We start from the raw sequence: 57,062 nt of genomic DNA on the forward strand, positions 1-57,062 counted from the left end.
CTTCACCAACCAGGGTTCGCTGACCCACAGCGCCAACAACTCCCACGGCCAGATCTACGCCCCCACCTTCACCAACGAGGGCTCCATCACCGCCCTCAACACCGCGGGTTACACGCTGACCCTGGGCCAGAACACCCAGACCTTCACCAACGCGGTGGGCGGCACCATCACGGCCAACGGCACCAACACCTACGTCGACCTCCAGGGCGTGGACAACAACGGCACCCTGGTCGCCACCAACAACGGCCACCTGCGTTTCGCCGGCACCTTCACCACCGCCGATCTCGGCACCGTCCAGCTCTCCTCCGGCGGCCGCGCCCTGATCTACTCCGGCGGCACCCTCGACAACACCGCCGCCACCTTGAACGCCGTCACCGGCGGCACCTTCGAGCTCTACGGCGGCACCATCACCGGCGGCACCATCAACGCCCTCGGTTTCACCTCCTCCGGCGGCACCGTCAACAACGCCACCTTCAACGGCTCCGTCTCCCTCGCCGCCAGCGCCTCCGCCAATCTGGGTGGCACCATCCTCTTCGACACCACCACCGCCACCTTCGGACTCAACTCCGACCTCACCCTCAACGCCGGGGCCGCCGTCACCTTCAACGCCGCCTCCACCGGCTCGGGCGACCTTTCGCTCGTCTCCTCCGGCGCCGGCGCCTCCTTCACCAACCAGGGTTCGCTGACCCACAGCGCCAACAACTCCCACGGCCAGATCTACGCCCCCACCTTCACCAACGAGGGCTCCATCACCGCCCTCAACACCGCGGGTTACACGCTGCTGACCCTGGGCGCGGCCGGGCAGACGTTTACCAACACCGCCTCGGGCTTGGTGCTCGTGAACAACGCCATCATCGCCCTGAACGCCGGCAGTTCCCTCAACTTCGGCACCATTCAGGTTCAGTCCGGCACCCTTAACGCCGGGTCCGGCCTCTCCAACGAAGCCGGAGGCATATTTAAGGGCGCGGGCACAGTTAGTGGTGATCTCACTCTCGACGGTGGCACGCTGGCGCCCGGTAACTCGATCGGCACGCTCACCTTCACCAACAGCGATTTCAACGTGACCACCGCCTCGACGCTTGAAATAGAACTGAGCGGGGCTACGGCCGACGCCCTGGTGTTCCAAAATCCCACGAGTGCCGTCAACCTCGGCAGCGGCCTGCTGGCGCTGAGCCTTCAGCTGCTCTCCGCGCCCAGCATCGGCAACACCTACGGCATCATCTCCATCGCCTCAGGCGGCAGCGGCATCACGGGCACCTTCGCCGGACTGCCTAGCTCGGGCAGCACCTTCATCAGCAATTTCTCGGGCACGGACTACATCTTCTCGGTCACCTACCTGACCAATAACGTCAATCTGCTGGCCGTGGCCGCCGTGCCCGAGCCGAGCACCTACGCGCTGCTGACCGGTGGTCTCGGTCTCCTGGGCCTGCGCAGGCTGCGCCGCCGGCGCAGCTGAGCAGGCTGGGACCACCCGGCTCCGGTGCGGGCAAGAATCCGCTGGCGTCCCGGCCGCCTTCTCCTGCTCAGTGTAGCCGCCGCGTGAACGCCGACCTCTTCGATTACTCCCTGCCCGAACGCCTGATTGCCCAGCAACCGGCGCAGCGTCGCGACGAGTCGCGCCTGCTCGTGGTGGACCGGAAAAACCGCTCGCTGGCCCACCGCCAATTCCGCGACCTGCCGGAATACCTGCGCGCGGGCGACACCCTCTTCCGCAACAACGCCGCCGTCATCCCCGCCCGCCTGCATGCCGTGCGCCCCACCGGCGGCGCCGTCGAGTGCCTGCTGTTACGTCCGGCGGTGGCCCCCGTTCAGGTTTCAGGTTTCTCTGCCTCGGTTTCGCAGAGCGAGAACCGCGGACAGACACCGGGCGGCCAGCAGTCCGCAACGGCGAAGTCTCAGGTCTCGCAAGAGTGGTGGTGCCTCATTCGCCCCGGCAAAAAACTGCCGGTCGGTGCGAGCTTCGGGCTGGAGCACCAATTCACCGGCACGGTGCTCGAAAAAACCGAGGACGGTCTCGCGCGCGTCTCCTTCACCACGACAGACGGAGACATTCTCGCCGTGGCCAACCGCATCGGCGAGATGCCCCTGCCGCCCTATATTACCGGACACGAGAGCGCCGAGGCACATCGGCTCGACCGCGAGCGCTACCAGACGGTTTACGCCGATCGAGGCCACCAAGTCGCCGCGGCCGCACCGACGGCGGGTCTGCACTTTACGCCGGAGCTGCTCGCCAAAGTGTCCGCGCTGGGCGTGAGCTGCGCCGACCTCACGCTCCACGTCGGCCTCGGCACTTTTCGTCCGATCACGGCCGAACGCATTGAGGACCACGCCATCCACCGTGAGGTCTATGAGATGCCCGTCGTGACGCAGCGCGCGCTGTTCGAAACCAAAGGCCGGCGCATCGCCGTCGGCACGACCTCGGTGCGCAGTATTGAGGACTACCTTTCGAGAACCAACGCACCCTCCACGGATGCCTGGATGGCGGAAGCTTCCATCTTTATCTATCCGCCGCGCTCCTTCCGCGGCGTGGATGCGCTCATCACCAACTTCCATCAGCCGCGTTCCACGCTGCTTTGTCTCGTGTCGTCATTCCTCACCCCGGGCTCCATGGACGGTATAAATTGGCTCAAGGAAATCTACGCCGAGGCCATTGCCCGCGAGTATCGCTTCTTCAGCTACGGCGACGCGATGCTTATCCTTTAATCTACTCATCAGCGTTTTATAAAACTGTTTGCACATTGAAGGATTGTGGCTTTGGTGACACGCCATGAGCCATTCAACGAACGCTTCCAAGCCGGCACCCATGCGTCTGGGCCTGCGGGTGGCCGCCACAGTCCTGCTGCTCGGGGTCGTCGGTTTCTGGGCCGCCAAAGGCGCCCATACTGGCTGGAGCATGAACCAGGTGCCCGTGAAGCAGACCGACGAGATCACCGGTATTGAGTTCGTGACCTACGAAAAACGCTTCGTGCCCGGCATCGAGTTTCTCGGCAGTGGGTCCGGCTTGGCCGCCGGGCTCTTCGTCGTATCGCTTTTGTTCAAACGCAAATCCACCCAAACCACATCCTCATGAAAAAAACCATCATCGCCACCCTGCTCAGCATCGCCGCCGCCGGAATCCTCGCCGCCGCGCCCCAGACCTTCGACTTCAAGGACCCGAAGGGCGTCAACGCGATCCAGTTCCATCTCGACTCCGTGCTCGAGCCCATCTCCGGCACCGCCAGCGGTGTGACCGGCACGGTGACCTTCGATCCGGCCAACCCGGCCGCCACCACCGGCAAGATCGTCGTAGCCACCAATTCGCTCACGGTCTCCAACGCCATGATGACCGATCACCTCCGCGGTGACCGTTGGCTGAATGCCGCGGTGAACCCCGAGATCTCCTTCGAGCTCGGCAAGCTGGAGAACGTGAAGACCACGGGCAACGACACGACCGCCACCGCTGTCGGCAAGCTCTCGATCAAGGGCGTGACCAAGGACATCTCCGTGCCCGTCAAGCTGACCTACCTGGCCGACGCACTCGGTAAGCGCACCAAGCCCGAAAACAAGGGCGACCTGCTCGTCGTCCGCGGGGAATTCACCATCAACCGCAGCGACTACGGCATCATGCCCGGCCAGATGGAGGACAAGGTGAACCCCGAGATCAAGCTGACCCTCGCCATCGTCGGCGGCGCCCCCAAGGCCTAACGGTAGGGGCGGTTGCCCCCAACCGCCCTTTCTCCTCAATCCCCCCAGGACGGTCGCAAGGCCGTCCTTTCTTTTTGCCCGCCGCCTGTGCTACGTTGCTGTCCTGTGACCGAAGACGAAATCCAACACCTGATCGAAGACGCCACCTTCGACTACACGATGGGCGACAACGACGCCGCGCTCGCCAAACTCGCCCGCGCGACCACGGCCGCGCCCGGTTCCTTTCCCGCGTGGCACGCCCTGGCCGAGGTGAATTTCAACCTGCGCCGCTTTGACGAAGCGCTCGTCGCGGCCGAAGCCGCACACAAGCTCCAGCCCGGCGACCTCTTCATCAACACCACCCTCTCCCGCATCTGGATGGAGAAGGGCGACAAGCCCAAGGCCGAGCACTTCGGCGCGCAGGCCAAGATTCAGAGCTGGAAGGACCAGATCAAGAATCCCGACGCGATGAAGGGTGGACTGTAAGCAAAGTCTCAACCTATCTTTCTCCTTTTGTGCTTCTTGTGATTTTTGCGGCCCATGGATTTGAGCGATTTGCCTGACCTACCCACCCGTTGACAGCCTCCGACCCCGCCCCCTACCCTCGCCGTCCCATGGAAAGACCCGCCTACTTGCTCGAGTTTGAGAAGCCTCTCCGCGAACTCGAAAAGCAGCTCGAAACCCTCCACCAGCAGTCGCTGGAGAACAACATCGACATGTCCGCCGAGCTCGGCGCGATCGAGGACAAGATCGATAAGACCCGGAAGGAGATCTACACCAACCTGACTCCGTGGCAGCGCGTGCAGGTCGCGCGTCACCCCAAGCGCCCCTACGCCCTCGACTACGTCTCGGCCCTTTGCACCGACTTCCAGGAACTTCATGGCGACCGCCAGTTCAACGACGACCGCGCCCTGATCGGCGGCACCGCCTTCTTCGAGGGCCGCGCCGTGATGATCGTCGCCCAGCAAAAGGGCCGCGACACCAAGGAGAACATCGTCCGCAACTTCGGCATGCCCCAGCCCGAGGGCTACCGCAAGGCCCTCCGCCTGATGAAGCTCGCCGAGAAGTTCAACCTGCCCGTCCTCACCTTCATTGACACCCCCGGCGCCTACCCCGGCGTCGAATCCGAGGCCCGCCACGTTTCCGAGGCCATCGCTGTCAACCTGCGCGAGATGGCCATGCTCAAGGTGCCGTCCGTCGCCGTCATCGTCGGCGAAGGCGGCTCCGGCGGTGCGCTCGGCATCGGCGTGACCGACCGCGTGCTCATCTTCGAGAACGCCTACTACTCCGTGATCTCGCCCGAAGGCTGCGCCGCCATCCTTTGGAAGGACCGCGCCAACGCCCCCAAGGCCGCCGAAGCCCTCAAGCTGAATGCCGGCTCGCTCAAGGAACTCGGCGTGGTGGACGACGTCATCCCCGAGCCGCTCGGCGGCGCCCACTACGACCCCGCCCAGGCCGCGGCGGCCTTGAAGACGCTGCTGCAAAAGCACCTCAAGGAACTCGTGGACCTCGACACCGACAAGCTCCTCGACCAGCGCTACGATCGCTACCGCGCCCTCGGCGAATACCGCGAAGCCGCGGCCGCCAAGTAAGCGTCGGCATCAGGTCCACCGACGTGTTGATCCGCGACGGTTGCGTCCAACTCAGGCCGTGGCCTCGATCGCCGCGCGCAATTCGGCCAGCATCCGCGGTATCTCCTTGAACGAATCATAGTCCATCCGGCCCATGCGCAGGGTCTCGATCGGCAGGTATCCGCGGTAGCCCGACTGGCGGATGACATTCAGCAGCCTCGGCAGATCGATCCGGGGCGAGGTCATCGTGCTCTGCAGCGTCTCCTTAACCTGCCAGTTCACCGCGAGCGGGGCCACCAGGGCAATGTCGGCATAAGGATCAGCCGTCAGGTACTTGCCAGTGTCAACCAGCGGGGCGCACCACGCGTGGTTGACCCGCCGATGCAGGCTGAGGTGCTCCGGCCCGGTGCTGATGAAGTCGCCATGGTTCTGCACGGCGACAATCACCCCGAACTTCTCGCCGTGCTCGGCGCATTCCTGCAAAGCCTCCGCCACCCAGCCTTCCACGGTCTCGCGCGTCGCGTTGCCGGAGGCCTGCTGCCAGTTTCGGAAAGGCGGCTGCGAATCGGCAAAGGCGCGCACGCAGGGGGCGCCGAGCTTGGCCGCAACCTCGATCCAATTTTTGACCCGCTGCACGCCCGCGGCGCGCACCGCCGCATCCGCGGTCGTGAAATCGTTGCGCACGCCCGTGCCGCTGAGGCCGAGACCCAGATTGAAGGCATGGCGCTTCAGCCGGTAGATGTAGTCGTCGGTCGGCACGCCGGGATAACCGGGGAAGAAGTAACCGGTGACGTCCACACCGTCGAAGCCGTGCTCCGCGCAGAAATCACAGACCTTGAACAGATCGACGCCCTGGCTGGCGTCCTTGGCGTTGGCATTCAGCAGCTCGAGAAACGAAAAGGCGTTGAGGCTGAGCTTCAGGCGAGGCCCACCCGTGCGGATCGTGGGCGCGGCGGCCCCGAGGCTGAGGGCCCCAGCCAGCCCCACGGGCAAGGCGACGGAAGTGGCGAGAAAATGACGTCGGGTAAGAGGAGTGCTCATGGTCGGGGTGGGACAAAGGGCGGTGCAGGTTGATTGCTCCTGGGAAGAACCGATGACGCGAGTGAAGGCGTTACAGATTGTTCAGTTCAACCGGACAGGCGTCGTGGTGCGGTTTCACGGGAACAGCTCTTCTTGCGGAGGCAAGTTGCGCAGGTTCTGGGCGAGCCCGTAGGTGATGGTCCGGAGCACTCGACCCGAGCCATCGAGCAAGTAGAGCCTTGTGCACTGGGCGGGAATTTTCACGGTCACCGCCGCGGGCAAATTCGCATCGGCCTGCCACGGGCCTTCGCCGAGCCGCAGGTTTAGCGTGAGCGTGCGGTCTGCGGCCTGATCTTGGTTCATGACCAGAACGGCGATCCGGTCATCCGTCCGCGCACCGATGAGCTTCACCATTGCATCGGGCGATACCGTTTTCATGAACCGCCCCTTCAGGTAGCGGGACATCATCTGGGTGTGGTAGTAGCTCGAACGCGGGGGAAAATCCGGCGGAAGGCCGAGGAAACCGAAATCCGTTTTCACGGCGTCCGTTTCGTTGAGGCACCACGGCGCCACGGTCAGAGCACCGTATTCCAGACCGATGCCGAACACCTCGGCCAGAAACTGACCGCCGAGAAAAGACGGGTTGCCGAAGCCTTCCACGTCACGGTCGGGATTGGCGTAGGTGACGTTGACCTCGGTCAGGGCCCAGCTCAACCGGGCCTCGCCGGTTCGACCGTGCTTAAGATTCGCCTGCTCTATCAGGGCGACGAGTTGCTTGGCGTCATGGCGGATCTTCTGGCCGCCGGTCACGACCACATCGTGGCGGCTGAATTTCTCCCCGTTGGGATAGCTGTGAAAGCTGAAACCGTCGATCAGCCAGCGGCCCGCGGCATCCTTCCCGGTCAGGTCCAGGCTGCCGCCGCAAAGCGCCTCGTAGGCCGGCAGGCGCAACCAGGCCTCGTCCGAAATCAGGATCTTGATGGAGGGATCCGCGACGCGCAGCGCGGTCGCGATGCGCAACAGGTAGGCCTGCACTTCCGCCAGCGGGGTCGCGTCGTGCAGCATCGGTTCGTTGCCGATGGACCAGTAGCGGATGGGTCGGCGACCCGGGCCGTTGAAATGGGCCACCAAGTCCGCCGCCTGGGCCGCCGTGAAGCTGGCGGGAACCTGTAGCAACGGCTCGGCCCCGATGGCCTGGACCGAATCGACCATGGCCGTCCAACGGACGCGCGAAGGTGGATGGACGTTGTAGGCGTTGCCCCCGATGCGGATCAACTGCACCCCGCTCTCCTTCACCTTAGGCCAGAGAAGGTGCAGGTAACCGGTGCGGTTTTCGTCCCCATCGGCCAGCCAATGGTTCTGGCCGTAGAAGACCGGGCTGATTTCCTGGGCGCCAATCAGGCCCGCGGTGAATAAGCCGAGAAGAAGGAGGCGGGTTGATTTCATAGAGGGTGGTCTGCTCCCGTAGCGATGAGGTTGGCCCGAAGCTGGACTTGGCTGAATACCGCGCGCACCGCTTGGTCGGCATGATGCGCCGTGACGGCCAAGCCTAGGTAAACGTCATGGGGAAACTGTTGGATGTGCCAGCTGAACAGCTTCTCTCCGGCCCGGGTATTGCGGTAAAATCCGCTGATCGTGTCGGCTTCGCGGACCAGCTTGAGCCAGAGATCGGGATACGTGGCAGCAAACTCCGGCTCCAGAGGCAGAGGCTGCGGCGGATAAATTCCGTGACAGGGACTGTCCGCTTTGAGTCGATACTGGAACTCGATCCCGCCGTTGTTGTTGTTCCGCGGCTGATTGTCCCCAAAGGCGAGCAGGAACGCGTGCTCGGCCCCGGGAGCCAGGGAAGTGCGCATCATCAGGCCCGCCTTGGTATAAAGGTCGGCCATGCCGAGGGAAACCAGCCGGGCGCTCAGCTCGAAGTCGCCAGCGACCCGGAGACAGGCGAAATGAAACTCACCCCGGGTGCCCCAGATGTCTACCCCGCCGGCCACGATCTCCACGTCGGCCGGCGTGCGACGGGTTTCGCCCGCCCGCCAGGGACCGCCAATGTCAACCCCGGCAAAGGGTGGATGGTGCATCAGATTAGGCATACGCCGTTTTCACTCAGGGCCGGGCGTATTCCGCAGCCTTGCGCGCATAGTATTCCTGCAACACCGCAAACGCCAGCTTGCGCGTGCCGTTCTCGCCGATGAGGCCCTTGCGGTTCCAGCCGTCCTGGATGTTCGGGAGATGACGCCGCGGGGAGCGAAAATCACAGAGAATCCACGGCGTCATCCCGCGCAGCTGCGGGATCTTCTCCAGCATCGCCAGCGTCTGCCGGTAAAGATCGGCCTGGAACTCCTCGGTGAACCGGGCGCGCCGGTCGCCGTGGAACCCCTGCAGGGCGTCGGCGCCAAATTCGCTGATGATGACCGGCTTGTTGTAATTGATGATCCACTTCGCCTGTGCGCAGTCGTCGGGCATGCCGACATACCAGCCGATGTATTGGTTGAAGCTGACGAGGTCGGTGACCTCGGCGAGCTCGTCCTCGACGATGCTGGTGCGCGGATCATCCGGCGGCGAGTGCCGCTCCATCGCCGCGGAAATCAGGCGCGTCGGATCGAGGGCGCGAGTGTGGGCGACGAGCTTCTTGAGAAACACCGTGCGCGCAGGCGAGATCGGGGTCTCGTTGGCCATGGACCAGATGATGATGCTGGCGCGGTTGCGGTCGCGGGTAACCAGCTCGGTGAGCTGGTTCTCGGCGTTAGCGTAGGTCTCTGGGTTGTCCCAATGGATCGTCCAATAAACCGGCACCTCGGCCCAGAGGAGGATGCCCATCTCGTCAGCGACGCGGGCCATGTGCTCGTTGTGCGGATAATGCGCCAGACGCACGTAGTTGCAGCCCAGTTCCTGCGCCCAGCCGAGCAGCTGCCGGGCATCGGCCGGCGTCGTGGCGCGTCCGCCCCGGAGCGGGTTCTCCTCGTGAAGGCTGATGCCGCGCAGGAAGATCGGTTTGCCGTTCAGCAGGATGTCCGACCCGCGCGTTTCGATGGTGCGAAAGCCAACCTTCTCGGTCAGCCGGTCGGCGCCTGACGAAAGCGTGACCGCGTAAAGTCGGGGTTGCTCGGGCGACCAAAGCTGCGCGCCCTTGAGCTCGAACTCGAAGTTCGCCCGGCCCCTGGCATCCGCCGCGGCCTCGACGCTGATCTTCAGCTCGGGAATCTCCACCTTCACCGGCTGGGCGGAACCGTCCAGCTGCACGAAGCCCCGCACGCGCCGGCCGGCGCCGGGCTGGAGCCGCAGGACGAAATCGCGGATGCAGGTCGCCGGGGTCTCCAGTAGCATCACGTCGCGCGTGAGGCCGCCGTAGTTCCACCAGTCGGTGTTGACCGTGGGCACCGCCTCGGGGCGGCGGGCGTTGTTGACGCGCACGACGAGCGAGTTGCCCGCGGACCGCAGCTTGCCGGTCACCTCAAATTCGAACGGCGTGAATCCGCCGACGTGCCGGCCGAGCTTTGCGCCGTTGAGATAGACGTCGGCCTCGTAGTTGGCCCCGCCGAAGTGGATGAACTGCCGGGCGTCGGCGCTACGCGGCGTGAAATCGAAGAGCCGTCGATACCAGACGGTGCTCTCGTAGTAGAGCAGCTTGTCGTCCTGCGAATTCCAGTCGCCCGGCACGTTGAGCGAGGCGCTGGTGTCGAAATCGTATTCGATCAGCTCGGCGGGCGTGGCCGGCTTCCGGTCGAGGAAGTAGCCGCCGTTGGGCTTGGCCGACGCGTCGAAGCGCTGCAGCCGGTAGTTGACGTAGCCGTTATCGTAGGGATCCACGATGACGTGCCAGCGGCCGTTCAGCGCAAGCGCCTGGCGCCCGGCGGCGTTGATGAGCGGGGTGGCGTGGGCGACCAAACCCGCGAGGGAGGCCAGACCGAGAAGAACCGTACGCAGCAAACGATGCATGGGAGAGGAGAGATAAGGACGGAGGAAGCGTTGGGAGCGGGCCGATGGCGCGGCCGCCCCCAACGCTTCGGGGCACACCTGATTGGTTCAGTTTCCGATCAGAAGTTCAACCGCGCGGAGAGGGTGAAGTTTCGCGGCAGCACGTAGGAATAGAGACCGGGCACGGTGATACGCGCCGGCGAGGAGATGTCGGTCCGCGGACGGAGATAGGTGGCAGACTGGCCGCCGAACGCCGTGCTGTAGATGACATCGTTGTCGTCGAGCAGGTTGTCGATGTTCAGGTCCAGCTGCAGGGTGCGGTTGCTCTGGAGCCTGAACGTGTAGGACAGGCTGCCGACCGTGCGCCACTGCCGGGGCGACATGACGGGGGTCGTCGCGTCCACCGTCGGGTCGTCAATGGCGACCAGCGGGTTGTTGGGATCGACGATCGTGTCGCTGCCGCGGAAGCCAAGGACCATGGGCCCGCGGTAATTCACGCCCAGGCCGACGCGCAACCCCTTGAGGAAACCGCCGCGAAAGCGGTAGTCGCTTGCGATGTTGCCCACCCACTTGCTCAGGCCGGTGATGGACTGGGGCACGCTGACGGTATTGGGGATGACCACGTCCTGCAGGGTGTTCCAGCCGTTGACGGCGGTGGTGACGCGACCGACGTTGATCAGGAGCGGATCGTTGTAGATCGGGTTGATCGAGGCGTTGTTCTGCGCGTCGATGATCACGCCAGCGTCCGCAAGGATGGCGCGGCTCGTGGCGTCCTGCGATGCGAAATACGCGATGATGTCGGGCGACTGGTTGGTATACTGGCCTTCGGACTTGCCGACGTTGAGCATGAGGCGCCAGTTGGGCGTGAGGTTCGCGGTCACGTCGAGCTCAAGGCCGTCCATGTTGCGGGTGCGGGTCGAGTAAACGTTGTCGGGAAACGGAGCGACATCGCGGTTGTTGCGACCACCGGGACTCAGGTCACCGATCACAGGCGCGGCCGCGATCTGGTTGTAGGAATCCTTGAAGTTGAAAGGCATGTTGAACGACTCGCGCGCCTGGAAGGAGGTAAAGCCGCCGATGCTGACGGCGAGACGGCCGTTCGGGAGGGTGAAGCGGATGCCGAAATCGTCGCCTTCCGAGGCGGTCGGCGGGCTCAGCGTGCCGTCCACCTGGGTCTGCGGCGGAGTCAGGCTGAAGGTCCGGCTGCGATTGGCGTAAACCCCGAGCCAGGGCCGGATGTTCACCACGCCGCCCATCGTGAAGGTGTTCACGATCGGAGAGAGCACCGGCGAGTCGAAGTCATCCTGAAAGCGGTCGTTCGCATACTGCGGCTGGGCCAGGTTGACCGAGTTGACGCGGGTGCGCGGGCGGGTCGCCGCGATGATCGCCGGACCTGTGACGACTCCGGCCGCGTTTTTCGGCTGATACATCAGGTTGAAGTAGTCGTCGGGCGCGGGCGGGCGGAAGGTGATGCTGTTGCCATCCCAGCCGGCGACCTCGTCACCGGGCTGGATGACACGGCGGTCCTGCAGCTGGGCGAAGTCGCGGCGGAACGCGCCGATGAGCACGAGCTTGTTCTTGAACAGGTCGAAGTTGCCCGCGGTCTGGAAGAACTTGTATTTGCGCAGGCCGTCGCGGTTGTTGTCCACGCGGCGGGTGTCATACATCCACTTCGGTGTGATGCTCTCGGTCACGCCGGTCACCGGGTTCACGATGGAGAACGGGGTCTCGTCGGCGGGCCGGTAATCCTTGTTCTCCTGGTCGAGGTAGAGGCGGGTATAGACGCCGAACTGGCTGTATTCGTCGTTGTCCACCCAGGCGCGGGCGTCGAGGCCGGTGAAGTTCTGCGCGGCCGTGCCGGCACCGACGCGGGCCGAGGCCAGGGGCAGCAGGAGCGTGCGGGCGCGGGCCTGGTTGCGCTCGATGTTGATGCCGCCCATGAGGCTGAAGTTCATCTTGCCGGTGAACCAGCCCTTGCTGAAGTCACGGCTGTAAACGGCCTGGACGCGGAAGTTCTTCACGTCGTCGTCGCGGATGTTCCGGTATTCCATGAACTCGGTGTAAGGGTGCAGGAAGTTCGGATTCGGCTGGCCGTTAGGCAGCGTCTTCTGGATGTCGATATAGAGTTCCTCGAGACCGCGGCGCACCGCCGTGTTGCCGATCTTGTTGCCCTCGTTCATGTCGCCCGCGATCTCGATGAAGAGGTTGTCGCCGAGCTGGTAGTTGATGTAGGCGGCGAGATCCTTGCCTTCCTCCTCATAAGTCGGGACATCGCTGCTCCAGAGCGGGGTCTGCTCGCGGGTCGGCACGGTGAAGAAAGGCGAGCCGCGCAACGCGGCGGCCCAGCGGTCGGCCGGGATGCCCGTGTAGTCGTCCACCACGGCGGTGTTTTGCAGGCTGAAGCCCGGGGTCCGAATCGGCACGCCGTTGATCCGGCCCGTGTTGGCGAGCGTGCCGTTCTGGCCGAGGGCGTCCGTCGTGTAGAGATTGCCGAAGTTCAGCAGGGTTCCGCCCGGAAAACCGGCATTGGTGACCCAGCGCATCGCGGTGGGCCCGCTGACGCCCGCGGCGGCGCGCTGCGCCTGCGTGAGCGCGACGGCCAGCTGGCCGTCGAAGACTGTCACTCCGTCCCAGCTCGACAAACGGTCGCGCATGGCGGTCAGGGCCTTCGCCTCGCGGCGCTTGCCGATCTCGCCCTCGAGGCGGATGCTGAGCCGGTCGGTGAGGTTATACTTGGCCGCGAGGGCCACGCCCCACTTCTCACTCCATTCGTTCTCGCGCCAGGTTTCGGCCTGCTCCTTTAGGAAGTTGAAACGCACGGCGCCCTTGTCCCCGTGGAACGGATGATTCACGTCGCCGGTGACGCGGACCTTGTTCCAGCTGCCGAACTGCAGGCGGAGGCTCTGCAGTTCCTTGCCGGTGAGCGCCTGCTTGGTGACTGAGTTGAGCGTGCCGCCGATGCCGCCGGCGCCGAAAAGCACGGCGTTGGGCCCGCGGGCGAAGTCCACGCGGTCAAGATTGTAGCTGTCCGGCGTGATGACGTAAGGGAAAAAGTTGCGCGTCGGCGTGTTCACGCCGGAGCCACGCAGCTTCAGCGTGCCCGTGGTGGTCGTGCCGAACGCGCTGCCCGTGCCGTCAGCCACGTCGCTCTGGCTGTTGACGGTCCAGGTCGCCGCTTGCGCGACATCGGTCAGGTTGAAGGCCTCGAGAAACTCAGACGTGATCACGGAATACGCGACCGGCGTATCCTTGAGGGCGGTGGCGATACGGCCGCCGGCCAGCGAGCTGGCGGCGACGAATCCGACGTCATTGCTGCTCGTCACGGTGAAGGGGGAGAGCTCGAGCACCTCGGGGTCCTTCCGGGTGGTCGCCTCCGCGCCCGAGGCGGGATCGGTTTGGGCGGTCAGGGAAACAGCCGTCGCGGCGAGCAGGACCGCCGCGAGGCGGAAGCCGGGCCCTTGGGGCGCCGGCGCAATCGTGGGTATGAGGTGGTTCATGGGGTTAGGGGACGAACGGGGCAGACGGGTCTAAGAACCGCCGCATCCTATACCTTTCCCCAGCCCGCGCTATTACCCGAACGGATAACCGCCCGCGAAACCCGGCGCTCAGGCCTTGAGCAGCCCGCGCTCGAAGCCGCGCGCCACCGCCTCGGCTCGATCCGCCGCCTGCAGCTTGGTGAGCAACGCGCGCACGTGGGCCTTGGCGGTGTTCTCCGACACTCCCATCAGCCGGCCGATCTCGGCGTTGGTGAAGCCCTGCCGCACGAAGCCGAGCGTCTCCAGTTCGCGCCTCGAAATGCTGCCCCCTTGCTGCTCCATCGCCAGATGGGCGGCGACCGCCTGGCCGATCACGTTCCCGCCCGCATGCACCTGCCGGATCGCGGCCATGAGCTCCGCCGGATGGATCGTCTTGGTCACAAAGCCGCACGCGCCCGCGGCAAGGGCGTGCCGCACTTCCTCGGGCGCCTCGGAGGAGGTCAGGATCAGCACCCGCGCCGTGGGAAATTCCTGCCGCAGGCGCTGCAGGGTCTCGACGCCGTCGATGCCGGGCATGCACAGATCCAGCAGCATCACATCCGGCCGGTGCTTGCGCCACAGCTCGACCGCCGCCTCGCCACTGTCACCTTGCGCGACCACCTGCATGCCGGGCTCAAAGCTCAGCACGTTGGCGAGCCCCGCCCGTAACACGACATGGTCGTCCACCAGGATCAGGCGGATGGGTGTGGGCGCGATGGAGCGGGACATGGGGGGAGGCGTAAGTCCAGTGTGCGGATGATCAGTGTGGTCGGCAATGACCCGTTCGGGTAGTCAGGGCCTCAGGCAACGGTCTCATCGTAGGAACGAACGGGCACCTCGAGCCGGATGGTGGTGCCGCGGCCGGGAGCGCTGTCCACGCGCAGCGTGCCCTCGAGCCGCTCGATGCGCTCGCGCATGCCCACCAGCCCGAAATGCCCCTGATTCGCCCCCACCTCTTGCCCGGGGGTGAAGCCCGTGCCGTCATCGCTGATCACAACCGTGATCCAATCGGGACGTTCCGTCGTCTTCGCCTCCAGGGTGATTACGCGTGGCGCGGCGTGCTTGAGGGCGTTGCGCAGCGCCTCCTGCGCGGCGAACACCAGGTTGCCCGCGACAAAGTCGGAAAGATGGGTGAAATCCCCCTCGGTGCGCACCTCGATACGCGCTGCGTGGCCGGCGCCCTCGCGCTCCACCACGGACTGCAATGCCTCCGGAAAACTTTTCCCCTGCATCGGCGGACTGCGCAGCGCCCACACCGAGCTGCGCAGCTCCTGCACGGCGTGCTCGAGGATCCGGCGTGCCACGGCCAGATGGGTGATCGGCTTGCCTGCCCGGTCCGGCAGGGCCGCCTCGGCCTCGCCGGCCCCGATCTGAAAACCGATGCCGCCGAGCGTCTGCAACAGCGTGTCGTGCAGGTTCGCCGCCAACCGGTTGCGCTCGCGCAACGTGGCATGGAACTCGATCGCCGCATTCCGGCGCGCCTGCATCTCCACGGCCAGTTGCTCGGTCTTGCGGCGCACCTGCCGGCGCAATTGCGCCGCCCAGACCAGCGCGGCGCCAAAGGCCACGGCCACCGCCGCCATGGCGGCGAGCAGCCGCTGCGCTGTCCACCAGGACGGTGCCTGCAGCACCCGCACGTCGGCGGCGCTGCGGAGGATCACGTCGAGCCGGTTCGGCCGCAGCGACACCCGGGGCTCGTCCACCGCCGAATATTCGAGCTGCACAATCCCGGTCACCTCCAGTTCGCTGCCCGGCAGCAGGACATCCAGTTCCTGTGCGGGACCGGCCAGCAGAATCGCGCTGAAAATTGCGCCCCCGCGTTGCAACAGCAGCCGGCGCCACGGCTGCCGCGCATCCGCGGCCGCCTGCATGGCCGTCAGGTTGGCGCGAAAGCGCACGAGATGGCCGTCAAAATCGTGGGGCTCCGACATATGCCCCGCATCGAGCGCGGCGTTGTTCAGGTCGATGATGGCCTCCGGGGTGATCGCCACCGCGGCCGGCGCGGTGCCGCCACTAAGCTTGCGCAACCGGGCGCCCGTCAACGTGCCGATCGCACGCGCCATGTCCACGAAGCCCGCGGCCTCCACCCGGTCGCCAATCCGAAATTCCTCCGGTGAGTGGGTTTCCACGCGAACCGCGCCTTTGCCCTCCTGCAGATAGAGAAATCTTCCCGGCAGGGCGTAGGTCACGGTGCCGATCACGCGCAGCCGGTGCGGACCGGTGGGCTCGACCCGGAACGGCAGCAACCGGTCGAGCGGCATGAGCGGAGCGGTGAATGGTTCCGTGGCCGCCCGCTCGACGACAAGTTCCGTGGCCTGGCTGCTGTAGATGCGCGGCATGGTGATCTCGCCCCGGGTGTTAACACGGGTCACGGCCACGCCGGTCACCCGCACCTCTGCGTCAACCAGCGATTCCGGATCTGGCAGCGCCGCCGCCGGGAATTCGACGGTAAAGCGGCCGGGATTGCCGTCGAGGTGGAGCGTCCACCCGTTTTCGGCCTGCTGATAACCTTGCACCACGCCCCGCGCCTCCACCCGCAGTCCGGCCTCGGCTCCGCTGAAAAAGCGGGCGGGATCAATCGGACGGGCCGGCGGCAGGGCCTGCTCGCCGAGGATCTGCATCTTCCGCGGCAGGATGCCCGGCGCATAGGCCCCGGGATCGGTGAGGCCCTCAATTTCCAACACGTGGCCGACCCGGATCGATTTGAGCAAGGCCTCGTCCGCCACCCACAGCCGGCGCTGGCGCGCATCACCCACCAGGATCCAACTGCCTCCGGTCGCATCCTGCACCGTCATCTGGTCGCGGAAGCCACGCCACGTCACCACCCCGTGCACATGGACCGGGTGACCCTTGGCGGCCTCCTCGCGCGACAGCGCCCGGACTTCACCGATGCGCGTGATGGGCCCCGTGGTCGGCACCGGAATCTCGGTCGCGGCCGCGATCACCAGACTGGTCGCGAACAGCAGGAAAGGGCGGAAATTTTTCACCGGCGGGGCGTTGAGCGAGGTGGGGATGATCAAACCAAGAAAGCCTGGGCAGTCCTCAGGAGCATTCGTCCGACGCCTTTGTCGAGTAAACAATGGGCTACATCGCCGTCGGCAGCACCGTCGGCCCTGCCTCTTGCTCAGGCATCGGCTCCGCGTTGTCGCTGGCAGAAATGGCAGCCCCGGCTATATATCCGGCTATGCTCGTCATCCGCCGCCTTGTTGACCGCCAGCAGGCCTACACCGCCCTTTTTCTCCCCGGGGAGGAACCGCGAATCTTTCCCAGTACCGACTACGAGCACGGCCGCATCCTCCAGATCTACAAACAGGACCGGCCCTACACCGGGGTGCACAACGATTTCTCCGAATTCGGCCTCGGAACGCCCCCGCCCGTGACACCGGTCAAGTCCGGCGGCTGACGAAAAACGGATTTACATGGCGGGGAAGCTCGGTTTGCTTCGCACCTTCTGTCGCCCGGGTGGCGGAATTGGCAGACGCAGTGGACTCAAAATCCACCGACCTCTAAAGTCTTGTGGGTTCGACCCCCACCCCGGGCACCAGCCTTCGCCGAGCGAAGCGAGCGCGAAGGCTGCCGTCCGTAGCCCTTGGCGAAGGAGGGCGATTCATTTCCGATGCGCCTGCTGAGTGGCTACGGCTGGCAGGCCGTCTCGGTCCGATATGTTATTGGCGCCGATTCACGTGCCCGGGTAACACAATCTTGTCAGAATGCACCGTGTCTCCAACTGTGCTCTTCAAAGCGCATGAAACTCATTGATCGGTGGCTACAATCCTGGCGTGAACACAAGGTCCGCGCCTGGCTGCGGCCCGGAGCCCGCGTGCTCGACATCGGCTGCCACCAGGGCGAGTTCCTCGAAAGACTCGGCGGCTCCATCCGCGAAAGTGTCGGCCTCGATCCGCTCGCTCAGCCGCGGGAAACGGACTCGTTCGTGCTCAAGGCCGTGCCGTTTGCCGAGCCGCTCGACTTTCCCGCCGGCCGCTTCAACGCGATCACCCTGCTGGCGACGCTGGAACACATCCGCGACAAGGCCCCGCTGGCGCGCGAGGCCCGGCGTCTGCTCTCGCCCGGCGGACGCCTCATCATGACCGTGCCCTCGCCGCGCGTGGACGATATCGTGCACACCCTCGTGCGCCTCGGCCTGGCCGACGGCATGAGCCTGGAGGAGCACCACGGCTTCAAACCCGCGGACACCGGCCCGATCTTCACCGCCGCCGGTCTCGAATTGGAGCACCATTCCAGCTTCCAACTCGGCCTGAATCACCTGTTCGTTTTCCGGCGATCGGATAACGAAGGACCAAGTAGCAAGTAGCAAGGATCAGGACCGAGCGAATCAGGTCAGCTCCGCCTGCTTTCCTTGGAACTTGTTACTTGGCACTTGTTACTTCGCGACGTAATCGTCGCGCATGCCCGACTTTCGCGCCTACTCCCCCGATGTGCCCGCCGGCGCGGCGGAGATCCGGTTGTCGCCGGAGGAGAGCCATCACCTGGTTGTGGTGAACCGCTGCAGCCGGGGTGATCTGGTCGTGGCCTTCGATGGTCGCGGCCGCGAATGGCTGACCGAGTGCGCCGATCCCGCCAAGCACGGCGCCGTGCTGCGAGTGAAGTCAATCCGGCCGGCCGCGACACGCGCGTTCGCGATCAGCCTTGCGCAGGCGCTGCCGAAGGGTGCGACGATGGACGACATCGTCCGCCAGGCCACGGAGGTCGGTGCCGCGCGCATCGTGCCGCTCCTCAGCGAGCGCACCCAGGTCCACTTCGATGGCGACCGTGCGGACAAAAAAGTCGAGAAATGGCGCACGACCGCCATCGAGGCCGCGAAGCAGTGCGGCAACCCGTGGTTGCCGGAAATCGTGCCCGTTCAGAAATTCGACGCGTTTCTCGCCACCAGCGGCAGCTACGACTTGCGCCTGGTCGCCAGCCTGCACGCGGGCACGACGACCCTGAAGCAGACGCTCGCCCGCTTCACCGCCCAGCACGGTCACCCGCCGCGCCACGCCCTCTGGCTGGTCGGCCCCGAAGGAGATTTCTCGCCCGCCGAGATGACCGCCGCGATCACCGCCGGCTTCCTGCCCGTGACCCTCGGCCCGTTGGTGCTGCGCAGCGACACCGCCGCGCTCTACGCGTTGAGCATCCTGAGCAACGAACTCCGAGCAGATTGAAAACAAGAAGCAGCCAAGGAGCAAAGCCATCCCTTTGCAGCTTCGCTCCTTTGTGTTCTCGGCGAATCAACTCCGCACCGCTTTCCACACCGCCACGCAGGTGGCGATGAGCGCGGGGAGCTGGTCGAGCGGCACCATGTTGGGGCCGTCGGAGATCGCGTTGTCCGGATCGGGATGCGTCTCGATGAAGAGCCCGTCGGCGCCGGCGCCGAGCGCGGCCTTGGCCAGAGGGGGCACGAACTCGCGCTTGCCGCTGCTCTTGCCGCCGCCCGCGCCGGGCAGCTGCACGCTGTGCGTGGCGTCGAAAACCGTGGGATGACCGTGCGCCTTCATCATCGCGAAGCTGCGCATGTCCACGACGAGGTTCTGGTAGCCGAAAGTCGTGCCGCGCTCCGTCTGCCAGATCTCGGCGGCCTTGCCCTGTTTCAACTTGCCGGTGACAAAGGCCATTTCCTGCGGCGAGAGGAACTGGCCCTTCTTCACGTTGACGACCGCGCCGGTCTTGGCGGCGGCGAGCAGCAGGTCGGTCTGGCGGCACAGAAACGCCGGGATCTGCAGAACGTCACACACCTTGGCGACCGGCGCACACTGCTGGCGCTCGTGGATGTCGGTCAGCACGGGAAAGCCGTAATCCTTCTTGATGAGCGCGAGCAACCGCAGGCCTTCCTTCAGACCCGTGCCCCGTCCGCCGAGGGACGTGCGGTTGGCTTTGTCGAACGAGCCCTTGAAGACGATGTTCAGCTCCTTGTGCTTCTTCGCGAGCTTCGCCAGCACCACCGCCACACTGCGGCAAACGGTCTCATTCTCGAGCGAACAGGGCCCGGCGATGAGGAGGAGTTTCTTGGGGTCGAAGAGCATAAAACTAACTTAGCGGGTCATGGCGGATTGTCGCCTTACGGCTCGGATCTGAGCGAAGCGAAGTATCCAGAATGTGTCACGATGCGATTGCAGTCCTGGGTCCTTCGCTTCGCTCGGGATGACAGAAATAACTGCTTTAGCCCTTCTTCTTCCGCTTGATCGCGGCGGCGATGAAGGCGGCAAAGAGCGGGTGGGCGCGGTTGGGCTTGGACTGGAACTCGGGGTGGCACTGCACGCCGAGGAACCACGGGTGGTCCTTCAATTCGCCGATCTCGACGAGACCGCGCTTGGGATTCCAGCCGGAGATGATCATGCCCGCCTTCTCGAAGCGCTCGATGTAGTCGTTGTTCACCTCGTAACGGTGGCGGTGGCGTTCGGAGACGCTCTCGGTGCCGTAGGCCTTGCGGGCGAGCGTGCCGGGCTTGAGCTTGGTCTCGTAGGCGCCAAGGCGCATGGTGCCGCCCTTGGCGACGACGTTGCGCTGCTCGTCCATCAGCACGACCACCGGCTCGGTCGTCTGCGGGTCGATTTCCATCGAGTTGGCCTTTTTCAGGCCGAGCACATTGCGGGCGAACTCGATCATCGCGACCTGCAGGCCGAGGCAGAGGCCGTAGTAAGGAATCTTGTTCTTCCGGGCGTAGCCGGCAGCGGCGATCTTGCCCTCAATGCCACGGTTGCCGAAGCCACCGGGGACCAGAATGCCATCCAGCTTGCTGAGTTGCTTCAGTCCGGCCGCGGTCTCGAGCTCCTCGGCGTCCACGCGCACGACGTTCACGCGGCAGTGGTTGGCGATGCCGGCGTGGGCCAGCGACTCATAGACGGATTTGTAGGCGTCCTGCAGCTCGATGTATTTGCCCACCACGCCGATCTTCACCTCGTGCTTGGGCGACTTGATGCGGTGGACGATGTCGGCCCAGATGTTCTTCGGGTTCGCGCGGTTCTTGATGCCGAGCAAGTCGCACACGTGCTGGTCCATGCCCTGTTTCTGGAGCATGCCGGGCAGCTCGTAGATCGAAGACTCGACGTCCTCGGCGGCGAACACGGCCTTCACAGGAACGTTGCAGAACATCGAGAGCTTCTCGCGCATCTCGAGGGTGAGCGGCTTCTCGCAACGGCAGACCAGCAGGTGCGGCTGGATGCCGATCTCGCGGAGCTTGGCCACGCTCTGCTGCGTGGGCTTGGTCTTCAGCTCGCCCGCCGCGGTCACGTAGGGCACGAGCGTGACGTGGATGAAAATGCAGTCCTTCGGTCCGACCTCCAGGGCGAACTGGCGCAGCGCTTCGAGGAACGGCAGGCCCTCGATGTCGCCGGTGGTGCCACCGATCTCGGTGATCAGCACGTCCACGCCCTTACCGCCCTTGTAGATGCGCTCCTTGATCTCGTTCGTGACGTGCGGGATCACCTGCACGGTCTTGCCGAGGTAGTCACCGCGGCGCTCCTTGGCGATGACGGCCTCATAGATCTGGCCGGAAGAAAGACTGTTGGCGCGACTGAGCTTGCCCGACGTGAAGCGCTCGTAGTGGCCGAGGTCGAGGTCGGTCTCGGCGCCGTCGTCGAGGACGTAAACCTCGCCGTGCTGGAACGGGCTCATCGTGCCCGGATCCACGTTCAGGTAGGGGTCGAACTTCTGGATGCGCACGGTGAGCCCGCGCATCTCGAGCAGGGCGCCGAGCGCACCCGCCGTGAGCCCTTTGCCCAAGGATGAAACCACGCCGCCGGTGACGAAAATATACTTCATCGCCCTTGGGTAAATGCGCCCCGGTTTCCAGACACAAGAAAAAGGTGGCCGCAGGCCCAATTCCCCTCTGGGAGAAAGTGCCAAGTGAGAGGGATCAAGTAACAAGAACGAACCCGCCCCCCTGCCCCTTCCTGATACTTGATACTTGGAACTTGTTCCTAGCGGCCTAATCGTCGCCCCGTGCAGTCCAAACCCTCCCTCCTGGCCTGGATCACCTGCGATGGCGTCCATATCGACCCCGCTTCGGGCAAACACACCATCTTGGGCGTGTTTTCCAACATCAAGGCCCGCTCTTTTCCGGTCGTTCATCCCTACATGGTCTGGTTCCTGACCCTGACCGACGTTCAACCCGGCAAGCACCGCGTCAAGATGTCCATGGGCCTCGACCCGACCAACCCGGTCGAGCTCCTGCACCGCGAATTCGAGTCCCAGAGTCCGTTGCACCGCATCAACCTGATCAACGAGCTCCGTAATCTCCGCTTCGAGCAGCCCGGCGACTACTCCATCCTCATCGAGGTGGACGACGAGCCCATCCTGGCCACGAATTTGACGGTGATGTGAGGCGAGCTTAACCACTAATCCACACTGATGGGCCACTAATTACCCATCCAAGCATGGGCTCTGATTAGTGTTCATAAGTGTCAATTAGTGGTTTCCCTAAGCCTGCCGGTTTATTCTAGATACCTCCTTTCATGTCCTCCTTCGAACTTCTCGGCATCGGCAACCCCATCATGGATTTCATCGCCCGCGTGGACGATGCTTTCCTCCGCGCGAACGTGCCCGGCGACATCGGCGGCATGGTGCTGGTGGACGACAGTGACATTGAGCGGTTGCTCGGTCGCCTCGGCGGCGCCGCAGCCCAGGCGCCCGGCGGCTCGGCCGCCAACGCGGTGCTTGGCGCCACGAAGCTCGGCCTGCGCACGACCTTCGTGGGGATGACCGGCACGGACAAGACCGGCGAGGACTACCGCACGAACTTCACCGCCGCCGGCGGCGACGGCACGCGCTTCAAACGCACCAACCTGCCCCACGGACGCTGCCTCTCCATGGTCACGGCCGACGGCCAGCGCACCATGCGCACCCACCTCGGCGCCGCCATGACGCTCAGCCCCGACCAGATCAGCGTGGACGATTTCCGCGGCGCCATGCACGCGCACATTGAGGGCTACCTGCTCTTCAATCCCGCCCTCGCCGAAAAAGTCGCCGCCACCGCCCGCGCCGCCGGCTGTACCATCAGCCTCGAACTTTCCTCCTTCGAGGTCGTCAACGTCGCCCGCGACTGGATTCTCGCCCAACTCAAGCAGGGCGTGGATGTGGTCTTCGCCAACGAGGACGAGGCCAAGGCGCTGTTCCAAAAGGATGCCGGCTACGACGACTACGCCCGCCACATCGCGGCCTTCGGTGGTATCGCCGCCGTGAAGATCGGCAAGGACGGCGCCTGGGTGGCCAAGGGCGCCGAGCTGCACCGCATCGCGCCCGTCAAGGTCAACCACGTCGCCGACACCACCGGCGCGGGCGACGCCTGGGCCGGCGGCTTCCTTTATGCCTGGCTGCGGGGCAAGTCCCTCGCCTCCGCCGGCGCCCTCGGCTCCGCCCTCGGCGCGGAGTGCGTGCAACACCTCGGCGCCAGCATCCCCGAAGCCCACTGGCCCCGCCTGCAGGCCTTGGCCGCATCGCTGAAGTAAGCGGATGTAGCAACGGCGCTTGAATCCCGCTGCGGGATGAAAGCGTGGTTTGGAACGGCCACGTTGTCTCCCGCGGACGCGGGATCCAACGCTGCTACAAGGTCCCTGACTTTCCCCGGAACCAAACCGCGTCCTGCGGTTCCAACCCAGCGCACACATGAAACCGGCCGGGTTGCTTCTTCCCGTGATCGGACTCGCGGCGGCCCTATCCGCCGCCGAGCCGGAGCCGGCGCGCATTTCCCGCGACATCAGCGCCAAGATCCGCGAAGGCCTGCCCACCTACCAACCGCCGGCCGCCCCGGCCGAGGGCGGCTCCGCCGGTACCGAAGGTTCCCAGACCAGCGACCCCAACGTGCTCATTCTGCCCAAGCTGACCGTGAAGGAAAAACGCCTGCCGCCCGACGCGGCCGATCAGCTCATGAGCCGCGACGACTTCAAGCGGAAGATGGAAAACCTCTACCTCGACGAAATCGCCAAGGACGGTCCGCTGAACTATCTGCTGAACAAATTTACGATCCCCATCCTGAGCCCCTCCAAGGCCGAACGCGGCAAGGCGATCTACCAGCGGCGGGAACTCGACCGCCTGCGGCATGTCTCGGATGCCGCGCGCTCACTCGATCCGAACGCCACCAAGAAATTGGAGCGCGACCTCGACAACTCCCACACCACCCGCCCGGCCGGCGGCCTGCCGAAAAAGTAGGTGAATATCTCCAGTCCGCCGGTCACCGCGAGCCCACGGAGTCCGGCGTGGCAACCCAGCCGGCCCAGTCATTTTTTTCACTCGAAACCTCCACCTTTCTGCATTCCTTTCTTTGTATGGAAACGACGGCAAAACTCGGCCTCATTCTGCTGGCTCTGACCGTGATCTCCCGGGCCGAGGACACGCCTGCGGCGGCCCAGCCATCGTCCGAATCTACGTCCGCGGCGGTGATCGCCGTGCCGGTCCGTCCGGCGGTTCCGGAGCGCGCCAGCCTCCTGCCCGGCCTGCCGACCTACGCTCCACCGCCCCCGGCCGCGCCCAAGCAGCTCGACCAGCCCAACACGCCCACCGATCCCGACGTGCTCGTGCTGCCCAAGATGACGGTGAAGCAGAAGCCGCGCCCGCGCCTGAATGCCGACATCGTCTATGCCTCGAAGGACCTCGGCAACGTGCTCGCGAAGCAAAAATACACGCAGCTCGACCAGGCGTTGAACAAGTTCACCCTGCCCCTCTTCGGCCAGTCCCTCGCCGAGCGCGCGATTGAGGACCACAAGCGCGAGAAGAAGCAGGCCCTGACCGACGACGTGCTGAACATTTCCAACGCCCTCAAAGACGCCGATCCCGCCGAAGCCAAGTCCCTCGAGAAAGCAATCACGATGCCCTGAATCAGGGTGGAACCCGCGAAGATCGTCATCCTGATCCCGCGCCTGCGGGAGAAGGATCCAAGTAATGTCTGGTACCGATTATCCTGCTGGATCCTTCGCACGGCTCAGGATGACGGTAGGGACATTCGATAATCACCGCTTCTTGGAAAGCTCCGTTCCAGTCCTCAGCTTCTCGGAACACACCGGAGTTTAGACGTACACCTTAAGGTCTTTATGCCAAGCGGCCCGCTTGCGGGCAAAACGGCAACCGGCATCCTCTGCTTCCCATGCCGCGCACGTCCCGCCGCACCTCTGTTTTCACCGAGTCGCTCATCCGCGAGATGACGCGCGTGGCCGCCCAGCACGGGGCCATCAATCTCTCGCAAGGCTTCCCCGACTTCAATCCGCCCAAGGTCGTGCTCGACGCGGCCAAGGCCGAGATGGACGGTCCGAACCACCAATACGCCGTCACCTGGGGCGCGACGCCGCTGCGGCAGGCGCTGGCGCGCAAGCTTACGCGCTTCACCGGACTCGAATGCGATCCCGACCGCCACCTCATCGTCACCTGCGGCGCCACCGAGGCGATGATGGTCGCGGTGATGACCGTCGCCGACGTGGGCGACAAGATCGGCCTCTTCTCCCCGTTCTACGAAAACTACAGCGCCGACGCCATCCTCTCGGGCGTGACGCCGGTCTTCGCGACGCTCAACCCGCCCGACTACACCTTCGACCTCGCGGAACTCCGCAAAGTTTTCGCCAGTGGCATCAAGGCCTTCATACTCTGCAACCCGTCGAACCCCTGCGGCAAGGTCTTCACGCGCGCCGAGCTCGAGCAGATCGCCGCCCTCGCGCAGGAATTCGATGTCTTCATCATCACCGACGAGGTTTACGAGCACATCGTCTTCGGTTCGCATACGCACAGCTACATGTCCGCGTTGCCCGGCATGGCCGAGCGCACGGTGATGTGCAGCTCGCTCTCGAAGACCTTCGCCATCACCGGCTGGCGGCTCGGCTACGTGTTCGCCGACCCGGCCTTCGTCGCGCAGGGGCGCAAAGTCCACGATTTCCTCACCGTCGGCGCCGCCGCTCCGCTGCAGCACGCCATCGTCGCCGGCCTGAACCTGCCCGACAGCTACTACGCCGGCCTCGCCGCCGAATACGCCGAGCGACGCGCCATTTTGCTCGGTTACCTCGACCGCACCGGCCTGAGCTACACGCAGCCGCAGGGCGCCTACTTCGTCATGGTGGACATATCTCCCTTCGGCTACGCCAACGACGTAGAGTTCGCCCGCTGGATGACGAAGGAGATCGGCGTCGCGGGAGTGCCCGGCTCGGTGTTCTTCCCCACGCCCGAGCACCGCTACATCCGCCTGAACTTCGCCAAGCGCGCCGAGACACTCCACGCTGCGGGCGAACGCCTGCTGAAGCTGAAGCGTGGGTGATTCTCCCCTATAGGGTCGTCGCTTGCGACGACCTCCCGCCCGAGGTCGGGCCTAGGCCCGACCTTATATGAATACTAGCGAAGCGCATTCCGCTGGATTCTTTTCTCCGCTCAGAATGACACGCCAAGAGAATGATCCCAGCACCTGTCATGCTGAGTGAAACGAAGCATCCAGTGCTAAACCCGGCCTCACAGGAGTTCGGCCCTCCACGAATCTGAAAACAAAAAGCCGGCACCCTGCGGCGCCGGCTTGAAACTAGAATTCTGTCGCAGCCCTCTCTCAGGCGTTCGACGCCAGGAGGTCGTCGATCGAGTCGCTCTCGACGTTCACGTCGGCGAAGAGCCAGGTGGAGAGGTAGCGCTCGCTGCTCGACGGGATGATGGCGACGATCTGCTTGCCCTTGTTCTCGGGGCGCTTGGCCAGCTGGAGCGCGGACCAGACGATGGCGCCGGAGGAGATACCGATCGGAATGCCGTCGAGCTGGTTGACCTGCTTCGACACCGGACCGGAATCGGCCTCCTTCACGCGGATGACCTCGTCGTAAACCTTGGTGTTGAGCACGGCGGGCACGAAGCCGGCGCCGATGCCTTGCAGCTTGTGCGGGCCGGGGGCGCCGCCGGAGAGGACCGGGGACGCGTCGGGCTCGACCACGACGACCTTCACGCCGGCTTTCTTCTGCTTCAGCACCTCACCGACGCCGGTGACCGTGCCGCCGGTGCCGACACCGGCGACCACGATGTCCACCTTGCCGTCGGTATCCTTCCAGATCTCCTCGGCGGTGGTCTTGCGGTGGATGGCGGGATTGGCGGGATTGGCGAACTGCTGGAGAATGACGGAGCCCTTGATCTTGGCCTGCAACTCCTCGGCCTTGGCGATGGCGCCCTTCATGCCCTTGGGTCCCTCGGTGAGAACGAGACGCGCGCCGAGGATCTTGAGCAGCTTGCGGCGCTCGGTGCTCATGGTCTCGGGCATGGTGAGGATGAGCTTGAGGCCCTTGGCCGCGGCGACGAAGGCCAGGGCAATGCCGGTGTTGCCGGAGGTCGGCTCGATCAGGACGGTGTCCTGGGTGATCTTGCCTGACTTCAGGGCGTCATCGATCATCGAGAAACCGATGCGGTCCTTCACGCTGGAGAGCGGGTTGAAGAACTCGAGCTTGAGGAGGACTTCCGCCTGGGCCCCGTGGGCGGCGGCGGTGCGGTTGAGGCGCACGAGCGGCGTGTTGCCGATGGTTTCGGTGATGTCGTTGTAGATCCTGGCCATGGTGGGCGTGGGGGTTGAGGTTCGTCAGTTCAGTGAAAAGCGACCGAAAGGCAAATGGGAGCCATGTCCTATCACGAGTTATTTTTCCGTGCCCCAGCGGCGGTGCAGGAACTTCTCCCAGGGGGAGAACAGGATTTTGTCCGCCAGCAGACCGATCAGGACGATCAGCAGCATGATGGCGACAACCTGCTCCATGGCGTTCAGCTCGCGGCCGTAATGCAGCAGGTGGCCGAGGCCGAAGCCGGTGAGGATGGTCACGTAAATCTCCGCCGCCATGAGCGAGCGCCAGGCAAAGGCCCAGCCCTGCTTCATGCCGCTGACGATGAACGGCAGCGAGGCCGGCAGCATGACGAAGACCCACATGTGCAGACCGGTCGAGCCCATGGTGCTGGCCGCGCGGACGTAGAGCGGGTTGACGTTCCGCACGCCGGTCTCCGTCGCGAGGATGACGGACCACAGCGTGCCCATCACCACGACGAAGAGCATGGCGCCCTCGGTTTGACCGAACCACAACAGTGCCAGCGGCACCCAGCAGACGCTCGGCAGCCCCTGCAGGCCCAGCGCCAGCACGCCGAGTGTGTCGCGCAGGGTCTGCACGCGGGCCGTGAGGAAACCCAGCGGCACGCCCGCGGCCAGGCCGATGAGATAGCCGGCGACCAGGCGTTTCATCGTAACCACCGAGCTGGCCCAGAGCGTGCCGTCGCGCAGCGCCTCCCAGAGGTAGAGGCCCACGCTTTCCGGCGAGGGCACGAGGACGGGCGACCAGATTTTGGCCACGAAGGCCCAGTGCCAGGCGCCAATCAGCAGCAGGAAAAAGGCGGATGCGGTAAGAAATCGTTTCATCAGATGCCGGCTCCGTGTTCCATGTGTTCCTTCAGGGTCCGCGTGATGCGCGTGGCGTAACCCGCCACCTCGACGCTGTTGATGTCGCGCGGGCGGGACAGCTCCACCCGGAACTCCTCGCGGATGCGTCCGGGATGCGGTGAAAACAAAACGACGCGATCGCCGAGGCACACCGCCTCGCGCACGTTGTGCGTGACGAAAACAATGGTCACGTTGCGCTGCTGCCAGATGCGCTGCAGGTCACCGTAGAGCTGCTCGCGGGTCATGGCATCAAGCGCGGCAAACGGTTCGTCCATCAGGAGCACACGGGGATTCGGGGCGAGCGAGCGCGCGAGGGCCACGCGCTGCTTCATGCCGCCGGACAGCTCGTGGATGTTGGCGTGGCGGAATTTCTCCAGCCCCACGAGCTTCAGGTAGTAGTCCGCGATCTCGCGCCGCTCGGCATCGGTCAGGCCGGGCTTGCGCTTGAGGCTGAACATGACGTTGCCGAAAGCATCGAGCCAGGGAAACAGCGCCGACTCCTGGAACATCATCATGCGCTCGCGGCTCGGCCCCTTGATCGGCTGGCCGGCCGCCGCGACAGTGCCCTGCCCCGGCAGCTCCAATCCCGCGATCATGTTCAGCAACGTGGATTTCCCGCAGCCACTGGGTCCGACCAGGCACACGAACTCGCCCTCGGTGATCTGCAGGCTGATGTTGTCGAGCGCATGCACGCGACCGCGCGAGGTCTCGAACCACTTGGATACCTTGTCGATGGCGAGCCGCGCGGAGGGCGGGGATTGGAGTTCCGGGGTCATGGCTGGGAGGAGAACAGGCGGTCGAGCGGGATGGCGTTGCGCAGGAAGCCGACGCTCTGCGCCTCCTTAACGAGGGCGTCAAATCGGGGCTGCGCCACTTCGCCGGTGAAGGTAAGCCGCTTCCACGCGCTGGCGACCAGCACGGCGGAAATCTCGCGCTTGGTCTCCGCGCTCAGGCCGGCACGCACACGCTCGCGGGCCTCGTCAGGATGGGCGTTGATCCAGTCCGTGAGGCCAAGGTGGGCGGCCTTGAACTTGGCCACGAGGGCCGGCTGCGTGCGCAGGAATTTCACGCTGGTGACCAGGATGGTGGTGATCGCGTCAGGCTGCTCGAGCAGCGCCTTGCCGCCGGCCTCCAGCTCCAGGCGCGAGACCCAGGGCTCGACGGTCCAGACCGCGTCGAGGCGGCCCTGCTGGAAAAGCCCGAGCTGGTCCGGATTGGCGGTGGGCAACACGAACACATCGCCGCCGGTGAGGGTGATGCGGAAACCCTGCGCGGCCAGCCAGGCCCGGGCGGCCACGTCCTGAGTGTTGCCCAGCTGCGGGGTGCCGAGGCGCAGGCCCTTAAACTGCGCGGGGGTAGAAATTTTCCCGCTGCCCGGGACCACGAGGGCCGCGCCGCCCTGAGCAGCGCCGGCCAGCACGCGAATCTCGTCGCCGCGCGAACGGATGTAGGCGTTGAGCGCGGGGTTGGGGCCGACGTAGGTGAGGTCAATGGACCCGGCGAAGATCGCCTCCATCGCGCTGGGCCCGGCGTTGAAGGGGAACCACTGGACGGTGACATCCGGGCCGAGCTGCTGCTCGAACCAGCCGCGGCCATCGCGAGTGCCGTGACTGCCGATGACGCCCTGTGCATGGGTCACGTTCGGGAAGTAACCCACCCGGATGACGGTTTTCTCCGCCGCCGCCAGCACCGGAACGAGCAGAGTGAGGATCAGAAAATATAACGGTTTCATGGAATTAATTCTCCAGTTCAGAAAGCGAGCTGCACTCGGGTGATGAACGTGGTCTCGTCGTCGGCAATGAGCGCGTCAGCTGCGGGCGCCGCTCCGGGAGCGAGTTCAAATTTGTTCTGGAAAAGGTTGAAATTGGCCCGCACGGAGCGGGACAGGAACCAATTCAGACCGAGACCGTAGGCTGTGACCTGGGTGGCGCTGGTGTTGGGATTGGCCAAACGGGAGCCGGCCGGTCCGGCGAAGACGGTGTCGTCCACATCAAGGCCGGAGATCCGCCCGACGATTTCGAATGCGCCCCAGGTGCCGGCGGCGGGATTGAACACGGTTTTGGGCGTCACGCCGCGGTAGGTGGTGTCCTCGCCGGTCAGCACGTAGCCGACCGAGAGGTTGTAGCCGAAGTTCTCGACCTTCCGCACGCCAAAGGTCGGGCGCTGCACCTCGATGGAGGAGCCGACATACTCGGCGAGGATGCCGAAGGGCCCTTGGTAGAAATAGGCCTGCGGGGACCAGGTAAGGCCCTGGCCAGCGGCGACAACGGAAGCATCGTAGCTGAAAAAGGTTTGCTGGCCGTCGGTGCGGTAACCGCCGGTGCGCCCTGCCGTAGTGCCGTAGTCGCCGACGCTGACGGCGAAGCCGACGCCGAGACCGTTGAGCAGTGAATCTTTATCGTTTGCAAACGGTGTGGCGAACACGCGGGCCGCGATGCTCTTATCGCTGTCGCCATCGGGACCACTGGAACTGCCGCCATCGGGGACGCCGTTCAGCAACGCGACCGTGTAATTTACGGTCTTGCCCAAGACGTCGCCATGAATGGCGAGACCGACGTCGCGGTTGGGCGTGAGGTTGGTGGCGACGGAGCGCTCGTTGAAGAACGCGACCGGGTCGGACTGGAGCTGCTCGAGGCCGACGGGGGTCTTGAACTTGCCGAGGCGCACGTTGAAGGCCGGCGTGATGGCGGCGTTCAGGTTGGCGTCGAGGATCTGGATGGTGCCGGCCAGCTCGGGCTGGATGACATAGCTGAAGAGGTTGTTGAACTTGCCCTCGAAGATCAGGCGGGCGCGCCGGAGCAGGAAGGTGTCGGCCGGGTCGTTGGCGGCATCGTAGTAACGATAGTCGGCCTGCACCAGGCCGCGCAGGCGCAGCGAGGTGGCACCGTCGCCGGAGGCGATCTCGACACGGCTGTCGGCGGCGGTGACGGCAGTGGGTTTGGAAGCGGCTTTGGCGGCCTCGTCCTTGAGCTCATGCTTGCGCTCAAGGATCAGGATTTTCTGCTCAAGCTGGTGCAGCTGGTCGCGAAGCAGGGAGAGTTCATCGGCCGGCAAGGCGGCGGGGAGCGCCAGTAGCGCGATAAGCGCGGACGCGGTTGGGCGGAGACTGAAGTTCCTCATGGGAATGATGGTTTTGACTTGGGTGAGGAAACTTCCCGTGGTCGGGTCGGTTTGCTTGGGATGGCAGAGGTTTTGGCGAAATGCCTCCGCGGGAGAGCGGTCGGCGGAAATGGGTCACAGGGCGGTGCTGTCCTGGCTGTTGCTGGGCGGCGCGGTGATGCGGGTCTTCTCGGTCCGCTCGATCTGGGTCACCCGGCCGTCATGGACGACGAGCTGGACGACGCCGAAACGGAGCGTCTCGACTTTCTGCTGCACGACGCGCAGCCACTCGGGGGAAGCCGCGGGTGCGGCAGGCTGGCTGATTTGGCTCATATGGCATAATCTCCCAAAATCTGGTGGATGACTCCCTCGGTAGGACTGGAGACCGGGGCCCGCGACTTGGACGTGCGGCCCTTGGCGCGGGTCGCGGCCGGAAGGATCTGGCCGTCTGCGCTGAACGGCAGTGGCTTGCCACTCGTGAGCATCTTGCGCGTGGTCACCTCGACGACGTCGGCGAGCGTGTAGCGGTCGAGAATGGCGGCGATGGCATTGCGCACATCCAGCATGAGCATGCGCAGGCCGCAGTGCGCCTCGTCGGGGCAGTTGCAGGGCTCGTAGGCCGTTTGGCTGACGCAGCCGATGGGGGCGAGCGGTCCGTCAATCAGCCGCACGACGGCGCCGATGGGGATTGCCTCCGCCGGCTTCGCGAGACGGTAGCCGCCATGCTTGCCCCGCTCACTCTCCACGTAACCGGCCTCACGCAATTGCTGCATGACTTGCTCCAGAAACTTGATCGGCAGGTCCTCGGCCTTGGCCAGTTCCGTCACGCGCACGAGCCGGCGCCCGACCTTGGCGGCGATGCCAAGGTTGATCAGGGAGCGCAGGGCGTATTCGCCGCGTTTGGAGAGTTTCATAGGCCAGTGATTTAATCTACATTCCTTTAGTAGGAATTATAGCAATCTCTATTTGAGCAAGTTGTCATAAATCATCTGGTGACCGTTGCAAAACCTAGACTCGCCTTCGAGCCTGAGCCTAGTAAGCCGATTGCTGCCTTCATGACTTGGGAAATCGCCTTTGTCCTCGGCCTGCTGCTGCTGGCCCTGCTTGCGTTCCTGTGGGAGAAATACCCGCCGGACGTGGTGGCCTTGGCTGTGTTCTGTACCCTGCTCCTCACCCAGGTACTGCCGCGCGAGAAGGCAATGGCGGTTTTCGCCAACCCCGCGCCCATCACGGTCGCAGCTCTGTTCGTGCTCAGTGCGGCGCTAGTGCGCTGCGGGGCGCTGGACTACCTTTCCTCGTGGTTCGAGAAGGCGGCCGTCCTGCCCTACCAGATCGTGCTCTTCCTGCTAATCGCGCTCATCGCATTCGTGTCGGCGTGGATCAACAACACGCCCGTCGTGGTGGTGTTTGTGCCCGTGATCCTGAACCTCGCGCGCAAGATGAAGCTGCCCGCCTCGAAGTTCCTGATCCCGCTCTCCTATGCCTCCGTGCTGGGCGGCAGCTGCACCCTCATCGGCACGTCCACCAACCTCGTGGTGAATGGCATCCTCGTGGACCGTGGCGAACCCGCAATGTCGATGCTGGAACTCGCCTCTATCGGGGTGCCCGCCGCCGTGATCGGCGCCCTCTATCTCTCCCTCGCCGGCAAATACCTGCTGCCCGCCCGCGAGTCGCTCACCTCCATCCTCAGCGATGAGGAACGCCGTGAGTATCTCACCGAAGCTTTCGTCCCGCCCGCCTCACCCTTGATCGGCAAAAGCCTCAAATCCGCCGGATTGGTGTCGGCGCGCGGATTCCGCGTGATCGAAGTGGTGCGCGACGGCGTGGCCATCACCGTGGACCCCGAGGTCACGCCGCTCAGCGAAGGCGACCGGTTGGTGCTGTCCTGCCGTCCCTCGGGCATCGCCCGGGCCCGCGCGATGCCGGGTTTCGACTTCACCGCCGAAGCCGGCCTGGAACAGATCGCCGCCCACGAGGGCGTGGTTTTCGAGGGCGCCGTTGCCCCAAACTCGGAGCTCATCGGCCGCTCCATCAGCGAACTGAACTTCCGCCAGCGCTACCGCGCCATCGTGCTGGCCGTGTTGCGTGACGGAGAAAATGTCCGCGAAAAAATCGAGACCCTGCCCCTTCAGATGGGCGACATCCTGCTGCTGATGGGCACGCCGCAGGCCGTCGCCGGGTTGCGCCAAGGCGACGACATCATCCTCTTCGACCGACCGCCCCTGCCCTCGTTCTCGCTGCACACCCGCATCCCGCTCGTGCTCGCCACCCTCGCCGCCGTCATCCTCGGCGAAACTTTCGGTGTCGTGCCCATCGAGGTCGGCTCGATTGCGGGCGCGGTGCTCATGTGCCTCACCGGGTGCCTGAAACCCAAGGACGCCTACGACGCGATCGAATGGCGGCTGTTGTTTGTGATCTTCGGCATGCTCGCCCTCGGCGCGACCATGCAGCACACCGGCGCCGCCGCCTGGGTCGCCAACAACATCGTGAGCGGCGTGAACCTGTTCGTGAGCGGCCCGCATAAGCCGATGGTCATGCTCGCCTGTCTCTACCTCGTCACGATGGTGCTGACCGAGATTCTCTCCAACAACGCCGTCGCCGCTCTCATGACGCCCATCGCCATCGGCATGGCCGCCGCCGCCAACGTGGACCCGCGGCCCTTCGTCATCGCAGTCTGCTTCGCGGCCTCCGCCGCCTTCGCCACGCCGATCGGCTACCAGACCAACACCTACGTCTATGGCATCGGCGGCTACCGCTTCAAAGACTTCGTCAAGATCGGCGTGCCCCTGAACCTGATCTGCTTCGCCGTGGCCATGTATGTGATTCCGACAGTCTGGCCGTTCTGAGGCGTTTCTGCCGACCCCGACGCTCCCAGAGCGCCGCTACAGTCTGACCCGCAAGCCGTCATAAGCCAGCTGCACCCCCTGCGGAGCGAGCTTCTCGCTCCACGTCGCGTGGTCGATGCCGTGCGTGAGGTGGGTGATCCATGTCGCCTTGCCCTTTATCTCCGCGGCGGCGGCGCAGGCCTCCTCGATGTTCATGTGGGAGGGGTGCGGCTCGACGCGCAGGCCATCCAGAACGACGGCATCGGCTCCTTGGGCGAGCGCGACCGCTTCGCGGGGGATGCGCTTGCAGTCGTTGTAGTAGGCGAAGCGTTTGCCCGAGGACTTCTCTTCAAAGACTAGGCCGAGCGTGTTGATGCCGCCATGCGGGAGCAGCGTGGAGCGGATCGTTCCTTGGGGCAGTTCGAGCACCTCAGGCATCGGCGTGAGCTTGAAGGCGGCGTAGCCTTTTGTGATCGGCCGCTCCGCGATCGCGTAGGGGAAGATCGCCAGCACGCGCGCCATGCCTTCGTCGGTCGAATACACCGTCAGCGCGTTGCCGCCGATCAGGTCGCAAAAGCGCCGCAGGTCATCCATGCCGACGACGTGGTCGGCATGCCCGTGCGTGAGGATGAAAAAGTCCATCTGCCGCACGTCCTCGCGCAAACACTGCAACCGGAACTCCGGCGCGGCGTCCACCTGCACGTGCAGGCCGTCCATCACCACGTGGATGCAGGCGCGGGTCCGGCGGTTGCGGGCGTCCGGCGAAGTGCACACCGGACAATCACACGCGATCATCGGCACGCCCTGCGACGTGCCCGTGCCGAGAAAGATGATTTCCATGACCCGGCACGGAACACGGTCGGGCCGCCGCTGGCAAGAGTTACGGCAGCGCCAACATGGCCGTAAACTCCCTCGGCGATAGCACCCGCACACCGAGCCGCGTCGCCTCAGCCAAATTCTCCCCGGCCCCTTCGCCCGCCACGACATAATCCGTCTGCCGGCTGACGCTGTCGCGCACCACGCCGCCCGCCGCCTGCACCAGTTGCGCGGCCTGCGCGCGCGGGAGGCCGGGCAGCGTGCCGGTGAAGACAAACACCTTGCCCTGCAGATTCGCGCGGGCGAGCGGGTCGGCTTTGGCTCTGACTCCGGCTGCGATCAAGGCCCTGAGGTCGCTTTGGTTTTCCGCGCGGGACAGGAAATCCGCCACCGACTCGGCCACGGCCTGGTCCACGGCAGTCTTCAACCGGTCGCCGCCCAGTCGGGCAAAGCCGGCCAGATCACCCGCGAGGGCCGCCAACTCCCGCGAGGTGACCGCGCCAACCTGGGGGATGCTGAAGCCGGCAACAAAACGCCACAGCTCGGCCGACTTGCTCCGCTCGATCGCCGCCAACAGGCGGTCGGCGGTTTTCTCGCCGATGCCTTCCACTGCCAACAGATCGGTCGGACGCAGGCGGTAAAAATCGACCGGGGTTTTCAAATGGCCGGCCTTGACCAGCGCCGCGATGGTCGCCGCGCCAAAGCCGTCCAGATCCACGGCCTGCGCCGAGGCGAAATGCTCCAGACGGCGCTGCCGTTGCGCCGGGCACCGGGCATTCACACAGCGCACCGCGGCCTCGTCGGATTTGGCCACCAGCGGTGTGTCGCAAGCCGGACAGCGCGCGGGAAAAAGATATGGCCGCGCCTCCGCCGGTCGCCGGTCGAGGCGCACGCCCACGACGGCCGGTATAACCTCACCCGCGCGCTCGATCTCCACGGTGTCACCGAGGCGAAGGTCGCGTCGGGCAATCTCGTCGCGGTTGTGCAGCGTGGCCCGGCTGATCGTGGCTCCGCCCACGGCAACCGGATCAAACTCCGCCACCGGGGTCAGCACCCCGGTGCGGCCCACCTGCAGCGTGATGCCGCGCAAGATCGTGGCCGCCCGCTCGGGCGCATACTTGCAGGCGATGGCCCAGCGCGGCGCCGTGTCGGACTCGCCCAGGCGGGCGCGCAAGGCGACATCGTCGAGTTTTACCACGGCACCATCGATGGGAAATCCCAGCTTGGCGCGGTCACGGCTGAGCGTATTGACCGCCGCCCAAGCTTCGTCGGCCGTGCGCGCGATGCGGATGTCTTTGACCACCGGCAGGCCCCACGCGCCCAACTGGCCGAGGAATTCGAGCTGCGACTTCGGCGCCGCGCCGCCCTGCCACGCGCCCCAGCCGAACAAGACGAGGGAAAGCCGGCGGTCCGCCACTTCGCTGTCGTCTGCTGACTTGAGCGTGCCGACGGCAAGATTGCGCGGGTGCGCGAAGGGTTCCTCCCCCGCCGCCTCGCGCTCGCGGTTGATCCGGACGAACTCCGCAATCTCCACGTGGATTTCTCCGCGCAATTCAACGAGCGCGGGTGCCGGCTGCGCTCCGGGTCTGAGGGTGTGAGGCAGGGATTCGATGGCCCGCACCTGGGCGGTAACGTCGTCGCCCTCCTTGCCATCGCCCCGGGTCACGGCTCGCACCAGTTCACCGCGCTCGTAGGTCAGGCTGATGGCGAGGCCGTCGTATTTCGGCTCCACCACGAAGACGAGGTCGGTGCGGCCCAGCGCCTTGGTGAGCCGGGCATGAAACGCACGCCACTCCGCCTCGGTGTAGGCCTTGTCGAGGCTGCCCATGCGCTCCCGGTGGGGCACGTCGGGGAGCGACCCGGTGCGGTCGTCGCCCACGGCCGGCGCGGGAGCGGCGAGCTGCGGATTGGCCGTTTCCAGGAAAGCCAGCTCCTGCTTCAACCGGTCGTATTCGGCATCGGTGATCTCGGGCTTGGCTTGCTTGAAATAGAGGGCGTCATGCCGCGCGATCTCCGCCCGGAGTTCCTCGATTCGCCGGCGGGCGGACTCGTCGCCGGTGGTAACACCGATGCGCGCGGCCTGGCAGATGAGCGCGCAGACCAGAATAAACAGCAGTGCAACGCAACGCCGGGCAAGGGGTGCATGGCCAATCATGGGATTTGGGGTAATGCCGTCCTGGCCCAAGGCGGCGGGTTACCTCACAGCACAGCTCAATGCCCGGCGGGCGTCAAGGTGGGTGCGATGAGCGCAGGCCTATCCGCGGAAGGCCCAGATGCAGCTGGGCCGTGAATACCCAACAGGCTGTTGAACGGCTCAGCGGAAGCCGAGCCCTCCCCGAAGCAACACGCGCGAGTTTTGTAGCCCCGCTGGAGCCCAGCGACAGCGTGGTGACACGAAGCCGAAGACCACCCTCTCATCCCGCAGGCGCGGGATTCAAGCGCGGCTATATTTCCGGAACGTGCGGACCCACGCGAGCGCAGCGAGCACGCCGACAAACCAAAGCGAGGGCGCACCACCGCCGCCACCACCACCGCCGCCGCCCGTGCTGGGTGCGGTGGGAGTGGTCGGCGTCGTGGGCGTGGTTGGGGTCGTAGGCGTCGTGCTGGCGGGCGACAGCGCGATCACGGTCATCGAATACGGGGCAAACGAGGCGCTGAAGCTCGCGCCGGAAACCGTCATCGTCGAACTGGCGAGATCGGTGGCGCCGCTGCCGCCCGGCTTGGCGGCGTCGTCCTGCGGTTTGCCGTAACTGAAGACGCTCGCGGAGGAGGCCGGAGTGAAACCGTTCACGGTGAAATTCGCGGTGGTCGTGGCTGACGGGTCCTTGTTGATCACGAGGAGATTCGTGTCGCCGGCGAGCGTCTTGACGGCAAAGACCGAGAGGAGGCTGCTGCCGCTGGTGGCCTGCACGACCGAGTCGCCGTGGCGCGCAAACTTCGAGAGCAGCTTGAACGCATAGTAGGTCGGATAGCCTTCGTAGGAAGTGGCGGGACCGCCGGAAGCGGCCGAGGAAATGATGCCGTAGTCGCCCCACCCGCGCCAGCCGTAGAGGTCGGTGCCGTTGTTGTTGGTGAAATCGGTGCCGTTGCGCAGATCCCACCAAAGCAGCGCGTTGATCTCGGTCTGCATGACGTTGGCAATGCTGTCGGCGAGGAACAGGCCGTTGACCAGATTGGTGGTCTGCTTGCCGGGCTTGGCATAGACGGAGTTGTTTTCCGTGACGACGATCTCGACCTTCGCGCCCTCGGTCGCGCCGAGATAGTCGGTGACCATCTGCCGAATGGCGGCGGCATCGGTCGGCCAGGTCTTCGCCTTTTGGAGCAAGGTGGCGTCGTTTTCGTAGGCGCCGCCCCAGGTGATGGCGTCGGCCTTGGGCGCCTGCTCGTAGCGGTGGTAGATGACGGTATCGGGCGTCACGCCGAGTTCCTTGAGCCGGGCGAGCACGCGCGGCGTCCAGCCCTTCTTCGCCGCGCCGGTGCGCGGATTGGTGACGAGCGGGGTCTGCGGGGACTTGGCGTCGAGTTCGTCCTCGTTGGCCTGCACGACCACGCCGATCTTGATCGTGGGGTCCACGGCCTTCATGCGCGTGATGTAGTCCTTCGCGCGGGTGGCGTAGGTGAACGGGTCCCACTGCACCGCCTGCTGATCGGTTTCCCAGGAGCCGTAGCACTCGTTGCCGATTTCCCAGTATTTCAACGCGTAGGGCGTGGCGCGGCTGCGACGCAGGAAGTTCATGCCGTCGTCGGTGCCGAGCGGGGCGGCGGCGCGCAACGCGGCCCAGGTGCCGGCGTTCTGCCAGTTATAACCCTTGCTGTCGGTGCCGATGGCGGCGTCGGACGTGGTGGCGGCGTTGGCGTAGGCGACCCACGCGGCGGCTTCCTCGGGCGTGCCGCTGCCGTAATTGACCGTGACGAAGGCCTGCGCGTTCACACCCGTGATGAGGTCGGCGAACTTGTTCATGCCGCTCGACCAGGTCCAGGTGTTGTTCAGGGTCTTGTTGACGCGCCAGTGATACTCGTCGGACAGCGAGCCGCCGGGGATGCGGATCGTGCGCACGCCGGCCTGCTGGATCAGGTTGACCGTCTGCGCGCTGCCCGCCTCCCCGTCCCACATGGTGGCGTTCAGGCCGAACACGCGCTCGTCCACGGTGCGGACGGCGGTGCCGGTGTTGACGGTGACCGCGACGCTCTGCGCGAGCGCCAAGACCGGGCTGAAGAGGACGCAGGCCAGGCTGCGCCAGGTAACGGACAGGGAGTTCATGGGGTAAAGGAGCCTAAACTGGAACTGGAGACAAAATACCCTATTCGCCGCTATTTCGCCATGAGTTGCTTGTCCCGACCATTGAGAGACTTTGCCTGAAGCCATGGGCCATCCGGCCGGGCCACTATGCGTTTGCCGCGAGACGACCGGGAGCGTATCAACGCCCCATGAGCATGCTCACCGGTTGCAGGATCTTCAACGTCCTCGGCGGCTTGGCCGTCCTGGGACTTCTCGCAGGGTGTTTCGAAACGAAGCAGGAATTCACGCTCAACCCCGACGGCTCGGGCAAGGTGGTCCACTCGTCCACGTTCCAGACGATGGACATCACCGGCGGCGGCCAAGGCGGCACGGAGAAGCAGGCCAAGGCCGCCGTCGCCGAACTCCTGACCAAAGCGAAGGGCGTGGACGCCTGGCGCGACGTGAGCCACGAGATCCTCGAAGACGGTCGCATCTCCTTCAAGGGCACGGCCTATTTCCGCAACCTGTCGGACCTCGACATCCCCAACCAGACGATGCTCGAGTTTGACTGGGTGCGCGACGGCGGCACCGGCACCCTCAGCCTGCGCGCCAAGGACAAGCGCGAGGGCAAGAAGGCCGCCAAGACCGCCGACGAAAATCTCACGCCGCAGCAGGCCGCCGCCAAGATCAAGGAGGGCCGCGCCAAATATCAGCAGATGAAGCCGATGATGGCCATGATCATGGGCGCCATGAAGCACGAGGTCGTGTTCCACCTGCCCGGCCGCGCGGGGAAATCCACCGCCTTCCAGAAAGACGGCGCCGGTGGCCTGAGCCTGAGCTTCGACGGCGCCAAGATGCTCGGCGCCATGGACGCGCTGATCAACGACGACACCTGGATGGCCCGCAACTCCGGCGTCATGGACCCCGAAGCTGGTCCGCCCATGGACGAGGAAATGAGCAAACTGCTCTTCGGTGAGAAGGGCCCCGTGCAGGCCACCGTCACCGGGCTCGGCAACAGCGCGGTGTTTGACTACGAGGCGGAGGTCGCCGCCGCCCAGGAGGAATTTGCCGCCCTCCGCGCCGAGCTTGGCGCCGGTCCCGTCGCGGCGGCCGCGCCGGCGCAGAGCGGCGAGCTGAAAAGCGTGCGTGTCCTCGGCGTGCGTCTCGTGCGCGAAGTTCCCGAGGGAATCAGCGTCCGCCCGTTCAACGAGGAGCCGGGCTATTCCGTGGCGCTGCTGGCCGAACTGCCCGGCAGCGTGCTCGCGCTGACCGAGGAGTGCGCGCTCGAAACCGCCGTGGCCGACGACGGCACCGACCTCCTGCCCGAGTCGGAGTGGAGCCGCCGCATCTCCTTCCCCAGCCTGTCCGAGGACAAAACGCACGTGATGTTCGACGCCAAGCTCGCGTTGCCCGGTCGCGGCGTGAAGGGCATCCGCGAAGTCTCCGGCCACCTGCAGTTCACCGTGGCCGCCGGCACCAAGGAAGTGGACCTCGGCTTCGCCAAGTTCGCGGCGGGCACGGCCGGCAAGGCGCTGGAAGCTCAGATCGAATCCCTCGACGGCCAGAACCTGGAGCTGAAGATCGCGCTGCGTCCCGACGACATCAAGGCGCTGTTCCTCGTCGTGGGCGGCAACAAGACCGAGCTGAATCGCCGCGGCTACAGCGGCTTCAACGACAGCTACACTTACACCTACGAGTCGGAGCAGGGCTTCCCCGCCAAGGCTAAGCTCGTCGTGGAAACCTACGCCGACCTGCAGACCTTCACCGCACCCTTCAAGGTTGAGAACCTCACGCTGCTGGGCGAACCGGCGGAGTGACGGGCGGTCAAGCTGGGGTTGGAGCCCCGGCTGTGGCCTTTCCAAAAATGTGTAGCAGCGCTTGAGTCCCGCTGTTGCGGGATGAAAGCGTGGCGGTGCAACACCACGTTGTCGCTACGCTCCAACGCAGCCACAGTTCAGTCACCCCTTCCAGCAGGACCGGCCGAGTTGATCTGGCGGATATCACCCGCTTACTGCTTTTCCTTCAGCACCGTGTCGATGGCGATGGCGGCGGCGATGAGGAGCGCGTTGTTGGCCGTGCCTTCCTTGATCTCGACGATATAGTTGTCGGCCGAGGTGAAGAGCTCCTTGCCGAGGCCGGCCCACTTCTTGGTGACGAGCCCCATCTCCTGGCCGGTCGCGTCGAGGAACTTGAAGTTCCAGCCCTTCCAGTCGCCTTTCACGTCGGCGAACTGCTGGCCGTCGGGGCTGTAAACGAGGAAGCCGCCGCCGAGGCTGAGGATCTTGGATTTGAAATAGCCGAGCTGCCCGCCCTGAGCGTCGAAGACCGTCACCTTCTTGCGGAGAAAGCCGACGTTGCGCTTGATGATCAGCACCGGCGGCTGGTTTTCGCCGGGGGCAATTTCGACGGTCGTCGGCATCAGCGACTTGTCGATCAACAGGCGGAAGAACTTCACCAGCCCACTGACATTTTCGCGGGCGACGCCAACAACGGCCTGGGTGTCGGGGTCCAGAAGGTCATAGGTGTCGGTCAGCTTGATGACCGCCACGCGCTCACGCACAAACAGACGACGGTAGTCGAGGAGGTGGGGCATGCGGACAGACAACCAGCCGCGTGAAATCGTGGCAAACGTGCAACGGCGGTGGAAGTGTCATAGGCCCGCGCCAGCCAGACTGCGCTTGTCGGGCAGGAGTATCAATGGCCATAACCTGACTATTCCGGCGCCCTCTTGCGCCCCTTCATCTCCGCACTGTAGCGGGCTCGATCACGCCAAGTGGCCACAGCGGCGAGGTCTTGCCCACTTGGTTGAGCCAGAAATCCATCTCGGCGTGAAAGCCGGCCGTCGCCGCATCTATCGGCAGTTCAGTCTCCTGGCCGAGCTTCACGGCTTTCTCCAAGCGGCCGGACGGCGATGTCAGGTAGGCCACGCCGCTCGTTGCCAGGGTCGTGACGACCGACGCAAGCGTTTGATCCGGTGTGCGGCTGGGCGTGGTGCCGCCGAATACGCTTTGGTTGTTAGACCGCACGATGGCCTCGATAATGATGTCGGTCCGGCCGCGCTGGCGGCTCACCCACATCCGGTGACCGCCGCGCTCGTCCCACAGCGTCCACTGAAAACAAAGAAACGAGGGATTGGCCGCATCCGTGGGCAGATCGAACCCTTTCTGGTAGGTCTCGCGCAGGATCATCCAGATGCCGTTGTTCAGGATCTCCTCCGCCCTCGTCGCCAATGGTCCGGGTTCCGGGACTCTCACGGGCTTCCGGTCCGGCGGCGTTTGCCAGATGGTAGCTCCCCAATGGGGCGCGGCCGTGGGCAGTTCCAGCCGCACGAAGCGTGTATCCCCTTTCGCCCACACCGACTCGACCACGAGCGTCCAAAGGATGCCCGTCGCACCGGACTCGATCTCGGCCCACTTCTTTTTCTGCAGCCGTTGCCACTCCCGCAAGGCCCGGCTGTGGCTGCCGGTCGGCATATTGTCCGCCAGCACAATTCGATCTCCCGGCCGCAGGCCGGCCTTGGACGCCGCCGTGTTGGGCAGCACCATGTCCACCACCGGCGTGAAAGTGCGCAGCAGGCCGGAGGACCGGCTGGAATCAAACACCGGCGACACCCGAAATCCGAAATCTTCCACCGGATCACCGACCACTCTCAGCGCGGGCAGCTCAACCGTCTTCTCCTTGGCCACCGGTTTGTTCGCCGTGTCACCCAACACATGCGGGGCTGCACTCAACAGGAGGACCGCCCAAATCACGAAGGAAAGGCGCTGAATCCGCATCGCGGATACCTACCCGGCCACCCTGCTCTCGCAAGAGCTGATTCAGGACTCGGGGGAGGAGCAGCCCGCAAGCGGGCTAAACAGAGTAATGTTCACCACCAAGACACGAAGCCGCACAAAGGTCGGACCGAACCGTTTTAAGCGCGGAGAAAGGCAGGAGGGCCGCAGAGAGATTGGGGCACCCCAGCCACAAACTACAAAGCTAGACCCCTACTCGGCCCGCTCGGCACTGGTTCAATTTGACCAAGTCGACAAACCACGCGACCTTAGAGCCATGGTCCTTGAAGTGCTATTGGCGCTCCTGATTTTTTTTATCGGCCTTCCGCTGCTATTCATTCTACTTCACAGCGCGTGGTCATTCATGCTCGAATTTTTCGAAGGGCTTCGTGAAGCACTCCTTTATGCTGTCCGCGCCCTATTCCGGCCAAGATTCTGGAAATTACTCGGCGCTTTTCTCGCATATGGGACGGTAAACACTGGGGCTCTCTGGTTGACTATTTATCTGAAGGAAACTGGCATTGCTCTCTACCTTTGTGTGACGGCTGTCTCTAGCTTATGGCTTTTCAGAATCGTCCGACAATCTGCACGATCAGGCGAAGAAGCTGAATCAGCTAGTCCCCATAAACCCGACGCCATATAGGAGCTATGGGAGGAGGGATTAGAATGTCTCCCATGCTAATCTTGGGGGCTCGCGTGATAATCTCTACTCGATTTGCTACTCGCACCTATTTCTGGGTTCACTTGAAAGGAGTCCAGTTGCTCCTCAGAAAATGCTATGAATTTTTGTGTCCACTCAGGATCACTTTGAATTGCTGTGAGGGAATTCTTGGTCGCACTGGACATAACCTCCATGAACTCGATGATACTCACGATCGCGTGCGGCTCATGCTCAAACTTGGCAGTTTTCATCCTGTCCAGCAGTGCAGCCACATTCACCGCGTGCTCTGGAAGGTCAGTAAACGCAATTCTCCTACAAGTGCCATTTTTGACCTCGCTCGACTCTACCGTGAAACCGTGGAGAACACCGCATCTCGCAGCATAAATTTCGGTGCCTGTTACAGGCACGCTTAGCTTTGGCACGACATTACGGTCGATCCACTCAATAGTCTTCGATTTCGTCGACCAATAGCGCTGTGCGTCTTTATCGGTCATGGCCGCTATTACGTCGCACCAACAAAACAGTAGAATCTGCGCTGGCATGCGCAACTTGTTCAAAAGACAAACCTGAACGCCTTCCTCAAGTATGCGAAGATTACGAGCAGCAGACAGAAACTCAGGACAATTCTTTTGTGAGGATTCGCTCATTAAAATACACTCGTAGATAATAAAAGGCGCTTTCCCGTCGGGGAAAGCGCCTCGAAGTTTTAGCTGAGACTGGAGAGTCTCGGGCTCATCGGACTTAGCCTGGCCAAATCATCGATTTGTCCACCCCGGCTCCGGGTTGACCGGAGCCGAGGCCGACGAGTCGGGGTTAATAGTCCATGCCGCCCATGCCGCCGCCGGCGGGGGCTGCGGGGGCCTTCTTGTCCTCGGGGAGCTCGGTGATCATGCACTCGGTGGTGAGCAGCAGACCCGAGATCGAGGCCGCGTTCTGGAGCGCGGTGCGGGTGACCTTCGTCGGGTCCACCACGCCGGCCTTCACGAGGTCCTCGTATTCGCCCGTGGCGACGTTGTAGCCGAAGTTGCCCTTGCCGGCCAGGACTTCCTTCACGACGACGCCGCTGTCGACGCCGGCGTTGGTGCAGAGCATGCGGATCGGGTGCTCGATCGCGCGACGCACGATCTGGGCGCCGAAGGCCTCATCGCCCTCGAGCTTGAGGGCCTCGATGGCCTTGACGGTGCGGAGGAGCGCGACGCCGCCGCCGGCGACGATGCCCTCTTCCACGGCGGCACGGGTGGCGTGCAGCGCGTCTTCCACGCGGGCCTTCTTCTCCTTCATCTCGGCCTCGGTGGCCGCGCCGACATTGATGACGGCGACACCGCCGGCGAGCTTGGCGAGGCGCTCTTGGAGCTTCTCGCGGTCGTAATCGCTGGTGGTCTCCTCGATCTGGCGGCGGATCTGCTTCACGCGGCCCTGGATGTCGGACGACTTGCCGGAGCCCTCGACGATGGTCGTGTTCTCCTTGTCGACGACGATGCGCTTGGCCTTGCCGAGGTCGGACACGGTGAGGTTCTCGAGCTTGAGGCCGAGGTCCTCGGTGATGCACTTGCCGCCGGTGAGGACGGCGATGTCCTCGAGCATGGCCTTGCGGCGGTCGCCGAAGCCGGGGGCCTTGACGGCGCACACGTTGAGCGTGCCGCGGATCTTGTTCACGACGAGCGCGGCGAGGGCCTCGCCCTCGACTTCCTCGGCGATGACGAGGAGGGGCTTGCCGCTCTTGGCGACGGTCTGGAGCAGCGGGAGCAGCTCCTGGAGGTTGGAGATCTTCTTCTCGTGGATGAGCACGTAGGCGTCCTCGAGGACGGCCTCCTGGGCCTCCATGTTGGTGGCGAAGTAGGGCGAGAGGTAGCCCTTGTCGAACTGCATGCCCTCGACGACGTCGAGGGTGGTCTCGATGGACTTGGCCTCCTCGACGGTGATGGTGCCGTCCTTGCCGACCTTGTCCATGGCGTCGGCGATGATCTCACCGATGGTGGTGTCCCAGTTGGCGGAGACGGTCGCGACCTGGCGGATCTCTTCGCGGTCGTTGACCTTCTTGGAGATCTTGGCGAGCTCGGCGACGGCGGCCTCAACGGCCTTGTCGATGCCGCGCTTCAGGTAAACCGGGTTGGAGCCGGCGGTGACGTTCTTCAGGCCCTCGCGGTAGATGCCCTCGGCGAGCACGGTCGCGGTGGTGGTGCCGTCACCGGCGCTGTCGCTGGTCTTGGAGGCGACCTCCTTGACCATCTGGGCGCCCATGTTCTCGTAGGGATCGGGAAGCTCGACTTCCTTGGCGACGGTCACGCCGTCCTTGGTGACGGTCGGGGAACCGAATTTCTTGTCGATGACGACATTGCGGCCCTTGGGCCCGAGGGTGACCTTAACGGCCTTGGAGAGAACCTCGACGCCGCGGAGCACTTTCTGGCGGGCGGCTTCGTCGAACAGGAGTTGTTTGGCTGCCATAATTTTTTCTAAGTTTAAGTTTTAAGTTTAAGTTTGGGTCGTGGGCCTCAGGCGATGACGCCGAGGATGTCGTCTTCGCGGACGAGGGTGAACTTTTGGTCGTCGATCTTCACCTCGGTGCCGCCGTATTTGGAGATGAGGACCTTGTCGCCGACCTTCACCTCGAAGGGCGTGACCTTGCCGTTCTCATCTTTCTTGCCGGTGCCGAGGGCGATGACCTTGGCCTCCTGGGGCTTTTCCTTGGCGCTGTCCGGGATGATGATCCCGCCGCGGACCTGTTCCTTCTCCTCGATGTGCTGCACGAGCACGCGATCACCGATGGGTTTGATATTCACTTTAGCCATGTTGGTTATGTGGGTTTGGGTTGAAGTATGTGGTGGATAAAATGCGAACCCGCTCCCGGAAAGGAGAGGCGGGCTCGCGGGAAAGCTTACTTCTTCTCGTCGTCAACGATCTCGACGTCGGCATCGACGACCTTGCCGTCGGCCTTCTTGGCCTTCTTCGGCTCGGCCGCAGCGGCGGCGGGCTCGGGCTCCGGTTCGGCACCCGGCTGGGCGCCGGCGGCGGCCTGGGCGGCCTGCGCCTGCTGGTAAAGCTCGGCGCCGACCTTCTGGAGATTTTCGAGGGCGGCCTTCATCTTGGCGACATCGGCGGACTCGAGGTCCTTCTTGGCGTCGGCCACGGCCGTCTCGATCTTGCCCTTCACGTCGGCGGGGACCTTGTCGCCCGCGTCCTTGAGGCTCTTTTCCATCTGGTAGATGGTGGTGTCGAGCTGGTTCTTGGTCTCGACGGCCTCCTTGCGCTTGGCGTCCTCGGCGGCGTGCAGCTCGGCTTCCTTGGTCATCTTCTCGACCTCTTCCTTGGAGAGGCCGGAGGAGCCCTGGATGGTGATCTTCTGGTCCTTGCCGGTGCCCTTGTCCTTGGCGTGGACGTTGAGGATGCCGTTGGCGTCGATGTCGAAGGTGACCTCGATCTGCGGCGTGCCGCGCGGCGCCGGCGGGATGCCGTCGAGCTTGAAGGTGCCGAGGGTCTTGTTGTCGCGGGCCATCGGGCGCTCGCCCTGGAGGACCACGATCTCGACGCCGGGCTGGTTGTCGCTGTAGGTGGAGAACACCTGCGTCTTCTTGGAGGGAATCGTGGTGTTGCGCGGGATCATCGGCGTGGCGACGTCGCCCGCGGTCATGATGCCGAGGGTGAGCGGGGTCACGTCGAGGAGGAGCACGTCGCGCACCTCGCCCTTGAGCACGCCGCCCTGCACGGCCGCGCCGATGGCGACGACCTCGTCGGGGTTCACGCCCTGGTGGGGCGGCTTGCCGCCGAGCTGCTTGGCGATCTCGACGACCTTGGGCATGCGGGTCATGCCGCCGACGAGCACGAGCTCGTCGATCTTGTCGGTGGAGACGCCGGAGTCCTTGAGGCAGTTCTTGAAGGGCTGGATGCAGCGCTCGAAGAGGCTGTCGCAAATCTGCTCCATCTTGCCGCGGGTGAGCTGCACGTTGAGGTGCTTCGGGCCCGAGGCGTCGGCCGTGATGAAGGGCAGGTTGATGTCGTAGGTGGTGGCGGACGAGAGGGCGATCTTGGCCTTCTCGGCCTCTTCCTTCAGGCGTTGGAGGGCCATGGCGTCCTTGCGGAGGTCGATGCCGTTCTCCTTCTTGAAGGTGTCCACGAGCCAGTTGATGATGGTCTCGTCCCAGTTGTCGCCGCCGAGGTGGGTGTCGCCGTTGGTGGCCTTCACCTCGAACACGCCGTCGCCGATCTCGAGGATGGAAACGTCGAAGGTGCCGCCGCCGAGATCGAACACGGCGATCTTCTCGTCCTTCTTCTTGTCGAGGCCATAGGCGAGCGAGGCCGCGGTGGGCTCGTTGATGATTCGGAGCACCTCGAGGCCGGCGATCTTGCCGGCGTCCTTGGTGGCCTGGCGCTGGGCGTCGTTGAAATAGGCGGGGACCGTGATCACGGCCTGCGTGACCTTTTCGCCGAGGTAGGCCTCGGCGTCGGCCTTGAGCTTCGCGAGCACGAAGGCGGAAATCTGCTGCGGCGCGAAGGTCTCGGTCTTGTCGCCGGCCTGCACCTCGATGTAGGCGTCGCCGTTTTTGCCCTCGACGACCTTGAACGGCATGTTGGCGGCCTCGGCCTTCACTTCGGAGAACTTGCGGCCGATGAAACGTTTCGCGGAGAAGATCGTGTTCTTCGGGTTGGTCACGGCCTGGCGCTTGGCGGCCTGTCCGACGACGCGCTCGCCGGTCTTGGTGAATGCGACGATGGACGGCGTGGTGCGCGCGCCTTCCGCGTTGGGGATGACGACGGGCTCGCCGCCCTCCATGATCGCCATACAGGAATTCGTGGTGCCAAGGTCGATGCCGAGAATCTTGCTCATACCCGCGCTCTAGCTGGCAACGTGCCCCGGCAACGGGACATCATCGCTACTTGCTGAGAGACATCATTTTAAATTGTTAAAGGCTCAATTCCAGACTCCTGAAGTTGAGCCAAAACGGGCCGCAATGTCCCACTTCACCCGAGACGTGTCACACCGCTGGGACAGCGGGGTGGCACAGTGAAGACCACGCTTTTATCCCCCCGATGGCGGGACTCAAGCGCGGCCACAAGAGGTTACTCCCCCACCCGGTCGGCGCCGGCGTAAATGTTCATGCGGCCGTCGCGCAGGAAGCCAACCAGCGTCTGGCCGCTGCTGCGGGCAAAATCCACCGCCAGGCTCGTCGGCGCGGAGATAGCGGCGATGAAAGCAATGTGCGCCACGAGCGCCTTCTGCACAATCTCGAAGGCCACGCGTCCGCTGACCAGCAGCACAACCTGTGCGGGATCGATGCTCCCGCTTAGCAGCAGATGGCCGAGGACCTTGTCCACGGCGTTGTGGCGGCCGACGTCCTCGCGCGTGACGAGCAGCTTGCCGTCGGGGCTGAAAAGGCCTGCGGCGTGGAGTCCGCCGGTGCGCTGGAAGGTTTCCTGGGCGAGAGCCAGAGTCGGCGGCATTTTCGCGAGCACATCGGCGGCAACGCGCGGTCCGGCGTTGGGCGCCAGCGCGGGACTCCTCGCCTGCACGGCGGCGATGGTGGCTTTGCCGCAGAGGCCGCAGCTGCTGGCGGTGAAAACGTGTCGCGTGAGCCGGGCAAAATCCACGGCCTCGGGGCGTGCGAGCTTCACATTCACGATGTTGGGCTCCACTCCCCCGCCCCGCTTCGCCCTGGCGGGCGCGATCGCGACGATGTCTTCGCGGCGCGCGACCACACCCTCGGTGAGGAGGAAACCGGCGGCGAGTTCCTCATCATGGCCCGGCGTGCGCATCGCCACGGCCACGGGACGGTCCTCGACACGGATTTCCAAAGGCTCCTCGACGGCGAGATCGTCGCGCTCCTCGGTGATCGCGGTCGCCTTGCGCCGCTGCACGGTGCGGGTGGCGTGGAGGGAGATGGGTTTGGTGACGGACTTCATCGGGCTTCTTGGAGGGCTGGTCTCAGCACCAGCTACGGCCGACACGGAGGCCGGACCTGCATCAAGGCATTTTTTCTATCCGTACGTGCGCGTTGTAATCCGGCACGCCGCCGCCGCGGTCGGCGATGCCACGGCGGATGAGGTGATTGCCCTCGGGCCAGTGAATCTGAAGGTTGCCCGGCGCGAGCGGGGCGAGAAAGACCCGGCCCTCGTAGCGGCCCCGGTCGTTAACGAGCGCGATGCGATCACCGTGCATCAGGTGCAAACCCGCGGCATCCTCCTCGTTCATGAGGATGGCGTCGCGCGCGGCGCCGTTGAGCGGGTCCACCTCGGCGTAGATGAGCGTGTTGAACTGCTTGCCGCGGCGTGTGCTGACATGGAACACGCCCTCCGGCCGCGGTGCGCGGTCCGGCAAGTCAACGACGGCGAAACGCGCCCGTCCGTCCTCGGTTGGGCACACGCCGCCGGCGCAGAGGTGCGGGCCGCCGTATTGAAAGGCGTCGCCGGTCTGCTTGAGATGCTGGATGCCGTCGTAGAACGGCACGACGCGGGCGATTTCCTCGCGCATTTCCTGGCCGGTGTGGCAGCCGAGCAATTCGGCGCGCTCGGGGCGGGCCGAAGCGGCGACTTGCAACAAAATCCTCCACTCGGCGCGGGCCTCGCCGACCTCGCGCGGAATCTCGGGCGTAAACATCACGCGGCGTTCCGTGCTCGTCTCGGTGCCGCCGTCATCCTGTTCGTAGCGCGTCTTGGCCGGCAGCAGAATCACCTCGTCGGCCGGATCGAGCAGCATCTGGTCGGTGAGCATGATGTCCTGATGAACACGGAACGGCACGCGCGCGAGCGCCTCGGCGACGTGGTCGGGATCCGGCAGCGTGCGCAGAAAGTTGCCGCCGATCATGTAAAAGGCGTCGAGCTCGCCGCGATACGAGGCCTCGACCATTTCCGTCGCGGTGAGACCCGGCCAGTCGGGCACGGGGAAGCCGTAGTGCGCGCTCAGCGCGGCGGCGTTCTCGGGATTGACGGTCTTGCCGCCCGGGAAGGCCGTGGAATACGCACCCATCTCCGCGCCGCCCTGCACGGACGAGTGGCCGCGGATCGGCATGACGCCGCACTTGTCGCGCCCGAGAAACCCGCGGGCGAGCGCGAGGTTGAGAATCATGCGGACGTTGTCGGCGCCCCACTCGTGCTGGGTGATGCCCATGCTCCAGACGAACACGCCGGTGCGCGCGTTGCCGATGAGCTCCGCGAACTCGATGAGGCTCGCACGCGGGAGGCCGGCGCCTTTCTCCAACTCGGTCCAGTCAAGCGACCGCACGCGCGCCTCGAGTTCGGGCCAGTCGTTGGTGTGCGCATCCACGAAGGCGCGATCGATGCGGCCGGTCTCGATGAGGTGCTTGAGCGCACCGTAGACGAAGGGGATGTCGCCGCCCTGCCCGACCGGGAACCAATAGTCGGCGAGATCCGAGCCAAAGAGCGCGCTGCTCGCGGTCGAGGGCACCCAGTAGCGCTGCATGCCGGGCTCTAGGTAGGGGTTGACGAGGATGATCTTCGTGCCGCGCTTCTTGGCGATGTGCAGGTATTTGGTGGAGACGGGCTGGTCGTTGGCGGGATTGGAGCCGAAGAACACGACGACGTCCGTGCCCCACCAGTCGGTGTAGCTGCACGTCGTGGCCGCGAGCCCGAGCATGTGCTTCATCGCGGCGGTCGAGGGCGAGTGGCAGAGGCGCGCGGCGTTGTCGACGTTGTTGGTGCCGAGGAAACGCGCGACCTTTTGCGCGGCGTAGTAGATCTCGTTGGTCACGCCGCGCGCGGTAACGAAAAACGCCATGCGGTGTGCGTCGGTGGAGCCGAGGCGGGCGCCGATCGTGGCGAGCGCCTGGCACCAGGTGATGCGGGTGAAACCTTTTTCGCCGCGCCGACGCCGCATCGGGTAGGCCAGACGCCCGAGCTGCCGGAGCGCGCGGTTATCCATCCTCCGAAGCGGCTCGACATCGGCCAGCACCGCGGAATCCATCGCCGGCATGGTGTTCAGGCGGAGGAGATTCAAGCGCGTCATGCACAGATGAACGCCGTCGATGGTCCAGTCGTGCAGGCCGGCCACACCCAGCGCGCAGCCGTCGCACACGCCGCGACTGAGCACCTTCCACGCGTAGCCGAGATTGTCGCGGTTGTCCCACGCGACCTTCATCATGTCGCGAAAATGCTTCGGCTTGGTGTGGCCGAGGCCGAAGGGCGAGAGGCGGCGGAGACGGTCACCCGGGGGCGTGACGAGGCGGTGCGTGGACATGGGGCGGAGCGGCGAGAGGCTTCCGTCGGGGCCCCGGGGAAGCAACCCTGAACCATGACGCATGCCGGTCATTATGACCGGGTTGATGGACTAAACCTTTCCCGTTTTCGACCGATGAACAAAGTCAACGGTTGCGCAGACTCCCCATAAAACGGAGAATGACGCACCGGCCCAAACGCAACCTTGTCCAAGGAGCTGCATACCTTCTTCCGGCCCGCGCGGGGCCTGCTCTGGCTTTGCCTGATCGCGGGCGGCTTCAGCCTGCCGGTGAAGCTCGGGGCGGTCACGCTGGAGGAGTTGCTCACGCAGCCCAAGCTGACGCCCAAGAAATTCGCGGCCTACTTCGGCGGATTCGGCTACGAGTTCAACGCGCCGATCCAATCCGCCGACACATTTCTGGCGCGGAAACGGGGGGATTGTGACGATTACTCCGTGTTGGCCGCCCATGTCCTCGCCCAGCACGGTTATACCACCCGCCTCATCCACGTCCGGCTCGCCGGCCGCGTCGCCCATGCCGTGTGCTACGTGAACGAGGTCAAGGCCTACCTGGACTACAACAACCGCAATGTGTTTTTCACCCTCACCCGCTCCGGTCCGGATCTCCGGGACATCGCATCCAAGGTTGCGCAATCGCTCGAAGCCAGTTGGACTACGGCATCGGAATTCACCTACTCCTACTCGACCCGGCGCAAGACGATGATCGCCACGGTTTCGCAGACCGGCGGTGCTGAAACGGCCTCCCCACCCCAATCCTCACCCTTCAATGTCGACTGATCCCGGTCCCATTCCCCTGCAGGACGACCGCACCTACCGCCGGGTGCTGGTGTTCTTCACGCTGATCCTCGCCGTGCTGGTCTTCGTCGTGGTCGCGTCGCTGCGCAACCTCAGCCGCTCGGTGGCCACCAGCGACTGGGTCAACCACACCCACGCGCTGATCAACGAGCTCGATGCCCTTCAGCCCACGTTGCTCGCCGCCGAAGGCGACCTGAACAAATACCTGCTGACCGCCGACACCCGCGACCAGTCCGCCTACCAGGAAAAATTCGCGGAACTCGGCGAGAAGGTGGATGTGATCCGCGCGCTGACCGCCCGGGCACCCGAGGAACAAAAGCTTTTCGCCCCCGTGGCCGATCTGCTCGAACGCCGCGCCTCCCACGCCAGCCGCCTAGCCACCTTGAGAAACACCGGCGACCAGGCCGCCCTGAAGAGCGCCCTCGCCGAAGACGCCGCGCGCGGTGAGCAACACGAGCTCGGCCGGCTCATCGAGCGGGTCCGTGAGCACCAGACCAACCTGCTCTCGGAGCGCGACCGCGCCTCCTTCCAGCAGGCCCAGACCACCCGCTGGACCGTGATCGGCGGCCTCGTCTTCAACATTCTGCTGCTCATCGGCGCTGCCTGGCTGATCCGCGACGACCTCGCCGCCCGCCGCCGCGCCGCCCGCCTGCTGCAGCAGTCCAACGAGGAACTCGAGGAAAAGGTCCGACAACGCACCGCCGAGCTCACCGTGGCGAACCAGAAGCTCCTTTCCCAAAACATCGAGGACCGCTGGGCCAAGCAGGCTCTGGAGCACCAAAACCGCTATAACCTGCTCATCATCGATTCGATCTCCGACTCGGTTTTCGTCATCACCCGCCTGATGAACGTCTCGCGCATGAACCCCGCATCCGTGCATCTGACCGGCCACGAACCGTCCAGCCTGATCGACAAGCCGCTCTCCACCGTGTTGCGACCCGCCGACGGCAACGGCGCACCCGCGACCTTCGACCCGCTGGCCCGCGCGCTGGCCGACGGCCACGAATTGCGTGACAAACCGGGTATTGTCTCCACCAAGGGTGGACAAACCGTGCCGGTGCGCATCAACATCTATCCGCTCCGTGACCGCGACAAGGTCGTCGGCGGCGTCGTCGTCCTTCAAACTCAGGCTCCTTCCTCCTCATGAGCGCCACCCGTCCCCCGTTCGACACCTCCGGCCTGACGCCCCCTGCGCCACGCTCCGGGCGGCACATCCTCGTCATCGACGACGAGCAGCCGATCCTCGACCTGCTCCAGGAATACCTTTCCGCCCACGGCTACCGCGTGAGCACCGCCAGCAACGCCCACCAGGCCAAGAGCCTTGTTGAGAAGGAGGCACCGCACCTCATCATCTCCGACCTGCAGCTGGAGGACACCGACGGTCTCCAGCTGATCGAGCAGCTGCGGGTGGTGCTGCCTCGCACCCCGGTCATCTTGCTCACCGGCGTGCTCTTCGATTCGAACGTCATCGAGGACAACCTCAAGTGGAAGATCTCGTGCTACGTCAGCAAGACCGCGCCGTTGCAGGATCTGATGAAGGAGATCCAGCGCCTCATCAACGGTTGATAAACCGGGTCGGACCGTTTCACTGATCGCCATGGAATCGCTCCATGTGCCCGAGACCGTGCCCGTGATGACACTGCCGAACACGGTGTTCTTCCCGCAGGCGCTGCTGCCGCTGCACATCTTCGAGCCCCGCTATCGGCAGATGCTCCGCGATGTGCTCGCCCGCGACCGGCTGTTCGCCGTGGCGCGCCTCGATCCCGCGGCCACGGCCGACGCCATCGAACCCGCACACACCATCGCCACCATCGGCATCATCCGCGCCTGCCAGAAGGCTGACAACGACACCTCCAACCTGCTCCTGCAAGGTATGTGCCGCGTCGAGATCCAATCCATTTTACGTGAACACCCATACCGGCTGATCTCGGTGCGGCCGCTGGCGACCGTGAGCGGCGGCAACCACGCGCAGCTGGAGAACGAACGCCTCGAGGTCATGCGCCTGCTCAACCTGCGCCGCCGCCTCGGCACGCCTGCGCCGAAGGGCATGACCCAGTTCCTGGAAAGCATCGAAGATGTCGACACCTTCGCCGACGTCGCGGCCTTCAACCTGTGCGAGGACGGGGATTTCAAGCAGACCCTCCTGGAGGAGCTCGACACCCGCCGACGGCTGCAGCTCTTCGCCGCCCGACTGAAATCCGAGATCGAGGAGCAAAAGCTGCGCCGTAAACTACAGGGCCGGCTCACGGACGATCAGATTGCGGACAATTGAGGCGAAGACGTCGCAGCTCGAGTCGCTTTCGGCTGAATGCCCGCCCGAAGCTGATTTGAGGTACTTATCGAAGGCCGCGGCCTTGTTTCGGTCGCGGAACGCAACGGCCGTTTTGATGCACCAAGCGCGGTGCTTGGCCATATGGGGAACGCCTCCGGAAATGTGCTTGGCCAGCCGGGTGGTCAGATCGTCGGTCAAACCGACATAAAAGCCTCCGATTGAGGCCAAGGATTCCAGAATATGGACGTCGGCGAATCCGCCCTTGGTGATTCGACCCGTCGTTATCTTTGAGTCATTCTTGAGCCCAGTGACCGAGGCCCGCGTGCACCCGTTGGGCTTCGGCGCGGCAGCCTTCACCAAGCCCCGCGTGAGATTTAGCTGGCTCGGTGTCTTGGAAGGCTGGCTTGCCTAGCCGTAGCTCGGCGAGCGAAGGCTGGTGGACCGGATCGGGATCAAACCGACGACCTCGTCGTTGCGAACGACGCGCTCTATCAACTGAGCTACCGGCCCCCAAGCGAGCGGTCTTTGTGAGGGACGCTCCGGTCGGAGTAAAACACAATTTTCCTCCCGCGTTTCCCGCTCTCACAGCGTGATTTAACCCAATCGCAATATTGGCCCCTAATTTGCTGTTGCGACTTACCGGACGGAGGGGGGATACAGCCTCTCCTTCCCTTAACCTGTAACAGAAATCAAAACATGAAAAAGTCCGCTCCGAAGTCCGCCGCCGCCAAGCCCGCCAAGAAAGCCGCCCCTGTGGCCAAAGCTCCCGCCAAGAAACCGGCCGCCCCCGCCAAGAAGAAATCCGCCGCCGCCGAGCCGCCGGCCACGTTCATTTCCGCTCAGATCGACATTGGTTTCGGCAACCACCTCACCCTCCGCGGTGAAGGCCCGGGCCTCAGCTGGGACAAGGGTCTCGTCATGGACAATGTCGGCCACAGCCTCTGGACCGCTTCGATCAACAAGGCCACCAAGCCGGTCACCTTCAAGGTGCTGGTCAACGACCTCACCTGGAGCACCGGTCCCGATTTCGTGATCGAGCCCGGCCAGAGCATCACGGTTTATCCAAACTTCTGATCCGACACCGGGCCTGCATGGCGGCGACGCCCGCGTGCCCGCCAAGTTAAACTTGAGCCACCGGCAGCTGGCGGGGACCTTTGCGCATGACCCGCCCGCTGCCGCCCTGCCCCTATCTGCCGGTCCCGCCGGAGCGGATGGATGCCAGTGCACTCACGGCGCATGGCGAGGCGCGCGACGCCGGCTTTTACCTGACGGCGCTCATCTACGCCCATCATCTCTGGCAGCGCGGCTTGGCCGCCAGGGCGGTGCTTGCAATCGACCGCGCCCTCGGCGCCGACCTGCGGGGCGATGAAGTGGTCCTGCAACAGTGGCCGTTGCCGTACGCCGCACAGGCCTGGTTCCTGCGACACACACCCGCGGATGTCTTCATTGGCAACCCGCGCGTGCATTTCCAGCATCTCGCCGACCGCATGAACGAGCCGCGCCGCGAACAGCGTCGCTGGCGCATCTGGGCCTGCTGGGCGATTTGCCGCGCCGTGCGCCCGGAGTTTCCCGCCGATGCGAAACACATCGTGGCCGAGCCGACCGAGCCCGAAATATTCGACCGGCTCAGCCGATACGGTGTGACCGATGAAGCGCGGATGTGGCAGCAGGTGCTGAACGGTTCGAAGAAACAGCGGCCGCAATGATGCGGCACTGACCGACTCCGGCGGGACAATCGGCTGGCGAAGCTCTTACCGGGCAGGCAACCTGCCACGGTTGAGCCAAGATCCGGACAATCCCATGCAAGGCGCCAACGGCACACCCGCCGTTCCGGAGGAGCGACTGGTCATCCTGGACATTCTGCGCGGCCTGGCGGTGCTGGGCATGATCCTCGCCCACGGCCAGAAGATGATGGCGGCCCTGGCTCCCCATTGGCCGGAAAATCCCGCGGGCTGGGCGATCATCCATTTGGTGGCAGAGAAGGATCGCGCCATCTTCGCGCTGCTCTTTGGGGTGAGTTTCGCGGTGATGATGGGCCGAATCGAGGCGCGCCACCAGCCGGTGTTCCCGGTGTTTCTGCGCCGACTGGCGGTGCTTTACCTGATCGGATTCTTTGTGGAAGCCTTCACGCGATTCCACATTCTGCGCGAATACGCCTTTTGGGGCGTGGCTCTGCTTTTTCTGAGAACCTATCCCACCCGCACCCTGCTTGTCGTAGCAGCAATCTGCGCAGCTTCGTTCTCCATCCGGGATTTGGCCGACAGCAGTTATGCGGTTCTTACCCAAGGATGGGAGACGGCCAGGAACCAGGAGATTTCCAGCCAGCAGACCTGGTGGCTCTCCCTTCAGCAAAAGGAGCAGGCACTCGCCAGTCCCGAAT

51 protein-coding genes and 2 tRNA genes (1 of these 53 running past the window's edge) are annotated in these 57,062 nt (G+C 64.6%); 24 read left to right on the forward strand and 29 right to left on the reverse strand.

Features of this window, described 5'->3' with window-relative positions; genetic code table 11:
- From ESB00_RS13685 to ESB00_RS13710, 6 genes are all read left to right on the forward strand, one after another.
- The coding region (locus ESB00_RS13685) for a beta strand repeat-containing protein (protein WP_129048361.1) at positions 1-1,456 on the forward strand (1,456 nt) is incomplete at its 5' end.
- 83 nt (positions 1,457-1,539) lie between these two features.
- On the forward strand, positions 1,540-2,703 hold the full coding sequence (gene queA, locus ESB00_RS13690; RefSeq protein ID WP_129048362.1) for a tRNA preQ1(34) S-adenosylmethionine ribosyltransferase-isomerase QueA: 1,164 nt from the start codon (positions 1,540-1,542) through the stop codon (positions 2,701-2,703).
- Positions 2,704-2,767: 64 nt separating this feature from the next.
- Positions 2,768-3,070 (forward strand): hypothetical protein, encoded by a 303-nt coding sequence (locus tag ESB00_RS13695; protein ID WP_129048363.1) that lies wholly within the window; start codon positions 2,768-2,770, stop codon positions 3,068-3,070.
- Entirely contained in the window at positions 3,067-3,684 is a 618-nt protein-coding gene (locus tag ESB00_RS13700) for a YceI family protein (protein WP_129048364.1), read from the forward strand. Before ESB00_RS13695 ends, ESB00_RS13700 begins: the two co-directional genes overlap by 4 nt.
- Before the next feature lie 105 nt (positions 3,685-3,789).
- Entirely contained in the window at positions 3,790-4,149 is a 360-nt protein-coding gene (locus ESB00_RS13705) for a tetratricopeptide repeat protein (RefSeq protein WP_129048365.1), read from the forward strand.
- 128 nt (positions 4,150-4,277) lie between these two features.
- Positions 4,278-5,255, forward strand: coding sequence for an acetyl-CoA carboxylase carboxyltransferase subunit alpha (locus ESB00_RS13710; protein ID WP_129048366.1), 978 nt, complete (start codon positions 4,278-4,280; stop codon positions 5,253-5,255).
- Positions 5,256-5,306: 51 nt separating this feature from the next.
- Here the strand turns inward: ESB00_RS13710 and ESB00_RS13715 are convergent, their stop codons facing one another.
- The 7 genes from ESB00_RS13715 to ESB00_RS13745 all read right to left on the reverse strand — a co-directional run bounded on the left by ESB00_RS13715 (position 5,307) and on the right by ESB00_RS13745 (position 16,707).
- A complete protein-coding gene (locus ESB00_RS13715) occupies positions 5,307-6,275 on the reverse strand; it encodes a sugar phosphate isomerase/epimerase family protein (protein WP_129048367.1) in 969 nt (322 codons plus the stop codon).
- Between the two features lie 114 nt (positions 6,276-6,389).
- Positions 6,390-7,700 (reverse strand): glycoside hydrolase 5 family protein, encoded by a 1,311-nt coding sequence (locus ESB00_RS13720; RefSeq protein WP_129048368.1) that lies wholly within the window; start codon positions 7,698-7,700, stop codon positions 6,390-6,392.
- On the reverse strand, positions 7,697-8,335 hold the full coding sequence (locus tag ESB00_RS13725) for a DUF1349 domain-containing protein (protein WP_129048369.1): 639 nt from the start codon (positions 8,333-8,335) through the stop codon (positions 7,697-7,699). Before ESB00_RS13725 ends, ESB00_RS13720 begins: the two co-directional genes overlap by 4 nt.
- 25 nt (positions 8,336-8,360) lie before the next feature.
- Positions 8,361-10,193 carry a glycoside hydrolase family 2 protein gene (locus tag ESB00_RS13730; protein ID WP_129048370.1) on the reverse strand — a complete coding sequence of 611 codons (1,833 nt, stop codon included), beginning with the start codon at positions 10,191-10,193 and terminating at the stop codon, positions 8,361-8,363.
- A 98-nt stretch (positions 10,194-10,291) separates the two neighbouring features.
- Positions 10,292-13,669 carry a TonB-dependent receptor plug domain-containing protein gene (locus tag ESB00_RS13735; protein ID WP_129048371.1) on the reverse strand — a complete coding sequence of 1,126 codons (3,378 nt, stop codon included), beginning with the start codon at positions 13,667-13,669 and terminating at the stop codon, positions 10,292-10,294.
- Between the two features lie 108 nt (positions 13,670-13,777).
- Positions 13,778-14,416, reverse strand: a complete 639-nt coding sequence (locus ESB00_RS13740) for a response regulator (RefSeq protein WP_129048372.1) — start codon at positions 14,414-14,416, stop codon at positions 13,778-13,780.
- A gap of 71 nt (positions 14,417-14,487) precedes the next feature.
- Positions 14,488-16,707, reverse strand: a complete 2,220-nt coding sequence (locus ESB00_RS13745) for a sensor histidine kinase (protein WP_129048373.1) — start codon at positions 16,705-16,707, stop codon at positions 14,488-14,490.
- A 164-nt stretch (positions 16,708-16,871) separates the two neighbouring features.
- Between ESB00_RS13745 and ESB00_RS13750 the strand changes: the two genes are divergently transcribed.
- From ESB00_RS13750 to ESB00_RS13765, 4 genes are all read left to right on the forward strand, one after another.
- Positions 16,872-17,090 (forward strand): hypothetical protein, encoded by a 219-nt coding sequence (locus ESB00_RS13750; RefSeq protein WP_129048374.1) that lies wholly within the window; start codon positions 16,872-16,874, stop codon positions 17,088-17,090.
- 53 nt (positions 17,091-17,143) lie between these two features.
- Positions 17,144-17,231 (forward strand) — tRNA-Leu (locus ESB00_RS13755).
- Between the two features lie 201 nt (positions 17,232-17,432).
- The gene (locus ESB00_RS13760; RefSeq protein WP_164976220.1) at positions 17,433-17,999 is read left to right on the forward strand and encodes a class I SAM-dependent methyltransferase; all 567 of its coding nucleotides are present in this window, start codon (positions 17,433-17,435) and stop codon (positions 17,997-17,999) included.
- A gap of 94 nt (positions 18,000-18,093) precedes the next feature.
- A complete protein-coding gene (locus ESB00_RS13765; RefSeq protein ID WP_129048376.1) occupies positions 18,094-18,849 on the forward strand; it encodes an RsmE family RNA methyltransferase in 756 nt (251 codons plus the stop codon).
- Positions 18,850-18,915: 66 nt separating this feature from the next.
- Here the strand turns inward: ESB00_RS13765 and kdsA are convergent, their stop codons facing one another.
- Together kdsA and ESB00_RS13775 are read right to left on the reverse strand one after the other, a co-directional pair.
- Positions 18,916-19,707, reverse strand: a complete 792-nt coding sequence (gene kdsA, locus ESB00_RS13770) for a 3-deoxy-8-phosphooctulonate synthase (protein ID WP_129048377.1) — start codon at positions 19,705-19,707, stop codon at positions 18,916-18,918.
- A 136-nt stretch (positions 19,708-19,843) separates the two neighbouring features.
- Positions 19,844-21,445 (reverse strand): CTP synthase, encoded by a 1,602-nt coding sequence (locus tag ESB00_RS13775; protein ID WP_129048378.1) that lies wholly within the window; start codon positions 21,443-21,445, stop codon positions 19,844-19,846.
- Between the two features lie 180 nt (positions 21,446-21,625).
- Between ESB00_RS13775 and ESB00_RS13780 the strand changes: the two genes are divergently transcribed.
- From ESB00_RS13780 to ESB00_RS13800, 5 genes are all read left to right on the forward strand, one after another.
- Positions 21,626-22,006, forward strand: a complete 381-nt coding sequence (locus ESB00_RS13780; RefSeq protein ID WP_129048379.1) for a DUF6941 family protein — start codon at positions 21,626-21,628, stop codon at positions 22,004-22,006.
- A 131-nt stretch (positions 22,007-22,137) separates the two neighbouring features.
- Complete coding sequence (locus ESB00_RS13785) at positions 22,138-23,130, forward strand: adenosine kinase (RefSeq protein WP_129048380.1); 993 nt, start codon at positions 22,138-22,140, stop codon at positions 23,128-23,130.
- A 157-nt stretch (positions 23,131-23,287) separates the two neighbouring features.
- Positions 23,288-23,830, forward strand: a complete 543-nt coding sequence (locus ESB00_RS13790) for a hypothetical protein (protein WP_129048381.1) — start codon at positions 23,288-23,290, stop codon at positions 23,828-23,830.
- Positions 23,831-23,946: 116 nt separating this feature from the next.
- Positions 23,947-24,495 (forward strand): hypothetical protein, encoded by a 549-nt coding sequence (locus ESB00_RS13795; RefSeq protein WP_129048382.1) that lies wholly within the window; start codon positions 23,947-23,949, stop codon positions 24,493-24,495.
- Positions 24,496-24,761: 266 nt separating this feature from the next.
- Positions 24,762-25,916, forward strand: coding sequence for a pyridoxal phosphate-dependent aminotransferase (locus tag ESB00_RS13800; protein ID WP_129048383.1), 1,155 nt, complete (start codon positions 24,762-24,764; stop codon positions 25,914-25,916).
- Between the two features lie 279 nt (positions 25,917-26,195).
- Here the strand turns inward: ESB00_RS13800 and cysK are convergent, their stop codons facing one another.
- The 7 genes from cysK to ESB00_RS13835 form a co-directional block, all read right to left on the reverse strand.
- Positions 26,196-27,176, reverse strand: coding sequence for a cysteine synthase A (cysK, locus tag ESB00_RS13805; protein ID WP_129048384.1), 981 nt, complete (start codon positions 27,174-27,176; stop codon positions 26,196-26,198).
- Positions 27,177-27,254: 78 nt separating this feature from the next.
- Complete coding sequence (locus ESB00_RS13810) at positions 27,255-28,019, reverse strand: ABC transporter permease (RefSeq protein WP_129048385.1); 765 nt, start codon at positions 28,017-28,019, stop codon at positions 27,255-27,257.
- Positions 28,019-28,816, reverse strand: a complete 798-nt coding sequence (locus ESB00_RS13815) for an ABC transporter ATP-binding protein (RefSeq protein ID WP_129048386.1) — start codon at positions 28,814-28,816, stop codon at positions 28,019-28,021. Before ESB00_RS13815 ends, ESB00_RS13810 begins: the two co-directional genes overlap by 1 nt.
- The gene (locus ESB00_RS13820) at positions 28,813-29,772 is read right to left on the reverse strand and encodes an ABC transporter substrate-binding protein (RefSeq protein WP_129048387.1); all 960 of its coding nucleotides are present in this window, start codon (positions 29,770-29,772) and stop codon (positions 28,813-28,815) included. Before ESB00_RS13820 ends, ESB00_RS13815 begins: the two co-directional genes overlap by 4 nt.
- 17 nt (positions 29,773-29,789) lie before the next feature.
- Positions 29,790-31,160, reverse strand: coding sequence for an OprO/OprP family phosphate-selective porin (locus ESB00_RS13825; protein WP_129048388.1), 1,371 nt, complete (start codon positions 31,158-31,160; stop codon positions 29,790-29,792).
- Positions 31,161-31,274: 114 nt separating this feature from the next.
- A complete protein-coding gene (locus tag ESB00_RS13830) occupies positions 31,275-31,472 on the reverse strand; it encodes a YezD family protein (RefSeq protein WP_129048389.1) in 198 nt (65 codons plus the stop codon).
- Entirely contained in the window at positions 31,469-32,053 is a 585-nt protein-coding gene (locus ESB00_RS13835) for an RrF2 family transcriptional regulator (RefSeq protein WP_129048390.1), read from the reverse strand. The genes ESB00_RS13830 and ESB00_RS13835 overlap by 4 nt, the downstream gene beginning before the upstream one ends.
- Positions 32,054-32,194: 141 nt before the next feature.
- Here ESB00_RS13835 and ESB00_RS13840 point away from each other — a divergent pair, with 141 nt between their 5' ends.
- Positions 32,195-33,985, forward strand: a complete 1,791-nt coding sequence (locus ESB00_RS13840; RefSeq protein ID WP_129048391.1) for an SLC13 family permease — start codon at positions 32,195-32,197, stop codon at positions 33,983-33,985.
- A 36-nt stretch (positions 33,986-34,021) separates the two neighbouring features.
- On the opposite strand, the gene ESB00_RS13845 is transcribed toward ESB00_RS13840, so the two are convergent.
- The 3 genes from ESB00_RS13845 to ESB00_RS13855 all read right to left on the reverse strand — a co-directional run bounded on the left by ESB00_RS13845 (position 34,022) and on the right by ESB00_RS13855 (position 39,041).
- Positions 34,022-34,804 (reverse strand): MBL fold metallo-hydrolase, encoded by a 783-nt coding sequence (locus ESB00_RS13845; RefSeq protein WP_129048392.1) that lies wholly within the window; start codon positions 34,802-34,804, stop codon positions 34,022-34,024.
- A gap of 40 nt (positions 34,805-34,844) precedes the next feature.
- Positions 34,845-36,935, reverse strand: a complete 2,091-nt coding sequence (gene ligA, locus ESB00_RS13850) for an NAD-dependent DNA ligase LigA (protein ID WP_129048393.1) — start codon at positions 36,933-36,935, stop codon at positions 34,845-34,847.
- A gap of 279 nt (positions 36,936-37,214) precedes the next feature.
- A complete protein-coding gene (locus ESB00_RS13855; RefSeq protein WP_129048394.1) occupies positions 37,215-39,041 on the reverse strand; it encodes an alpha-L-arabinofuranosidase in 1,827 nt (608 codons plus the stop codon).
- A 167-nt stretch (positions 39,042-39,208) separates the two neighbouring features.
- Between ESB00_RS13855 and ESB00_RS13860 the strand changes: the two genes are divergently transcribed.
- Complete coding sequence (locus ESB00_RS13860; protein WP_129048395.1) at positions 39,209-40,816, forward strand: hypothetical protein; 1,608 nt, start codon at positions 39,209-39,211, stop codon at positions 40,814-40,816.
- A 191-nt stretch (positions 40,817-41,007) separates the two neighbouring features.
- Here ESB00_RS13860 and ESB00_RS13865 read toward each other — a convergent pair whose 3' ends face one another.
- From ESB00_RS13865 to ESB00_RS13900, 8 genes are all read right to left on the reverse strand, one after another.
- A complete protein-coding gene (locus ESB00_RS13865; protein WP_129048396.1) occupies positions 41,008-41,592 on the reverse strand; it encodes an LURP-one-related family protein in 585 nt (194 codons plus the stop codon).
- Between the two features lie 145 nt (positions 41,593-41,737).
- Positions 41,738-42,685 carry a PDZ domain-containing protein gene (locus ESB00_RS13870; RefSeq protein WP_218938761.1) on the reverse strand — a complete coding sequence of 316 codons (948 nt, stop codon included), beginning with the start codon at positions 42,683-42,685 and terminating at the stop codon, positions 41,738-41,740.
- Between the two features lie 765 nt (positions 42,686-43,450).
- Positions 43,451-44,080: a hypothetical protein gene (locus ESB00_RS13875; protein ID WP_129048398.1), complete on the reverse strand. Its 630-nt coding sequence runs from the start codon at positions 44,078-44,080 to the stop codon at positions 43,451-43,453.
- A gap of 166 nt (positions 44,081-44,246) precedes the next feature.
- The gene (groL, locus tag ESB00_RS13880; protein WP_129048399.1) at positions 44,247-45,878 is read right to left on the reverse strand and encodes a chaperonin GroEL; all 1,632 of its coding nucleotides are present in this window, start codon (positions 45,876-45,878) and stop codon (positions 44,247-44,249) included.
- 47 nt (positions 45,879-45,925) lie between these two features.
- Positions 45,926-46,222 carry a co-chaperone GroES gene (locus tag ESB00_RS13885; protein ID WP_069960464.1) on the reverse strand — a complete coding sequence of 99 codons (297 nt, stop codon included), beginning with the start codon at positions 46,220-46,222 and terminating at the stop codon, positions 45,926-45,928.
- Positions 46,223-46,308: 86 nt separating this feature from the next.
- A complete protein-coding gene (gene dnaK / locus ESB00_RS13890) occupies positions 46,309-48,255 on the reverse strand; it encodes a molecular chaperone DnaK (protein ID WP_129048400.1) in 1,947 nt (648 codons plus the stop codon).
- 233 nt (positions 48,256-48,488) lie between these two features.
- Positions 48,489-49,328: a formate dehydrogenase accessory sulfurtransferase FdhD gene (gene fdhD / locus ESB00_RS13895; RefSeq protein WP_129048401.1), complete on the reverse strand. Its 840-nt coding sequence runs from the start codon at positions 49,326-49,328 to the stop codon at positions 48,489-48,491.
- Between the two features lie 61 nt (positions 49,329-49,389).
- Positions 49,390-51,618 (reverse strand): FdhF/YdeP family oxidoreductase, encoded by a 2,229-nt coding sequence (locus tag ESB00_RS13900; RefSeq protein WP_129048402.1) that lies wholly within the window; start codon positions 51,616-51,618, stop codon positions 49,390-49,392.
- A 183-nt stretch (positions 51,619-51,801) separates the two neighbouring features.
- Between ESB00_RS13900 and ESB00_RS13905 the strand changes: the two genes are divergently transcribed.
- The 4 genes from ESB00_RS13905 to ESB00_RS13920 are packed head-to-tail and all read left to right on the forward strand — an operon-like array spanning position 51,802 to position 54,682.
- Complete coding sequence (locus ESB00_RS13905; RefSeq protein ID WP_129048403.1) at positions 51,802-52,392, forward strand: transglutaminase-like domain-containing protein; 591 nt, start codon at positions 51,802-51,804, stop codon at positions 52,390-52,392.
- Positions 52,382-53,557, forward strand: a complete 1,176-nt coding sequence (locus tag ESB00_RS13910; RefSeq protein ID WP_129048404.1) for a CHASE3 domain-containing protein — start codon at positions 52,382-52,384, stop codon at positions 53,555-53,557. Before ESB00_RS13905 ends, ESB00_RS13910 begins: the two co-directional genes overlap by 11 nt.
- On the forward strand, positions 53,554-53,976 hold the full coding sequence (locus tag ESB00_RS13915; protein WP_129048405.1) for a response regulator: 423 nt from the start codon (positions 53,554-53,556) through the stop codon (positions 53,974-53,976). The genes ESB00_RS13910 and ESB00_RS13915 overlap by 4 nt, the downstream gene beginning before the upstream one ends.
- A gap of 31 nt (positions 53,977-54,007) precedes the next feature.
- Entirely contained in the window at positions 54,008-54,682 is a 675-nt protein-coding gene (locus ESB00_RS13920) for an LON peptidase substrate-binding domain-containing protein (RefSeq protein WP_129048406.1), read from the forward strand.
- On the opposite strand, the gene ESB00_RS13925 is transcribed toward ESB00_RS13920, so the two are convergent.
- Both ESB00_RS13925 and ESB00_RS13930 read right to left on the reverse strand, forming a co-directional pair.
- Positions 54,641-55,042: a GIY-YIG nuclease family protein gene (locus ESB00_RS13925; protein WP_218938762.1), complete on the reverse strand. Its 402-nt coding sequence runs from the start codon at positions 55,040-55,042 to the stop codon at positions 54,641-54,643. The two genes, ESB00_RS13920 and ESB00_RS13925, sit on opposite strands and share 42 nt — an antisense overlap.
- 74 nt (positions 55,043-55,116) lie before the next feature.
- Positions 55,117-55,192: transfer RNA gene (locus ESB00_RS13930), tRNA-Ala, on the reverse strand.
- A 186-nt stretch (positions 55,193-55,378) separates the two neighbouring features.
- On the opposite strand from ESB00_RS13930, the gene ESB00_RS19715 reads away from it, so the two are divergent.
- From ESB00_RS19715 to ESB00_RS13945, 3 genes are all read left to right on the forward strand, one after another.
- The gene (locus ESB00_RS19715) at positions 55,379-55,756 is read left to right on the forward strand and encodes a hypothetical protein (protein ID WP_164976221.1); all 378 of its coding nucleotides are present in this window, start codon (positions 55,379-55,381) and stop codon (positions 55,754-55,756) included.
- Between the two features lie 86 nt (positions 55,757-55,842).
- Positions 55,843-56,388, forward strand: coding sequence for a hypothetical protein (locus ESB00_RS13940; RefSeq protein ID WP_246026492.1), 546 nt, complete (start codon positions 55,843-55,845; stop codon positions 56,386-56,388).
- Positions 56,389-56,482: 94 nt separating this feature from the next.
- Positions 56,483-57,062 carry the 5' end (the start) of a DUF418 domain-containing protein gene (locus tag ESB00_RS13945; RefSeq protein WP_129048408.1) on the forward strand. 617 nt of this gene lie beyond the right edge of the window, so the window shows 580 of its 1,197 coding nt (coding positions 1-580); the start codon lies at positions 56,483-56,485; the stop codon falls past the right edge of the window.

It is taken from the genome of Oleiharenicola lentus (assembly GCF_004118375.1).
Taxonomy (GTDB): domain Bacteria; phylum Verrucomicrobiota; class Verrucomicrobiia; order Opitutales; family Opitutaceae; genus Lacunisphaera; species Lacunisphaera lenta.

Bases quoted from the DNA above. Each gene is read 5' to 3' on its own strand.
- ESB00_RS13860 (WP_129048395.1), top strand. From the start codon at position 39,209: ATGAGCATGCTCACCGGTTGCAGGATCTTCAACGTCCTCGGCGGCTTG.
- ESB00_RS13840 (WP_129048391.1), top strand. From the start codon at position 32,195: ATGACTTGGGAAATCGCCTTTGTCCTCGGCCTGCTGCTGCTGGCCCTG.
- fdhD (WP_129048401.1), bottom strand. From the start codon at position 49,328: ATGAAGTCCGTCACCAAACCCATCTCCCTCCACGCCACCCGCACCGTG.
- ESB00_RS13740 (WP_129048372.1), bottom strand. From the start codon at position 14,416: ATGTCCCGCTCCATCGCGCCCACACCCATCCGCCTGATCCTGGTGGAC.
- ESB00_RS13875 (WP_129048398.1), bottom strand. From the start codon at position 44,080: ATGAGCGAATCCTCACAAAAGAATTGTCCTGAGTTTCTGTCTGCTGCT.
- dnaK (WP_129048400.1), bottom strand. From the start codon at position 48,255: ATGAGCAAGATTCTCGGCATCGACCTTGGCACCACGAATTCCTGTATG.
- ESB00_RS13710 (WP_129048366.1), top strand. From the start codon at position 4,278: ATGGAAAGACCCGCCTACTTGCTCGAGTTTGAGAAGCCTCTCCGCGAA.
- ESB00_RS13910 (WP_129048404.1), top strand. From the start codon at position 52,382: ATGTCGACTGATCCCGGTCCCATTCCCCTGCAGGACGACCGCACCTAC.
- kdsA (WP_129048377.1), bottom strand. From the start codon at position 19,707: ATGCTCTTCGACCCCAAGAAACTCCTCCTCATCGCCGGGCCCTGTTCG.
- ESB00_RS13845 (WP_129048392.1), bottom strand. From the start codon at position 34,804: ATGGAAATCATCTTTCTCGGCACGGGCACGTCGCAGGGCGTGCCGATG.
- ESB00_RS13820 (WP_129048387.1), bottom strand. From the start codon at position 29,772: ATGAAACCGTTATATTTTCTGATCCTCACTCTGCTCGTTCCGGTGCTG.
- ESB00_RS13695 (WP_129048363.1), top strand. From the start codon at position 2,768: ATGAGCCATTCAACGAACGCTTCCAAGCCGGCACCCATGCGTCTGGGC.
- ligA (WP_129048393.1), bottom strand. From the start codon at position 36,935: ATGATTGGCCATGCACCCCTTGCCCGGCGTTGCGTTGCACTGCTGTTT.
- ESB00_RS13885 (WP_069960464.1), bottom strand. From the start codon at position 46,222: ATGGCTAAAGTGAATATCAAACCCATCGGTGATCGCGTGCTCGTGCAG.
- ESB00_RS13715 (WP_129048367.1), bottom strand. From the start codon at position 6,275: ATGAGCACTCCTCTTACCCGACGTCATTTTCTCGCCACTTCCGTCGCC.
- ESB00_RS13795 (WP_129048382.1), top strand. From the start codon at position 23,947: ATGGAAACGACGGCAAAACTCGGCCTCATTCTGCTGGCTCTGACCGTG.
- ESB00_RS13815 (WP_129048386.1), bottom strand. From the start codon at position 28,816: ATGACCCCGGAACTCCAATCCCCGCCCTCCGCGCGGCTCGCCATCGAC.
- ESB00_RS13855 (WP_129048394.1), bottom strand. From the start codon at position 39,041: ATGAACTCCCTGTCCGTTACCTGGCGCAGCCTGGCCTGCGTCCTCTTC.
- cysK (WP_129048384.1), bottom strand. From the start codon at position 27,176: ATGGCCAGGATCTACAACGACATCACCGAAACCATCGGCAACACGCCG.
- ESB00_RS13765 (WP_129048376.1), top strand. From the start codon at position 18,094: ATGCCCGACTTTCGCGCCTACTCCCCCGATGTGCCCGCCGGCGCGGCG.
- ESB00_RS13775 (WP_129048378.1), bottom strand. From the start codon at position 21,445: ATGAAGTATATTTTCGTCACCGGCGGCGTGGTTTCATCCTTGGGCAAA.
- ESB00_RS13750 (WP_129048374.1), top strand. From the start codon at position 16,872: ATGCTCGTCATCCGCCGCCTTGTTGACCGCCAGCAGGCCTACACCGCC.
- ESB00_RS13800 (WP_129048383.1), top strand. From the start codon at position 24,762: ATGCCGCGCACGTCCCGCCGCACCTCTGTTTTCACCGAGTCGCTCATC.
- ESB00_RS13790 (WP_129048381.1), top strand. From the start codon at position 23,288: ATGAAACCGGCCGGGTTGCTTCTTCCCGTGATCGGACTCGCGGCGGCC.
- ESB00_RS13760 (WP_164976220.1), top strand. From the start codon at position 17,433: ATGAAACTCATTGATCGGTGGCTACAATCCTGGCGTGAACACAAGGTC.
- ESB00_RS13920 (WP_129048406.1), top strand. From the start codon at position 54,008: ATGGAATCGCTCCATGTGCCCGAGACCGTGCCCGTGATGACACTGCCG.
- ESB00_RS13700 (WP_129048364.1), top strand. From the start codon at position 3,067: ATGAAAAAAACCATCATCGCCACCCTGCTCAGCATCGCCGCCGCCGGA.
- ESB00_RS13825 (WP_129048388.1), bottom strand. From the start codon at position 31,160: ATGAGGAACTTCAGTCTCCGCCCAACCGCGTCCGCGCTTATCGCGCTA.
- ESB00_RS13830 (WP_129048389.1), bottom strand. From the start codon at position 31,472: ATGAGCCAAATCAGCCAGCCTGCCGCACCCGCGGCTTCCCCCGAGTGG.
- ESB00_RS13900 (WP_129048402.1), bottom strand. From the start codon at position 51,618: ATGTCCACGCACCGCCTCGTCACGCCCCCGGGTGACCGTCTCCGCCGC.
- ESB00_RS13835 (WP_129048390.1), bottom strand. From the start codon at position 32,053: ATGAAACTCTCCAAACGCGGCGAATACGCCCTGCGCTCCCTGATCAAC.
- ESB00_RS13725 (WP_129048369.1), bottom strand. From the start codon at position 8,335: ATGCACCATCCACCCTTTGCCGGGGTTGACATTGGCGGTCCCTGGCGG.
- ESB00_RS13735 (WP_129048371.1), bottom strand. From the start codon at position 13,669: ATGAACCACCTCATACCCACGATTGCGCCGGCGCCCCAAGGGCCCGGC.
- ESB00_RS13865 (WP_129048396.1), bottom strand. From the start codon at position 41,592: ATGCCCCACCTCCTCGACTACCGTCGTCTGTTTGTGCGTGAGCGCGTG.
- ESB00_RS13940 (WP_246026492.1), top strand. From the start codon at position 55,843: ATGACCCGCCCGCTGCCGCCCTGCCCCTATCTGCCGGTCCCGCCGGAG.
- ESB00_RS13720 (WP_129048368.1), bottom strand. From the start codon at position 7,700: ATGAAATCAACCCGCCTCCTTCTTCTCGGCTTATTCACCGCGGGCCTG.
- ESB00_RS19715 (WP_164976221.1), top strand. From the start codon at position 55,379: ATGAAAAAGTCCGCTCCGAAGTCCGCCGCCGCCAAGCCCGCCAAGAAA.
- ESB00_RS13915 (WP_129048405.1), top strand. From the start codon at position 53,554: ATGAGCGCCACCCGTCCCCCGTTCGACACCTCCGGCCTGACGCCCCCT.
- ESB00_RS13785 (WP_129048380.1), top strand. From the start codon at position 22,138: ATGTCCTCCTTCGAACTTCTCGGCATCGGCAACCCCATCATGGATTTC.
- groL (WP_129048399.1), bottom strand. From the start codon at position 45,878: ATGGCAGCCAAACAACTCCTGTTCGACGAAGCCGCCCGCCAGAAAGTG.
- ESB00_RS13810 (WP_129048385.1), bottom strand. From the start codon at position 28,019: ATGAAACGATTTCTTACCGCATCCGCCTTTTTCCTGCTGCTGATTGGC.
- ESB00_RS13730 (WP_129048370.1), bottom strand. From the start codon at position 10,193: ATGCATCGTTTGCTGCGTACGGTTCTTCTCGGTCTGGCCTCCCTCGCG.